Genomic DNA, 50,338 nt, shown 5'->3' with positions numbered 1-50,338 from the left:
CTCATATGGAGCTTCATTGTTTTAATAAAAATGAACTTATAGTTCTTAAAAATACAAATCCAGATTACTTATATTTTCTTGTAGAGGGAACTGCTATTAAACTAGAAAATTTTTTTGATAATAATAATATACTTAAATCTTCTATAAATAATTTAAATATTATTGGCTCTTTAGAAATATTTACAGAAAATAAATTTGAATATAGTTTAAGAGCTTTAGATGAATGTATTTTTATAGGAATACCTGTATCAATTATAAAGGATATAGCATTTAAAGACCCTACTTTCCTATCATATTTTTGTAAGAGTTTTGCAAGCTCTATTTACAATAATGATTTAGAAACAAGTTTTTTTAAAAAAGAAAAAGATGCTATATAGCATCTTATAAAAGGGAATAGATAGTGTTAAAGTCTATCTATTTTATATAGAGTTTTTTTGTACTAATAAAACAAAAAAAGCCATGAAAGTTTTAAAACCTTCATGGCCTCTTTGAGTCATATGTACTTATACCATAATGATAGCAGAATCATTTATGCTTCGCAACTACTATATTTAATTATTATAATTTTAAATATCCACTTTTTATTTTTCTATGTATAGTAGAAGAATCTATCCCTATTTGTTTTGATGCTTGTGTAATAGAACCATATTTATCTATTGCTCTAGGTATAATTATTTGATCTACTATTTTATATGCTTCATTTAAATTTACAATACCATTTACAACTATTGGAGATTTCAAGTCATTTTCCTTAGATAAATCATCTAAATTTATTAGCATGTTAAACTCATCTTCTCCTATCGTATTTTTAACTGATAAAACAACAAATCTTTCGATAATATTTTTCAGTTCCCTTATGTTTCCAGGCCATGAATGATTATTTAATAATTCCATAACCTTAGGAGAAATGCTTATTTCTCTATTATATTTAGTGTTGTATAAATCTAAGAAATATTCAACCAGAGGCATTATATCTTCTTTTCTTTCTCTTAATGGAGGTATTTTTATAGGTATAACACTAAGTCTATAATATAAGTCCTGTCTAAATTTCAAATTATCATGTAAATCCTCATTTGAAATATTAGTAGCACTTACATACCTTACATCAATTTTTATCGGCTTAGTTCCTCCAACTCTAGTAATCGTATTTTCTTGTATAACTCTAAGTAATTTTTTTTGCATTTGAAGTGGCAATTCGCCTATTTCATCTAAAAATATAGTACCTCCATTTGCTTGCTCAAAAAGACCTTTTTTCCCAGACTTTTTAGCTCCAGTAAAAGAACCTTCTTCATATCCGAAAAACTCTGATTCTAGGAGCTCATTAGGGATTGCACCACAGTTAATTGCTATAAATGGTTTATCCCTTCTATGACTATACTTACATATTTTTCTAGCTATAATTTCTTTTCCTACACCGGACTCTCCAGTTATAAAAATGGAAGAATCAGATGCTGCTGCTCTCTTTACTACATTTTTTATATTATCCATAACTTCACTTTTACTTATATATTCCGAGTTAGTGGCTGTTGTACAATCTTTGGCGTGAGGAGAATCTAAGTTTATAACTCTAGAAATATCTCTACCAGTTAACACTCCCCCTTTTACTTCTCCCTTGTTATCCCATATAGGAACTGCTGTGTATGCTATAACTTTACCTCCAGGATAAACTATATTTTTATAAGTTTTTTTCTTAACTCCTAGCATATTTAGTATTATCGGTTCTTCTACTAATCCCATATAAACTAGTTTGTCAATTTTTCTCCCAAGAACTTCTTTTCTTTTAAATGGTAATATTTCATCACATAAGCTGTTCATCTTTTCAATGACACCATCTTTATTAAATATAACTACAACTTCATCTATATGTTCAATTATGTCCTCTACAACCTTATCTGTTATCATAGATTTTTCAAATAAATAAATATACTGTAATTCATTTTTATAATCTCTAATCGAATAAACGTCTACGAACATATTTAAATCTCTAAGCTGTATTTTTTTTCTATTGTTTGAAAAATAGTCATTTTCATTAAATGTACTATCCAAAACAGATATATTTGATGGCTTGTCCACATCAACAAAATTAAAAATCTTTTTCATTTGTGCATTAAAATCTAGTATTTCCCCAGTTTCACTGCATAAAATTGCTGGATTTTCTAAGTGATTAATAAAGCCCCTAAAATCATTATACACTCTATTCAGCCCTTCCTTATTTAGTAAATTACACCCCTATTAAATATAAAAAACCATTTTCCTACCTAAGAACATTATATCATCTACAATCCATTAATTATAAAATTATTGTTATTTTTTTATTAAATTTGTCATTTTATCTAATTTAATATGTTTTTTTATATTTTTATGTAATTGGTACTAATGAAATTTAGCCCTAATTATATACTTAGACGCTAAATTAAATAATCCTTGTATATAATATTAAATCACATTATACACAAGGATTATTTTGGTTAGGTTTACTATAATATATAAGTTTTTACGACTAGATTAATTTTATAAAATCTATGCATTAACTAGTTCGATTAAATCATCTACACTGTCAAGTTTTTCTGTAAGTAATGGAACTATCTCTTTAACATCTCCTACTATACCATAATCTGCTATATCAAGTATTGGAGCTGTTTCATTTTTATTTATAGCTATAATAAAATCAGAGTTTTGCATACCTGCTAAATGTTGTATAGCTCCAGATATACCACAAGCTATATAAAGGTTAGGTTTAACAGTAGTTCCTGTTTGCCCAACTTGATGAGAGTGGTCTATCCATCCAGCGTCAACAGCTGCACGTGATGCTCCTACTACTCCACCTAATTTATCAGCTAATTGTTTTAACATTTCAAATCCTTCAGGACTTCCCATTCCAAGTCCTCCAGATACTATTATATTTGCATCTGTTAAAGATACTAAATCTTTTTTAGTCTTAACAGTTTTTATAACTTCTACTCTTATATCATCTTTACTTAAGTTAAATGATATAGGAACTATTTTTCCATCTCTAGAATCATTTTTCTCTGCTTTTTCCATAACTCCAGGTCTAACTGTAGACATCTGAGGTCTAGTGTTAGGGCATATAATTGTAGCCATTATATTACCACCAAACGCTGGACGAGTTTGTTTTAACTTTTTATCATCTGGATCTATTTCAAGTTTTGTACAATCTGCAGTAAGACCAGTACTTACTCTTGAAGCTATTCTTGGAGCTAAGTCTCTTCCTATATGTGTAGCTCCATAAAGTACTATTTCTGGTTTAAATTCATTTATTGCATCAGTTATAACTTTTGTGTAAGCATCAGTTGTGAATTTTTCTAACAATTCATCATCTGCAGTATAAACTGTATCTGCTCCATAAGCAACTAATTCTTTAGCCATAGAATCTACATTTTTACCTAATAATATTGCACAAAGGTTAACACCTATTTCATCAGCTAATTTTCTACCTTCTCCAAGTAATTCTATTACAACTGGTGTTATTTCACCATCTCTTTGCTCTGCAAACACCCAAACATTTTTATATGAGCTAAAATCTTTTATATTTTCATTTATATTTGTATTCATCTTAACCTCCAACTTATATAATGTGCTTTTGTTTTAGTCCTACTAGTACCGTATTCACAATATCTTCTGGATTACCTTTAAGTATTTCCCCTTTACCTCTTGGATCTGGTGTAAATGATTTAAATACTTTTGTTGGTGATGCTTTAAGTCCTACTTCTTCTCTATTTACATCTAAATCGTCTATAGTCCAAACTTTTACTTCTGTTTTAAATGCTTTTACTATTTTATCAACAGACATATGTCTTGGTTCATTAAGTTCTTTAACAGCTGTTAAAAGAACAGGTTTTTTTACTTTAATTACTTCGTATCCATCCTCTAATTGTCTTTGTACAGTTACTGTATCTCCATCTATAGAGAAATCTTGCACATATGTAACTTGTGGTATATCAAGTTTTTCAGCAATTTGTGGTCCAACTTGAGCTGTATCCCCATCTATAGCCTGTCTTCCAGCAAATACTATATCATAATCGCCTACCTTTTTGATTCCTGCTGCTATTGTATTTGAAGTTGCCCAAGTATCAGCTCCTCCAAACGCTCTATCACTAAGAAGGATTGCTTCATCAGCACCCATAGCTAAACACTCTCTAAGCATAAAGTCTGCTTGAGGAGGTCCCATAGTTATTACTGTTACTTTTGATCCTTCATGTTCATCTTTTAATCTTAATGCCTGCTCTAATGCATTTGCATCATCAGGATTTAATATACTTGGAACACCATCTCTTATAAGAGTTCCTGTCTCTTTATTTATTCTAACTTCATTAGTATCTGGAACTTGTTTAACGCAAACTAATATTTTCAAAGTCTTTACCTCCATTTAACTAGTATAAAATATTTTTAAAGGTTTAATTTATTTTAAAATGCTTGAAGATATTACCATTTTTTGAACTTCTGATGTACCTTCATATATAGACATTATTCTAGCATCTCTATATATTCTTTCGATTGGATAATCTTTTATAAATCCATATCCACCATGTAATTGTAATGCTTTATAAGCAACTTCATTTGCTATTTCAGCTGCATAGTATTTAGCCATAGCAGATTCTTTAGTCATATTTACTCCTGCATCTTTCTTTTCAGCTGCATCGTAAACTAACCATCTAGCTGCATTTACTTTTGTTTCCATATCAGCTAAAGTAAATTGAGTATTTTGGAATTTAGAAAGTGTTTTCCCAAACTGTACTCTTTCTTTTGTATATTTTATAGCTTCATCAAGTGCACCTTGTGCAATACCTAATGCTTGAGCTGCAACACCTATTCTACCAGCATCAAGAGTATTCATAGCTATTTTAAATCCTATACCTTCTTTTCCTAATAAGTTTTCTTTTGGTACTTTTACATTTTCAAATATTAGGTCTGAAGTTTGAGTTCCTCTTATACCCATTTTATCTTCATGAGCTCCGTGAGAGAATCCTTCCCATTTACTTTCTACTATAAATGCAGATGTTCCTTTTAGACCTTTTGATCTATCTGTAACTGCAATTACTATAGCAACATCACATATAGGAGCATTAGTTATAAATGTTTTTCTTCCATTTAATATATAATAATCTCCATCAAGTTCTGCTGTTGTTTGTTGTGCTGAAGCATCAGATCCTGCTCCTGGTTCTGTAAGACCAAACGCTCCTATCATTTCACCTGATGCTATACCCCTTAAATATTTTTGTTTTTGTTCTTCAGTTCCATAGTTAAGTATCGGTAATGATACTAGAGATGATGCTGCAGTTGCATAAGTTCCAGTTGATGCACATCTTCTACTAAGTTCTTCCATTATTATTGCATATGATACGTAGTCTGAACCTGCTCCCCCATATTCTTCAGGTACAGTAACGCTTGTATATTTTGTTTTAGCCATTTTGTCTAATAATTCTCTTGGCATTTCCCCAGTTTTATCAATTTCTTCTGGTAAAGTTGCCAATTCTCTACTTACGAAGTCTCTTACTGCTTTTCTTAAAAGTTCTTTCTCTTTATTAAATAACATATTCTCCTCCATTTTATATTCTAAAATTTTTGATATGAGATATTATTAAAAACGAAATCCTTATAAATAATACCTATAATCAGTGCATCTATTTAGTTTATTAAATATAAAGATTTCGCTTGTTACAAATATAAATTTTAGGCGAAGCTAAGCATCTCAGAGAAGGCTTGCACACGAGTTCTTACTTGCTCATTGTTTGATGTCTGTTGATCTACTTCTATATATAGAGTAGGAATATCGCTTGATTCTATATCCTTTTTAACTACTGGATAATCATATTCCTCTGGATCACAGAATTTCATCATACAGAATACTACCCCATCTGCTCCTTTAGCTTTTACTTCATCAGCTATCATAGAACCACGTTTTTTATCTGGATCATAAGCTAATGAACAGCCTTCTACATTTGACCATTGTCTTGCTAATCTTTCTAAAGCATCTTTTCCATCTGGAACTAAAGTTCTAAATTGTCTAGATTCTTGAGCTAAATCATCTGCAACAACTGTTATATTATTTTCTTCTAATATCTCTAAGATATCTTTTGAGTCCAGTGATATACCAGTAAGTACAACTTTGCTTCCTGTACATTCTTCAACTTGCATTTTATTTAGTTTAGATATAAGATTTTTAACTAAATCAGTATGTTCCTCTTTTCTCATAAAGAATCCACTTTTTATAACTAAGTTTCTAACTGAAGGTGTTATTGTTTTTGAATACTTAGGAGCTAACGCTACAAACTCTTGCATTACTCTTCTATGTTCATTGTAAACTTCTATACTTTCATGTAATTTTTCTTCTGTTATTTCATGACCACATATTTTTTCTAATTCTTTTTTTACATGTTTAAATTCATTAACTAAGTATGTTACCCCTGAGTCTAGTTTTCTGTTTTGTGGATAAACTAAAGCTATATAAGGTACTTGTGGAACTGCTACCTTCCAGTTTTGACCTAAACATATTAATGTATCGCACATTCCAGGTATTATAACAGCTGAAAGTTCATTGTAAGCTCCTTTAAGTCCATATTCTAGAGATGATTGCATTATTGAACATGCAAATGCTGGAAAATACTGTTTTGCTAGATCTAATTCAGTATGTCCACCCCATATACCTACAGGAAACATTCCTGCTGCATGGATTATTTCTTCTGGACAATAAACTGGGAAACATCCTATAGCTTTATTTCCAGTATCTTTTTTAAATTTTTTGATAACCTCATTTGGATTATCAATTACCTCTTGCATTCTTGCTAACATAGCTTCCATTATATTTCACCTCTGTTAAGATTTTTTCTCTCATCCATAACTTCAACTAGACCTTGTATTCTAGTTTCAAATTGAGCCTTAGTAAATCCTCTAGGATCTGCTTGGTCTCCATCAAAACCAGCTGATGGTATTCCTGTAATTTCTTCAGTTTTTCTTTGCATTTCATACTGAATTAAACTCATAAGCTTACAGCTTCTATTCATATGATAGAAAGCTCCATCACATTTACCATCTCTTAATGAGTTAACTCTAAACTCTGTCATTTGATCTAAGTTAACATTATTGAACATTCCACTATAAGCTCTTGCCATTCCATCTAAATCATTAACTTCATATTGAAGAGCCCATGCATGTGGGTAAACACTACCTGTCATATTAACTCCATATTTAGCTAGTGTTTTCATTTTATATCCTATATAAGGCCAACAAGGAATTCCTTCCATCATTATTCTATATTTTTCTTCTCCTCTAAATGTAGAGACTTTATTTCTTTTATTTTCTTCTAATTCATCTATTAAAAGTTTAAATGCTTCTGTAGTTTCCTTTTTACCTCTTGCACAAACTATTACTGCCATATAAGTGAATAAATCAAATCCATTCATTGGAGATGGATCTGAACCTTCAGGTAAACTCATTGAGTATTTCCAAAGTCTACCGTTCTCAGCAGATGTCTTCATTACATCTTCAAACTTTTTAGGATCAAATTTTTTGCCTGATATTTTTTCAAGTTGTGTTATAGCTTCTTGGAATTGAGCTTTTATATATTCAACCCTTTCATCTGTAACATGATCTTCATCATTGAAAGGTAAATCTATCATTATCATAGGTATATTTAACTCTTTTGATATATTTTCATACCATTTTATTACTTGGTTACATATATTGTTGCAACATAGTAAAAAGTCTGGCTTTGGCATATCTAAAGTATCACTTTTTCCTTTTTCTAAAAAACCAAAATTTGTTCTAGCATAAGCACATAAATCTATAGAATATCCTTGAGCTTCTGATCTTTCGCATAAATCTAATGATTCTTTTTTTGCAGCTACTCCTGCTGCTTGATTTTCTGGATAACATAAATTTAAATCAAATACCTCTGCTAATTCTTGAGGAAATACTGAAGTTGACCAACCAACAGGTCTACCTTCTTCTTTAGCTTTAAAAGCATTTGCATACTGTTGAGCTAAGAGCTCATTTATTACTGTTTTAGCATCTTTTTTTTCAGACATTTTCATCCCTCTTTACTATTATTTTTTTGTTTCATTGTAGGCATATATAGCTGCTCCTAAGGCACCTGTAAGTTGAGGTATCTCAGGAACTATTATATTAGTCCCTAACTCTCTTTCCATAGCTTTAACGACGCCTGAATTTTTAGCAACTCCTCCAACCATAACTACATCCTCTTTAAATCCAAGTCGCTTTACCAAACTGGCAACCCTTTTAGCAACTGAAGTATGTATTCCTGCAACTATATCCTCTATAGCTATATCATTTGATAAATGTGATATAACTTCTGATTCTGCAAAAACTGTGCATGTATTACTTATGGATACTTCATTTTGAGATCTCATTGATATATCTCCAAGATCAGATACATCCACTTCAACGATTTTTGCCATAACATCTAAAAATCTACCAGTACCTGCTGCACATTTATCGTTCATTAGGAAGTTTAACATAACCCCGTTATTATCTAACTTAAGTGCTTTAGCATCTTGTCCTCCGATATCTATTACTGTTCTAGCTGTAGGTACTAAAAATTTTACACCCTTAGTATGACAACTTAATTCACTTATTTGTTTATGAGTTTCAGCGTATTTCATACGCCCATAACCAGTTACTACAGTATTTTGAATATCAGAACCTTTTATATTAAGCTTTTTATACAAATCTTCAAGAACTCTAGCAGGCCCGCTAGTTCCTGTTCCTGAAGATATTGTAGAGTAAGCTACTATTTCTTTTCCATCTTTCAAAATAAGTCCTTTAGATGCAGTTGACCCTATATCTAATCCCATTGTGTACATTTTGAGCGCCCCTTTTTATCTCTAAACTAGCTCTTTTGAATCATCTAACTTAACAGCTTGAGAGTTAACCATATTTAATATTTCTTCTTCTGTATAACCTAACTCTTTAAGAACTTCTTCTGTATGTTCTCCTACTCTTGGAGCTGGTGTATATTCTTTTATTCCCATAGTTTTAAACTTAACTGGCCCGTTTACTAACACACCTTCATTTCCATTTGCATATTTAGTTTTAAATAGAAAATCGTTTGCCCAAGCTTGCTCATCTTCAAGTATATCTTCACAACTTTGAACTTTTTCAAATGGAAGGTCTGCTTCTTCTAATAATGCTGACCATTCATCTAATGTTTTCTCAAGCATTGCTTCTCCAACTATTTCAACCATTTCATCAACGTGTAATGGCATTACTTTTATATCATTGAATCTTTCATCTTCCATTATTTCTGGTCTATTTATAACGTTACAGAATTTTGGAAGCCATTTATTATATTGAATTAATGCAAGTTGTATCCATTTACCATCTTTACATTTATAAGTAGTCATAAGTGGACTATTTGGATTAGCTCTTGATATAGGCATTTTATTTCCATATTGAGCTGTAGTAATCATCATTCCCATTCCATAAAGTGCTGTATGGTATAAACTTACTGTTACTCTATCCCCTTCACCTGTCATTTGTTTTTTGTAAAGAGCTGCTAAGATACCTGCTGTTAATGAAACTCCTGCATAGTGATCCCCAAATGCTGCTGCTGTATTACAAGGAGAAGTTCCTTTTTCCATAAGAGATTGACTAACTCCACCTCTTGCAAAGTATGCTGTATAGTCAAATCCTGGTTTATCTTTTAATGGTCCATTTTCTCCATATCCAAGTATATGAGCATGTATAAGAGCAGGGAATTCATCTTTTAATTGATCATAAGTAAGACCTATTTTTGAAAGAGCTTGTTCTCTAACATTAGTGATAAATATATCAGCTTTAGCTAAAAGCTTATGAATTATTTCTACTCCTTCTTTTGTTTTTACATTTACACTTATACCTTTTTTATTTCCATTCTCTAATTCAAACATTGGATTTTCTTCATCTGTACATGGAGATTTGAAAGTTCCACCCATAACTCTTATTCCATCTCCACCAAGTGGCTCTATCTTAATTACTTCTGCGCCCCAATCCCCAAGTAATTTGGCGCAGCAAGGAGCTGCTACGAAACTTGATAATTCAACAACCCTAACACCTTTTAGTAATGCTTTATTATCCATAACTCAACCTCCTATAATTATAAACATCATATAATATTTAATTTAATTTAATAATTAATAATTCTAAAAATAAGTTTTAAAAACTTTTGAGATAAATTTTATTTTGATACTTATCTTGTTAAGCATTTATCGTGCCAAGTTTTATTTTTTTAACGAAATAGTTAATTTTTACACATTCTCTTATGTTTTATATTTTTATAATTCTATTAATTAATTTAATTTTCATTGCAAAATACATCTATCCTGTTGCAAAATGCAAGACTTTTCGTTTTTGTTATTTTTCAAATATATATTTCATTTAAATTTGATTGAAAATTTATCCATTTAGATTGTTGTAAAATTAACTAAGTGTATGTTATGATTTAATCATAATAGCATATTGTTAGTTAATTATTTAATTTCCATATGCTATTTATAGTTATGTGCTTTTTTATATTTTGACTATAATTTGTCATTATATAAATAATTATTATAATAGATGAGCTACTCATATAAATATATTGTTATAGTGTTTTATTTATATTACTTTTTTAATTGTATAATAGCTTGTCTATTAAAAAATAAGGGGGCTTTAATATGAAAATATTAATGTTTAGTACACGTGAACATGAATTACCTGCAATAGCAAAATGGATTGAGGAGAATGGGAACAATGTTCAAGTCGATACAATTGAAGAAGGCTTATCATCAGTGACTGTTGACAAAGCTAAAGGGTACGACGGAATTTCTATTCAACAAACTAATCCAATTGATGACGCTATAATTTATGAAAAATTAAAAGAATTTGGAATAAAACAAATAGCTTCTAGAGCAGCTGGTTTTGATATGATTGATTTAGACCTAGCTACTAAAAATGATTTAGTTATAACTAATGTACCTGCTTATTCACCAAACTCAGTAGCAGAACTTGCGGTAACTCAGACAATGAATCTCCTGAGAAACATGCACCTTATTAATAGAAATGTTAATACTGGCGACTTTAGATGGTCAGCTAATTTAATTGCAAGAGAAATTAGATCTACTACAGTAGGTATAGTAGGTACAGGTAAGATCGGTTCAACTGCTGCACAGTTATTTAAAGGACTAGGTGCAAATGTTATAGCCTATGATGCTTATCCTAACGAAGATCTAAAAGAAATTTTAACTTACAAAGATTCTTTAGATGATCTTATGAAAGAAGCTGACGTTGTGTCTTTACACACACCTCTTAATGAAAATACAAAACACATGATAAATAAAGATAACCTGAAATTAATGAAAAAAGATGCTTTTTTAGTTAATACAGGTAGAGGTGGAGTTGTTTGTACAGACGATTTAATTGAAGCTTTAGAAAATAAAGATCTATGTGCTGCTGCTTTAGACACATTTGAAACTGAAGGTACTTTCTTAAACAAAGTAATACCTCATCACGACCTTACTGATCCTCAAGTAAAGAAATTATTAAATATGGAAAATGTCCTATTTACTCATCATATAGGCTATTTTACTACTACTGCAGTTGATAATTTAGTAAGCACTGCATTAAATTGTGTAAAAGAAGTGTTAGCTACTGGTGATAGCGTTAATAATGTGTTGAAACTTGTAAATGCTTAATAGCTTTTAGCTATATTTAAATAAATTTATAAACTTAAGAGGCTATCTTAAATCACATAAAGTGACTTAAGATAGCCTTTTATTATATTTATATATATATTAATTTAATTTACTAATCACGGCATAATAATGCTACAGATTCAACGTGCATAGTATGTGGGAACATGTCTACTGGTTGAATTTCTTTACATTTATATCCTCTTTCATCTAAATAAGCTAAATCCCTAGCTAAAGTTGATGGATTACACGATACATATACAACTTTATCAGGTTCCATAGATACTATAGTATCTAGTACTGACTCTTCACATCCCTTTCTAGGTGGGTCTACAACTACTACATTAGCTGTTTTGCCTTCTTTGTATAACTTAGGAACTACTTCCTCTGCTTTACCTACAAAGAATTCTGTGTTTTCTAGTCTATTTAATTTCGCATTTATTTTAGCATCTTTTATAGCATCTCCAACAATTTCAACACCATAAACCTTTTTTGCTTTTTGAGCTAAGAATAAAGATATTGTTCCTATTCCGCAGTAAATATCAAATACTGTGTCATTTTCTTTTAAATCAGCATATTCTAATGCTTTATTATATAAAACTTCCGTCTGTGATGGATTAACTTGGAAAAACGATAATGGAGATATTTCAAAAACTAAATCTCCTATATAGTCATTTATCTTCCCATCACCATATATAATTTTGTTTTCTTTTCCTAAAATTACATTAGTTTTTTCTCTATTTGTATTTAAAACAAGAGTTTTAAACCCTGGCACATTTTCCTTTAATACTGAGGCTAATTCATTTAAATATGGAAGTTTCTTTCCGTTCGCTACTAAAACAACCATTACCTCTTTAGTTTCAAATCCAACTTTAGTTACTAAATGTCTTAATACTCCTGTATGAGTCTTTTCATCGTATATACTAACATTATAAGCTTTTATATAAGTTTTTATTATTTTAATTATTTTATCATTTACATCATGTTGAATTATACACTTATCTGTAGGAATCACATCGTGACTCTTCTTTTTATAAAAACCTATAACTGTTTTTCCATCTATTTTTTGTATTGGAAATTGAGCTTTGTTTCTATATCTAAATGGATTCTCCATTCCTAATGTTGGGTGAACTAGTGTATCATTTAATTTACCGATTCTACTAATAGTTTGCTTTACTTCATTAGTCTTTATGTCTAATTGCTTTTGATAGTCTAACTCTTGTATTTGACAACCTCCGCAATCAGATAGTTTATCTGAGCATACTCTTTCAACTCTAAATGGAGATTTTTCTATTATTTCTACTATTTCTCCAACTGCATAGTTTTTTTTAGATTTAGTTATTTTTACTTTTAACTTGTCGCTTATCAAGCCACCATCTACAAAAACTGTAAACCCGTCATGCTTACCAATTCCAACGCCACCTTGACCTATATCAACAACGTCAACTTCATACTCTCTGTCTTTTAATAGCATAGACTTTTCCTCCGAACATAATAATTAAACTACAAAAACTTATTTTACCAAAAAAATAGGAGCTTATAAAGCCCCTATATTAAATATAGCACAAATTTTTTGAATTTATAGTTTTATAATACTCTACTTGCTCCTCTATATATAACGCCTCTAGCTGTGTCAACTGTGATTACTTCACCATCATTTACTAAGTCCATTATATTTTTAGCTGAAACTACTACTGCTTTATCTAAGTTTATACCTACTATAGCAGCATGAGATGTCATTCCACCATCTTCAGTTATTATAGCCCCACATTTTTCTATATATGGATTCATATGTGCATCTGTCATATGAGTTACTATTATATCGCCTTCTTCGAAGTCTAAAACTTCATTTTTATTATCAAATATTCTTACTCTACCTTCTACAGTTTTAGTTCCTACACCTATACCATTAGTTATTTCTTCACTTACTACATGAACTTTTATTAAGTTAGTAGTTCCGCTAACTCCAACTGGAACTCCTGCAGTTATAACAACTAATTCTCCATTTTGTAAGTAAGAAGCTTCTTTAGCTGCATTTATAGAGTTTTCTATAACTTCATCTGTATTTGTAGCTTCGCTTGCCATTATAGGATATACACCCCAAGTTAAAGCTAATCTTCTCATAACTTTTTCATCATTTGTAGCAGCTATTATAGGACATTCCGGTCTGAACTTAGATACCATTCTAGCTGTGTGTCCTGAAGATGTTGAAGTTATTATAGCTGAAGCTTTTAAATCTACTGAAGTTGTACATGTTGCATGACTTATAGCATCTGTAACATTTACTCCGTTAAGTTTCTTATTTTTTAATAATTCATTGTAATTTAAAGTTTCTTCTGTTCTCTTAGCTATAGTAGCCATTGTTTTTACAGCTTCTACAGGGTATTTACCAGCTGCAGTTTCTCCTGATAACATTATTGCATCTGTTCCATCATATATAGCGTTTGCAACGTCTGTTACTTCTGCTCTTGTAGGTCTAGGATTTCTTATCATAGAATCTAACATTTGTGTTGCAGTTATTACTGGTTTACCTAATTCATTACATTTTCTTATCATCATTTTTTGAGCTATAGGTATTTCTTCTGTAGGTATTTCAACACCTAAGTCTCCTCTAGCAACCATTATACCATCAGAAACTTTTAATATTTCATCTATATTATCTACACCTTCTTGGTTTTCTATTTTAGATATTATTTGTATATCTGTAGCATTATTGTTTTCTAATACTTCTCTTATAGCTAAAACATCTGATGCCTTTCTTACGAAAGATGCAGCTATGTAATCTATACCTTGTTGTATACCAAATTCTATATCACTTATGTCTTTGTCTGTTATAGCAGGTAAATTTATTTTTACTCTTGGTACGTTAACACCTTTATGATTTTTAACTATTCCTGAGTTTTCAACTACACAGTGTATTTCTTCCCCTTTTACTTCCTCTACTCTAAGACCAACTAGTCCGTCATCTATAAGTATAGTGTCCCCAGTAGTAACATCTTCTGCAAGACCTTTATAACTTACTGTACACATTTCCTTAGTACCAACAACTTCTTTCATTGTTATTGTGAACTTTTGTCCTTCTTCTAATAAAACCTCTGGATCTTGGAAGTTTCCTGTTCTTATTTCTGGACCTTTAGTATCTAATAATATAGCTACTGGTTTATTTAATTTTTCTCTAACCTTTTTAGCCATATCAAATCTTTCTTTATGCTCTTCATGAGAACCATGAGAGAAGTTGAATCTGCATACGTTTAATCCATTTTCTACAAGTTGAGTTAAAGTTTCCTCGCTTTGTGATGCTGGTCCTAATGTACAAACTATTTTAGTCTTTTTTATCCCTTTTAACATGTTAGATCCTCCTAATTTATATAGATAATATTTTTACCAATTCATAAGTTTCATCATCAAATTTTCTTTTCATAGCTAAAGCTTCATATATATCTAAATCTATAATCTTATTATCTTTTATACCAACTACTCTAGCTGATTTACCATCTAATAATAATTCTACAGCACGTACACCCATTCTACTTGCAAGTATTCTATCGAATGCACTCGGACTTCCACCTCTTTGAACATGTCCTAATACTGTTATTCTTAAATCAGCTCCTGTTCTAGAAACTATTTCTTTTCCTAGCTCACTAGCGTTTCCAACCCCTTCAGCTAAAACAATTATACTATGTCTCTTTCCTCTTTTTTGAGTAGTTTTTAATCTTTTACAAACATCATCAATTTTGAAATCTATTTCCGGAACTATAACTGTTTCTGCTCCACCAGCAAGACCTGCATATAAAGCTAAATCTCCACAGTGTCTTCCCATAACCTCGACAATATTAACCCTTTCATGAGATGAAGATGTATCTCTTATTTTTCCTATTGCATCTATTATAGTATTCATTGTTGTATCAAAACCTATAGTATAATCTGTATATGGTAAATCGTTATCTATAGTTCCTGGTATTCCTATTGCTGGGAATCCTAAATCACTTAATTTTTGAGCTCCATTAAATGATCCATCTCCACCTATAACAACAAGACAATCTACTTTATATTTTTTAAGTATCTTTACTGCTACAGCTCTTCCTTCTTCTGTTTTAAATTCTTCACATCTAGATGATTTTAATATAGTTCCACCTCTATGTATTATATCCCCAACTGAAGATAAATTCATTTCTTGTATGTCTTCTTCTATTAATCCTTTGTACCCTCTATTTATTCCATAAACCTTGCACCCATAGTATATAGCAGATCTAACAACAGCTCTTATAGCTGCATTCATACCTGGCGCATCTCCTCCACTAGTTAATATACCTATAGTTTTCATTAACATTACCTCCTAGTTGATTAATATATTTCATTTTTTAAGGGACATTTTAAGTCCCTATATTATATTTTCATCCCAGTGTAATTAAAAAAATTCAGATAGTAGCGAAACTATCTATTTTTTGTCTATTATATCATAATTTCGCTACTTTTTTATATAATAAAATTTTAAATACCCTTAAAATTTTACTTTTATATTTGTTTTTGGCAATATATGTTCCAATTCATTAATTAAATTTTCGTTTATATTAACCTTTATATGGTTCCATTTATATACCTGTTTTATATTTTCTGCGTATATATATATATCATTTTCTCCCGGGTATTTAGTTACTACCGATATTAAATCATTCACTAACTCTTTATTTTCTATAGAATTAATTTTCAAGTATAAAGTAGGCTTATCTTTATTCCCACTATCATTCATATCTCTTATTTCTCTAGCTATAAGTTTTGCATTTTCGTCTTCTTTTATACTCAATCTTCCATCTATATAAATAATTTTATCTTCTTGGATAATTGTATTATATTTTTGAAGAACTTGAGGAAAAACTATAACTTCTATAACTCCAAATAAATCTTCTAATTCAATTATGGCCATTAAATCATTTCGTTTTGTTGTTCTTATAGTTTTATTTATTACTATACCACCCATCGTTACTTCTCTTTCATTTAAATTTAGATAAGTAATATAGTCGTCTTTTATTTCATTTAATTCAGCATTGTTTATTGTAGTATTTCTTTTTATTTCATCTTTATATTGAGATAATGGATGCCCACTTACATACATTCCTAATACTTCTTTTTCTAAATAAAGTCTTTCTTTTTCTTCTAATTCTTTTACATGTGGTAATGTATACATACTTTGTATATCATTATTTATAGATTCATCCATCTCAAATCCATCAAATAATGAAACTTGTCCTGCTAAATTTTTCTTTCTATCCATAGATATACTTTCAAGAAGTTTTTCATATCCAAGAAGTAAGCTAGCTCTATTGTCGCCCATTTCATCAAAAGCTCCACATTTTATAAGACTTTCAATTATACGTTTATTTAGATCTTTTGAATCTAACCTTTTGCAAAACTCATTAAAATCTTTAAATTCTCCGCTACTTTCTCTTTCTTTTATTATATTATTTAATACATTTACACCTACATTTTTTACTGCTGCAAGCCCAAATCTTATACTTTTGTCTTCAACTGAAAATTTAGTAAAACTTTTATTTATATCTGGTTTTAAAACATCTATTTTTAGGCTATTACACTCTCTTATATATTCAACAACTTTATCTGTATTACCCATGACACTAGTTATTAAGGCTGCCATAAATTCTACAGGATAATGAGCTTTTAAATATGCTGTTTCATATGCTAATACTCCATATGCAGCGGCATGACTTTTATTAAATGCATACTTTGCAAAGTCAATCATATCATCGAAAATTTTGTTACCTATATCTTCAGGTACTCCATTTCTAACACATCCAGCTATTTCAAGTTCTCCATTTTCATCTGTCTTACCATGGATGAAATATTCTCTTTCTTTTTCCATTACATCCATTTTCTTTTTACCCATAGCTCTTCTAACCAAGTCACTACGTCCGTAACTATATCCACCTAAGTCTCTAACAACTTGCATTACCTGCTCTTGATAAACTAAACACCCATATGTAACTTCCATTATAGGTTTTAGTTTTTTATGAAGATATTCTACATTTTCAGGATTATTTTTATTATTTATATAAACTGGAATAGAATCCATAGGTCCCGGTCTGTATAAAGATATTCCGGCTACTATATCCTCAAAATTATCCGGTTTAAGCTGCTTCATAAAGCTTCTCATACCAGCACTCTCTAACTGGAATACCCCTAGAGTGTTTCCAGATGAAAGTAGTTCATAAACTTTAGGATCATCATACTCCATTTTAGAGAAGTTTATTTTTAGGTTATGATTTTTTTCTATTAAATCAAGTGCATCTCTTATTACTGTTAAAGTTCTTAGTCCTAAGAAGTCCATTTTTAATAGACCTAGTTCCTCTAAAGTTGTCATCGTAAACTGAGTAGTTATAGCATCTTGATGCTTATATAAAGGGACATACTCATCTATTGGCTTTTTAGATATAACAACTCCTGCAGCATGTGTTGATGCATGTCTTAACATTCCTTCTATTTTTCTTGAAACATCTATTATTTCTTTTGTCTCTGAATCTTCTTCATATAATTTTTTCAGATTAGGATTTGTATCTAATGCTTTATCTATTGTCATTCCTAGTGCAAAAGGAATTTCTTTTGCTATATTATCAACTTTGTTATAACTAACGTCTAATACCCTTCCAACGTCTCTTATAGCAGCTTTTGCTCCCATTGTTCCAAATGTTATGATCTGAGCAACATGATCTTCACCATATTTCCTTTTTACATAATCTATAACTTCTTCTCTACGCTCATAACAAAAATCTATATCTATATCGGGCATAGATACACGTTCTGGGTTTAAGAATCTCTCAAATAATAGAGAATATTTTATTGGGTCTATATCAGTAATGTATAAAGTGTATGAAACTATAGATCCAGCAGCACTACCTCTACCTGGGCCTACCATAATACTATTTTCTCTTGCAAAATTTATAAAGTCCCAAGTTATCAAGAAGTACTCTACGTAACCCATTTTCTCAATTACACCTAATTCATACTCTAATCTATCTAAAATCTCTTTTGAAGGCTTTTTATATCTCTCTTTAAGCCCCTTAAAGCATAACATCCTTAAATATTCTTGAGGTGTATATCCATCAGGAACATCGTATTGAGGTAAATGTATAGTATTGAAATCAAATTCAACATTACACATTTGTGCAATTTTAGAAGTGTTATCTAAAGCTTCTTGAACTTCAGGGAAAATTTCTTCCATTTCTTCTCTAGATTTAAGATAGAATTCATCACTCCCAAATCTCATTCTAGCTGGGTCATTTACAGTTTTACCCATTTGTATACACATTAATATATCATGTATCTTTGAATCTTCTTTTCTTACATAATGGACGTCATTAGTTGCTACCAATCCAATTCCAATTTCTTTAGAAAGTCTTATTAACTCTCTGTTAACTTCTTTTTGCTCAGGTAAATTATGATCTTGAATTTCTAAATAATAATTTTCTTCTCCAAAAATTTCTTTATACTTCAAAGCTATATTTTTAGCTTTATCATAATTTCTATTCATCAATGCTTGTGATACATCTCCTGCTAGACAAGCAGAAAGTGCAATGATACCTTCACTATGTTTTTTAATTTCATCTATATCAACTCTTGGTTTATAATAAAATCCTTGTACATATGCTGCTGATACTAACTTAATTAGATTTTGATATCCTGTAGTATCTTTAGCTAGAAGTATTAAATGTCCCTGAGATTTATCAAAATTAGGGTCTTTATCTTTCATTCCTCTAGGTGCTGTATAAACCTCACATCCTATAATCGGCTTTATTCCTTCTTTTTTTGCTACTTTAAAAAAGTCTATGGCCCCAAACATACATCCATGGTCAGTTATTGCAACTGCACTCATATTTAATTCTTTAGCCCTGTTTACTAAATTTTTTATTCTTGAAAAACCATCTAGCAAACTATATTCTGTATGAACATGTAAATGTACAAAATCTTTGCTCAAAGACCTCACCTCCTGCTTATAGAAGTAATTTTACCACAATATATCCCTCTTAATCAAAAAAAGAGGCATAATGCCTCTTATTCGAATTTCAATCTTAAATTATCTGCTATTTGTTCTATTTTCCTTAACCTATGGTTAACTGCTGATTTACTTAATTGAGGACTAGCCATTTCTCCAAGTTCTTTTAATGTTAAATCTTCATACTCTATTCTTAAAACTGCTATCTCTCTTAAGTTTGGTGGAATGTGATCTAATCCTACTTTTTGTTGTATATACTTTATATTTTCTATTTGCCTAACAGCTGCATTAACAGTTTTTGATAAATTAGCTGTTTCACAATTAACAATTCTATTTACGTTGTTTCGCATTTCTTTTACTATCTTTGTACTTTCAAGGCTTAATAAAGCTTGGTGAGCTCCTATTATATTTAATAAATCTGATATTTGTTCACTTTCTTTTAGATATACTACGTAATTATTTTTTCTAGATACAGTTTTTGAATTAAATCCTAACGAATTTATAAGATCCTTTAAGGACTCTGCAAATTCTTCATTATTTGTTACAAATTCTAGATGGTAATTTTTTTCTGGATCGCTAATAGAGCCTCCACCTAAAAAAGCACCTCTTATAAAAGCTCTAATACAGTCATTATCTTTAATAAGACCCTCAGGAACTTTATTCATCGTAAAGAAATAATCTTCTTGAGATAAAATACCTAACTCCCTTAATAAATTTTCCGCACCCATTTCACTAGTAACCATAAGTACATAACTGCTATTTCGTTTTAACATTTGATTTTTGTTTACCGATATCTCTGTGTTAATTCCAAAATTAGATTTTAATAATTTAAAAATCTTTCTAGCAGTCGAGTTTAACTCAGTACTTATTTTTAAATTTAATTTTTTATACCCAGCGATTTGTATACTTCCTGCTAATCTGACTATTGCAGAAAGTTCACTTATATTACAGCATTCATTATCCGAAAAAATTCTAGCTAACTCATTTTTTGTTTCTGCTGAAAAAGACATCTTTCATCACCTATAGTTAATTCTTTTTTAATCTTTTTTTAATCTCGTCTAAAGCAACTTTTATAATTTCTTTTTCATCGTCATATCTAGCTAAATCTACTACTCTATCTAAGTGAACAAACTTAGCATCGATGAAACCTTCCTCTTTTTGAGGAATAGTATCCATATTTCTTGCTTGCATTAAATACCAATATACAGTTTTATGAACTGCTTTATTTTCATCCCAATTTTCCTTGAAAGTATAATGTATTTCACCTAAATACTTTAGTATATCAGCCTTTACACCTGTTTCTTCTAGAACTTCTCTAAGTGCTGCATCTTCCTTATTCTCTCCAATTTCAACTTTTCCTTTAGGCAATACCCAGTCTCCATTAAATTTTCTAAGTAAGAGCACTGCATTACCAAACAATACTACGCCCCCGGCACTAACCTCTTCTCTCATTGGTGTTCACTCCTTAAAATAACATAATAATAAGGATTTCTACATAAATTTTTAAAATCCTTTTTTACTTCTCATTATCATAAATATGACTTAGTGCCAAATTAACAACTACATTAGATATGTAATCTGCATCGTGTCTTATATAGTTACTTTTTATTTCTACTAAATTACATTCTACCACTTTTATTCCCATATCTTCCAGTGTTTGTTTTTGTTTTTTGTCTAATAATACTTGGCTTGCACCATCTTTGTTATAAATTTCAAATACAGGTTTTGGTAAAACTTCATTGTTAGTTATTACTATATCAATTATATTTTCCCCACAATGTTTATTTATAGCATTTATATGGTCTACAACATTAAAGTTATCAGTTTCTCCAGGTTGAGTCATTATATTTGATATATACACTTTAGGAGCTTCAGATTCTTTTATTGCATCAATAACTCCATCTACTAATAAATTAGGCATTATACTTGTATATAAGCTTCCTGGACCTATAACAATAATATCTGTGTTTTTTATAGATTTAATAACTTCATCTAGTGGTTTAGCATTTTTAGGTTCTAGTTCTATGCTCTTAATTTTTGTATTTTGAACTCTCACTTGATTTGGTATGTTAGATTCACCTTTTACTATATTTCCGTTATCAAGATTTGCTATTAAATTTATATCTTCTAGCGTTACAGGTAAAACCCTACCTGTTATAGCAAAAACTTCACTCATTTTATAAACAGCCGTTTCAAAATTTCCGTAAACTCCATTCATAGCTGCTAAAAATAAATTTCCAAAACTTTGACCTTTTAAAGCACCATCTGTAAATCTATACTTCATGACAGCATCCATAGTAGGCTCCATATTAGCTAATGAAAGTAAACAGTTTCTTATATCTCCAGGAGGCAACATACCTAAATCTTCCCTTAATACTCCTGATCCTCCACCATCATCAGCAACAGTTACTACAGCCGTTATATTAGGAGTGTAATGTTTTAGTCCTCTTAAAAAGACTGATTGACCTGTTCCTCCTCCTATTACAACTACTCTAGGTTTTTCTTCTTTTATATTATTTTTTATAGTTTTATTAGAGTTTTCTTTTTTTTCTTTAAGGTATAAAAAAGCTACGCTTATTGAAAAAATCCACCCCACTAATCCTATAAAAATTATTACTGATGTCATAATTCCCTCCAAATTTTATCTAAGAGTGTAATCTCTATGTTTTTTTACAACTCTATAGCCCTTTTTGATCAAATCGTCATAAAGCAAATTAGAAATTGTTACAGATCTATGTCTTCCACCTGTACACCCAATAGCTATAACTAAATGATTCTTTCCTTCTTCAATATAATGAGGTATTAAGAAATCCACCATATCTTCTAACTTAGCAAAAAATTCTCTACTTACATCAGAGTCCATTACGTAATCTCTTACAACTTGATCTTCCCCTGTTTGAGGTCTTAACTCTTCTACATAATATGGATTTGGTAAAAATCTAACATCAAATACTAAATCTGAATCTATAGGTATTCCATGTTTAAATCCAAATGAAACTACAGATATTGTAAGTTTAGGAGTTTTTTCTCCTTCTATATATAACTTACTTATTTCATCTTTTAAATCCCTAGGTTTCATATTACTAGTATCAATTATACTATCAGCCTTATCCCTTAAAGTTTGAAGAATTTCTCTTTCCTCTTTTATTCCTTCTGTTATTTGAGTAGATTTAGCTAATGGATGATTTCTCCTAGTCATTTTATACCTTTTTACTAAAATATCATCTGCGCAATCTAAAAATAAAACTTCATATTTATAATTTTCTTTTTCTAAGTAACTTAAACTTTCATGTAATGTCTCAAAGAACTCTCTTCCTCTTATATCTATCCCTAAAGCCACTTTGTCTATATTAGAATTTCCTTGATAACATAACTCCGCAAATTTAGTTATAAGAGTTGGAGGTAAATTGTCTACGCAATAAAATCCAATATCTTCTAAAGATTTCATAGCTTCACTTTTTCCTGATCCAGATAATCCTGTTACTATTATAAATCTCATACTATCTCCCCCTCTTAAAGTTTAATATTTTTTATAAGGCTAAAATCCAAGCTTGCTTCTTTTGCAATTTCTAAGGCTTTTTCAAAATTACCAACGTTATTTGGAGTATGTGCATCTGATCCTATAACAAACTCTACGCCTATATTTTTCACCTTGTTTATTTGTTCAACACTCAAGTTGCCATGGTGTGAATTTATTTCTAGTAAAGTATTGTGTTTAGCAGCTGCCTTTGCCACTTCATCAATATATACGTCCCCTTTATCTCCAGGGTGAGTAACTATAAATAAATCATTGTTTTCAATAGCATTTATCACAGCTCTTGTGTTGTAATCTTTACAATGTCCTTTAATTCTTAAATAATTAAATGTATGATTAAGAGCACTTTTTATAGATGTGGGCATTGATCCAAAATGATAACCCGCCATAGTGTAATCTAACATTTTAGAGATTTTATAATCTACATCTATATTTCCTTTATCATCTAATATATTACATTCCATTCCTAAAAGTATTTCTATTTCAGTATACTTTTCATTAAGCCTGTCTATTTCTTCTCTCATTTTCGCTATATTATCATATTTAACTCCATATGCAATATGCTTATACCCATGATCTGATATACCTATCTTCTCGATATTTTTTTCAATAGCCACTTTTACATTATCTTCAATGCTTCCTTTTCCATGGCTGTATACAGTGTGAGTATGATAATCAGCTATTATTTTCATATTATTATTCATCTCCTAGTATTTTAACTTCCTCTTCTAGCATAATACCAAATTTAGAATTCACTATATTTTTAACTATATATATTAAATCTAGTATATCTTTAGCTGTCGCATTTCCTAAGTTAACTACGAACCCAGAGTGTTTTTCTGAAACTTGAGCTCCTCTTAAAGTTAATCCTTTTAATCCACTATCTTCTATTAGCTTTGCTGCAAAATAGCCTTCTGGTCTTTTAAATGTACTTCCTGCACTTGGTAGATTTAAAGGTTGTTTTGTCACTCTACTTTTTGTTAATTCTCTCATAGATTCTCTTATTTCTTCAAAGTTACCTTCTTTCAATTCTATAATTGCAGACAATACAATATATTCCTTTTTACTTATTATACTCTTTCTGTAAGAAAACTGCATTTCTTCATTACTTAATTCGCATATATTTCCTTCAAAATCCATAAGTTTAACACTTTTTACTATATCTTTCATTTCTCCGCCATATGCACCTGCATTCATAGCTACAGCTCCACCTAAAGTTCCTGGTATACCTGCTGCAAACTCAAACCCTGTAAGGCTTTCATTTAATATAGCTTTACCCATAAAAGAAAGTAATGCTCCTGATTGTGCATAAACAGTATTTCCTTCTATTCTAAACTCATTGAAATTGTCAGCTATTTTTATAACTACACCTCTTATTCCTCCATCTCTAACTAAAAGGTTTGATCCATTACCGACAATTAAGTATGGTATCTCTTCCTTTTTTAATAAAGATACTAAATCTTTTAGCTGTTCTTCATTTCTTGGTTTTACTAAAAAATCCGCTGGACCTCCTACTTTAAACGATATGTGATTTTTCATCGGTTCGTCTAAAAGTATGTCTTCCTTATTTAATATATTTAATAAATGTTTATATATAAATTCCTTATTCATTATATTTCCTCCTAATTGGTGTTCTTTATTCATTTAATTTCTTCTTTACATTAAAATTATCCATATACTATAATAATGTATTAAAAACAAAATAACAATATACAAAAAACCTTGAATTGAGACTAAAAAACGTTGATATAACTATCAACGTTTTTTATTTGCTATTAAAGTTTAATCAATCTTCTTTTAAATAACAATTATAATATATATATGGAACTATAATAGCCCCTCCAACTATATTACCAAGTGTAACTGCTATTAAGTTAAAGATTAATTGTAAAATTGATACATCAGCTCCTAGTGCCATTCCCATAGGAATAAAAAACATATTAGCTATACTATGTTCAAATCCACATAAAACAAATAACATAATAGGAAACCAACACGCAAAAATTTTAGAAACTATATCTTTTCCTGCGGTTGCAAACCATACAGCTAAAACAACAATAATATTGCACATTACTCCTTTTAAAAAAGCACTTGTAAATCCTAAGTTTGATTTACTTTGTGCTATATTTATAGACTTTATAGCCGCATCTTTAACCAAAGTATCACTAAAATAAACAAACGCCACAAGTATAATTGCTCCTATAAAATTTGTTATATATACTAATACCCAATTTCTAATCATTTCCTTCGTTGTTATTTTTTTATCCATAACCGCCATTGTCATAAGGTTATTTCCTGTAAATAACTCAGCTCCACAAACTACAACTAACATAAGTCCTATTGGAAATATACTTGCTCCTGCAAATTTTGCTAATCCTGGGTCTTTTATAGTCTGACTGATTAAAATATTACCTAACGCCCCTAACCCTATAAATAAACCTGCTAAAATGCCTAGTAATATACTTTTTTTCGTAGATAATTTTGATTTCTTTATCCCCGATTCTACAGTTGCATTCGCTATTTCTATTGGAGTCAAAAAATTTTTATCCATAAAAACTCCCCCTAAAATTTATATATTTAATTATATGAAGCTTGTTGTAATTAATTTCACAAATAATTAGAAACATTACTATAATTTAAAATTCATTTTTAAATTTATCAAAATCTAGTCAAGCCAAGACTTTGACTAAACTTTCTCAATGTTTTAAATTTAATTAAATAAAATAATTTTTTATTTCCTAAATTTTGTATTTTCTTGTATGTCGTTTTTTGTATACAAAAGAATTAATTTGTTGTATAATTGTTGAAGTTGTGTATTTATAAAATTTTTAAATTAATTATAATATTTTTTATATTAGGAGGAATTTTAAATGAGTGATAAAAAAATGCTTACACCTGCTGAAGTTGCTGAGTATACTTTACATGCAGGAATAAAAAAAGCTACTACTCCAACTAAAAAAGTTTTAGTTTCTGCATTTTTAGCTGGAATGTATATAGCTTTAGGAGCTTTAGGTTCTATTGCTGCATCATATAACTTATTAGCTAATCCAGCTACTTACGGATTAGGAAAAATGGTTGCTGGACTTATGTTCCCTGCTGGTCTAGTACTTATATTAATAGCAGGTGGAGATTTATTTACAAGTAACATTCTTATAACACTAGCAGCGTTAAAGAAAAAAGTAACTTGGGGCCAAACTTTTAAAAACTGGTCTTTAGTTTGGATCGGAAACTTAATAGGTGCTGCTTTTGCTGCCGCTTTAGTTGCTAAATCTGGTGTATTTGACTGGAGTAATGGTTTATACGGTGGAGTTGTTATAAAAACTGCTGTTGGTAAATCAAACATAGAATTCTTTGCAGCTATAGCTTCAGGTGTAGTATGTAACTTATTAGTTTGTGCTACTGTTTGGGCTTCATATGCAGCTAAGTCTGTTTCAGGAAAAGTAATAATGGGTTGGTTAGGAATATTCGTATTCGTATGTATCGGAGTAGAACACGTTGTTGCTAATATGGGATATCTATTAGCTGGTCTAATGGTTAAATTAAACCCAACATATTTAGAAGCAGCTCATAAAACTTTAGCTGATGTTGCAAACTTTAACTTTGGAAATGTTTTATTACATAACTTCCTACCAGTTACTATAGGTAACATAATAGGTGGTATGATAATCGCAGGATCTTACTACTTCTTATTTATGAGTAAAAACGAAAATTAATATTATATATTGTTAAACCCTCTTATTATGTATAAGAGGGTTTTTATATGGTTAAATTTTTGTCTTTTTGTTATAATTAATATAATTATCCAATTACGTAAAATGCATTTCAAGGAGGGGATTATCATTTTATCTGTAATTTTTTCATATGAATTTTGGGTTATAGCTCTATATATTATTAACTTTTTAGTCATTCTTAATATGATATTTAGAGAAAGAAGAAGTATAGAATCTTCAGTTGCTTGGATTTTAATTTTAACAATAGTTCCTCCAGCAGGTTTTGTTTTATATATAGTGTTTGGTAGAAAAATGAACAAAGTTAATATGTTCAAATTAAAAAAAGAGGAAGATAAAAAATTAAAAAGCAGAATGATTGAATCTGCAGATTTCTTACAGTACTCAGAGAAATTTGAACCTAGTATAGTAGAACATAGAGATATGATTTACTCTTTAGCTACCTTAAATAGCGCTCCATATACTACAAACAATAAAGTTTCAATTTATACTGATGGTTACGAATTCTTTGATGAATTAAAAGCTCAATTAAAAAAAGCTAAAAAATATATTCATATTGAGTTTTATATTTTTAAAGACGATGGAATAGGAAATGAAATTTTAGATATTCTTATTGAAAAACTTTCTGAAGGTGTAGAGGTTAGACTTCTATATGATACAGTTGGAAGTAGACTTTTATCTGAAAAAGGAATTCAAAGGCTAAGAAAAGCTGGGGGTAAGATCGGAGCTTTCTTCCCTTCATTCTTAAAGATAATAAACTTCAACTTAAACTTTAGAAATCACCGTAAAATAGTTGTAATCGACGGCGAAGTAGGATTTGTTGGTGGATTTAATGTTGGAGATGAGTACTTAGGAAAAGATCCTAAGTTTGGTTACTGGAGAGATACTCATACTAAAATAGTAGGATCTGCAGTAAATGATTTAAATCTTAGATTTATGATGGACTGGAGATATACTACTCATGAAGATATTAGTTTTACTAAATATTTAAATGATGATATTAATCCGTATAACGGCAATGTAGGAATACAAATAGTTAATAGTGGTCCTGATTTATCAGAAATAGACGAAATTAAATATGGATACTTAAAAATGATTCAAAAAGCTAAAAAATATTTATATATCCAATCTCCATATCTTATATTAAATAGTTCTTTGCTTGATGCTCTAAAAATAGCATGTTTATCAGGTGTAGATGTAAGAATAATGATTCCATCTAAACCAGATCATCCATTTGTATATTGGGCAAGCTACTCTTATGCTGGAGAACTTTTAAAATTTGGAGCTAAGATTTATACTTATGATAAGAATGCTTTTCTTCATTCAAAAACAGTAGTTATAGATGACTCAATTTGTTCTATAGGTACTGCAAATATGGATATCCGTAGTTTTGAACTTAATTTTGAAGTCAATGCATTTATGTATTGCTCTGATGTTGCAATTAAACAAAAAGAGATATTTGAAGCAGATATAGAAAAATGTGTACAAGTAACTCAGGAAATGTATGATAACAGATCTAGAGTTATTCAGTTTAAAGAATCTATATCAAGACTTCTATCTCCTGTTTTATAAAACAAAAACACCTAAAATAAATATATTATTTTGGGTGTTTTTATTTTATTTTTTGTTATTTTTTTATTTTTTGAAAATTTAGAAATTTGCTAAAAACTTTATAGTAAATACGCTATAATATGTATATCACGACAAATATATTAATATATTATAAAAATAAAGTTTTAGTTTAATATCAAGGAGGTTCTGTATGTGTAGATGTTCTCAATGTAACAATGATGTATTTGAAGAATTAGATGAATTTATAGATTCTTTACCTACTAAAAAAGGGGCTCTAATTCAAGTTTTACACCATGCACAAGGTCTATTTGGTTATTTACCAAAAGAAGTGCAACTTCATATTGCAAAAAAATTAGATGTATCACCAGCTAAAGTTTATGGTGTTGTAAGTTTTTACTCTTACTTTACCACTGAACAAAAAGGTGAATATAAGATAAGTGTCTGTCTAGGCACGGTTTGTTTCGTAAAAGGTGCAGACAAAATACTTGCTGAATTTGAAAAACAATTGGGGATTAAATCTGGGGAAACTACATCTGACCTTATGTTCTCTCTTGAAGGTCTTAGATGTGTTGGAGCTTGTGGCCTAGCTCCTGTAGTTGTTGTAAATGGAAAAGTTTATGGTCAAGTTAAGGTTGATCAAGTAAAACATATAATAGCTGAATATAAACAAATAGAAGCTACTTGTTAATTAAGGGGGAAGGGAATAGATGAGTAAAATAAAGTCATTTAATGAGTTAAGAGATCTAATCGATGAGTTAAAACCAAATTTATCTTTAAGAAATAATACAATCGATGAAAATAGTAAAAAAGAATTACTAGTTTGTGGGGATACAGGCTGTAGAGCTGCAAATAGTATGCCTATAATCGATAGTCTGAAAGCCGAAATAAAAAATGCAGGCTTAGAAGATATTGTGAGTGTATCTTTAACAGGTTGTTTTGGTTTTTGTGCTCAAGGTCCAATTGTTAAGGTTCATCCTGATAACGTTTTCTATGTAAAAGTTAGTGCCGATGATGCCAAAGAAATTGTTCAAGAACATTTAGTAAAAGGAAATGTAGTAGATAGATTGTTGTATTTGGAAGCTTCAGAAAATAAAAAGGTACATGCTTCTGAGGATATTTCTTTTTATAAACAACAAATGCGTATAGCTCTACATAATTGTGGATATATAAATCCTGAAAAAGTTGAAGATTATATAGCAAGCGATGGTTACTTAACGCTTGGTAAATGTATAACTGAGTTAACACCTGAACAAGTTATAGAAGAAGTAAAAGTTTCAGGACTTAGAGGTAGAGGCGGTGCAGGATTCCCAACAGGAATAAAATGGGAAGCTACTAGAAAATCTATCTCTGATCAAAAGTATGTTGTTTGTAATGCAGATGAAGGTGATCCTGGTGCATTTATGGATAGATCTATATTAGAAGGAGACCCGCATAAAGTTCTAGAGGCTATGGCTATTTGTGGTTATGCAGTAGGTTCAGATACTGGTTATATTTATATAAGAGCTGAATATCCACTTGCTATAGAAAGACTTCAACTAGCTATATCTCAAGCTAAAAATTTAGGACTTCTTGGTAATAATATATTAGGAACTGATTTTAACTTTAATATAGAACTTAAATACGGAGCTGGTGCATTCGTCTGTGGTGAAGGTACAGCATTAATGAGATCAATAGAAGGTAATCGTGGAGAACCTAGAATGAAAACTTATAGCTCGACTAAAAAAGGTCTTTGGGATGTTCCAACTTGTGCAAATAACGTTGAGACTTTTGCCAATATACCTCCTATTTTAAGCAATGGCGGTAATTGGTATAAAAATATAGGAACTGAGAAATCTTCTGGAACTAAAGTTTTTGCTCTTGGAGGAAAGATAAATAATGTAGGACTTGTTGAAATACCAATGGGTACAACTCTAAGAGATGTAATATATAATATAGGCGGTGGTATACCGGATGGTCGAGAGTTTAAAGCAGTACTTACAGGTGGTCCATCTGGAGGTTGTATTCCTTCTGATTACTTAGATACTCCTATAGATTTTGATAATTTAAGTAACCTAGGTTCTATGATGGGTTCAGGAGGTATGCTTATTTTAGATGATACTGACTGTATGGTTGATATCGCCAAGTTCTTCTTAGGATTCACAGTCGAAGAATCTTGCGGTAAATGTACACCTTGTCGTATAGGTAATAAGAGACTACTTGAAATATTAACAAAAATAACAGATGGAAAAGGTACGGAACAAGATTTAATAGATTTAGAAAATTTATCTAAAACTATAGTAAGTACATCTTTATGTGGATTAGGAAAATCTGCTCCTAACCCAGTTCTAAGTACTCTTAACTATTTCTATGATGAATATAAATCTCATGTTATTGATAAGAAATGTCCTTCTGGCAAATGCCAAGCACTATTAAACTTTGTTATAACTGATTCATGTATAGGGTGTACAAAATGTTCTAAAGTTTGCCCTGCTGGATGTATATCTGGTTCAGCTAAAGAAAAGCATGAAATAGATGTATCAAAATGTTTGAAATGTGGAGCTTGCATGGACAACTGTAAATTTAATGCAATAATTAAGAGATAAGGGGGATAATCGATGAGTCTAGTTAATTTAACTATAAATGGTAAAAATATATCTGTTGAGAACGAAACTACAATACTTGATGCAGCTAAAAAATTAAATATAAAAATTCCAACATTATGTCATCTTCATATGGATGAAATAAATATGCATAATAAATGCGCTTCTTGCCGTGTATGTATGGTTGATACTAAAAGAGGTTTAGTACCTGCTTGTGCTACTAATGTTAAGGAAGGTATGGAAGTTCAAACTAATACTCCTCGTGCTTTAAATGCAAGAAGAACTGTAGTTGAACTTTTATTATCAGACCATCCTCAAGATTGTTTGGTTTGTGATAAAAATGGAAATTGCGAACTTCAAACTATTGCTCATGACTTAGGAGTAAGAAATATAACTTATCAAGGTGAAAAAACTAATTTAGGAATTGATAATTCTAGTAAGTCTATAGTTAAAAACCATGATAAGTGTATACTTTGCAGAAGATGTGAAACTATGTGTAGTGAAATACAAAAGGTAGGAGTTTTATCAGGAGTTAATCGTGGATTTGAAACTATGGTATCTACATTCTTTAACGAAGATATGGCTAAAACTAACTGTTCTTTCTGCGGGCAATGCGTTGCTGTCTGTCCTACAGGAGCTTTATCTGAAGTTAATAATATAGATTTAGTTTGGGATGAAATTAATAACCCTGAAAAGACAACAGTGGTTCAAGTTGCTCCAGCTGTAAGAGTTGCTTTAGGTGAAGAATTTGGGCTTGCACCAGGTACTATAACTACTGGAAAGATGGTTTCTGCTCTTAAGTTATTAGGTTTTAAATATGTATTTGATACAAACTTTGCAGCTGATATAACTATACTTGAAGAGGCTTCTGAATTTATAAATAGATTAAAGGAAAATAAAAATTTACCAATTTTAACAAGTTGCTGCCCTGCTTGGATAAACTACTTAGAACACCATTATCCTGAATGTTTAAATTTAGCTTCTAGCTGTAAGTCTCCTCAAAACATGTTTGGAGCTATAGCTAAAAACTACTTTACTTCTAAAATAAATATATCTCCTAAAGATATAACTGTAGTTTCTGTTATGCCTTGTATCGCAAAAAAATATGAAGTTTCTAGAACTGAACTAGGAAATGATGGTATTTTAGATGTTGACGTATCTATCACTACTAGAGAACTTGCTAAAATGATAAAAGAATCTGGAATAGATTTTTTAAATTTAGATGATGAAAATTTCGATAATCCAATGGGCGAATCTACAGGTGCGGCCGATATATTCGGTACTACAGGAGGCGTATTAGAAGCTGCTCTTCGTACATCTTACGAATGGGTTACTGGTCAAGAACTAGAAAGTTTAGATTTTAAATCTGTTAGAGGTCTTGATGGAATAAAAGAAGCTAGTATTACTATTGGAGACTCAATAATAAATGTTTGCGCTGCTAGTAGTTTAGGAAATGCAAAGAAAATAATGGATGATGTTAAAGCTGGTAATTCGAAGTATCACATAATAGAAATAATGGCTTGTCCTGGAGGATGTATAGCAGGAGCAGGTCAACCGTATCACCGTGGAGATTATTCTATAGTTAAATCAAGATCTGAGGGATTATACAATATAGATTCTAATAAAGAAATCCGTAAATCTCATAAAAATCCTGCAGTAAATACACTATATGATGAGTTTTTAGGCAATCCATGTGGCGATTTAGCTCATAAATATCTTCATACTCACTACTTCGATAAAAGTAACTTTTTCGAATGTGATGAAGAATTAGCTAAAGCTACTGAATAGTAAATTTGCTTATATTAAACATAAAAATAAGGTGTGACAAATCGTCACACCTTATTTATTTTTATCTATTAAAGTCGCTAACTTCTTTGTAAACTCTTTTGCTGCGTCATATCCCATACGCTTTTGTCTAAAGTTCATAGCTGCAACTTCTAAAATCATAGCTGTATTTCTTCCTGGTTTTACTGGAACGATTAGTTTTTCTACATCTATTCCTAATATTTCCTCATACTCTTTATCTAATCCCAATCTATCATAATAAGTCTTATCATTCCAAGATTCTAATCGTATAACTAAATCTATAACCTTAGAATCTTTAACAGCACCTATTCCATACATGCTTCTTACATCTATTATACCTATGCCTCTTATTTCCATAAAATGTCTTAATACTTCTGGAGCTTGTCCCATAAGTATATTCTCATCAACTTTAGTTATTTCTACTGCATCATCCGCTATTAATCTATGTCCTCTTTGAACTAGTTCTAAAGCTGTTTCTGATTTACCAACACTACTTTCCCCTCTTATTAACACTCCAACGCCAAATACATCCACTAAAACCCCATGTATAGTAGTTGTAGGAGATAATTTTGAGTCTAGGTAATTAGATAATTTATTTATTAATCTGGTAGTATTACGTTTTGTTGCTAAAACTACTCTATTATGTTTTTTAGCCATTTCTATAACATCATCTTTTACTGTTAAACCTCTAGAAACTATTAAAGCTGGCACTTCATAACTAAAAAATTTATCTAGAACTGATCTTCTTACGTTCTTGTCCATATGACTAAAGTAAGTATACTCTGTTCTTCCTACTATTTGGATTCTATCATAAGTAAAGTGTTCAAAATAACCTGCAAACTGTAAACCTGGTCTGTGTATATCTTGATAGTGAACATAATATTCTACATCATCAGGTAAATTTACTACTTCTAAATCTAAATCTTTTATTAATTGCCTAATTGAAACTGACTTTTCACTTCTCTCATTATCTATTTCCATTGTGTAATTTACTCCTTTATAAAAGTTATTTGTTGTTAAAAAATTTAAATACACTTTCTGCTGAAGACTTATTCATTCCCTCTACTTCTAATAAATCTTCGAAACTAGCAACTTTTATTTCTTCTATGCTTTTAAAGTGACTCAATAATGCTTTCTTTCTTTTTTCTCCTATTCCTTGTATATCATCTAACACTGATTTTGTCAAAGATTTATTCCTTAAACTTCTATGATATGAAATAGCATAGTTGTGAACCTCTTCTTGTATACTTGCTACAAATCTATACAAATTAGATGTTTTATCGAGCTCTATTTCTTTTTCCTGGGAAATTAATCCTTTTGTTCTATGTTTATCGTCTTTATACATTCCCCATAGAGGAATATTGACACCATATCTGTCTAAAACCTTTTTGACTGCGCTTACTTGACCTTTTCCCCCATCTAACAGTATTAAATCTGGAAAGTTTTCATACTTTATTCTTCTTTCCACTATTTCTGCCATAGAGTCATAATCATTTGGCCCTTCAACTGTTTTTATCTTATATCTTCTATACTCTTTTTTATCCTTTTTACCATCTGTAAATACAACCATTGATCCAATAGAATCTACACCCTGTATATTTGATATATCAAATGATTCTATTCGTTTTGGTGTATCTTTCAATCCTAAAATATTCTTAAGTTCTTCAAGAGCACCTATACTCTTTTGATACTTTAATTTATTTAGATTTGAGAACTTTTCTAGATATTCAATAGCATTTTTTCTAACCATTTCTATCAAATTCTTCTTGTCCCCCTTCTGAGGAACCTTTATATTTACCTTTTGACCTTTTTTATCTGTTAACCATTCTTCTAAAACAAAACTGTCTTCTATCTCATCTTCTATTATAATTTCTTTAGGTATATAATCTTGAGATATATAAAACTGTTTAACAAAAGATGATAAAATAGATTTACGAGAACTATCCATAACACCTTCTAAAATAAAGTGTTCTCTTCCAACTATTTTTCCATTTCTTATAAAAAACACTTGTACACAAGCTTCGTCATGCGCTCTAGCCATAGCTATTATATCTTGATTTAAATCTGAAGTCCCTGAGTCTATTTTTTGTTTTTGAACCATGTCTTCTAAACTTTTAATTTTATCTCTATAAATTGCTGCATCTTCAAAATTAAAATCCATTGCACATTTATTCATCTTTTCTTTTAAAATTTCTATTAATCTTTCTTCTTTACCAGATAAAAATAAAATTACTTCCTCTATCATTTTATTATATTCTTCTTTACTTACTTCACCTGTGCAGGGTCCTATACATTTTTTAATATGTTTATTTAAACATGGGCGAACTTTATTTGCTATCGCTTTTTCTATATCTATATTGCATGTTCTTATAGGATACGTATTTCTTATTATCTCAAGAGTATCATTTACAGCAGTTATATTTGTGTATGGTCCAAAATATTTAGCCTTATCCTTTAAAACCTTTCTTACTTTTAAAACCCTTGGATAATCTTCATTTACAGTTACTTTTATATATGGGTATGTCTTATCATCTCTAAGAAGCACATTATACTTAGGTCTATATTGCTTTATCAAGTTACATTCTAAAATTAATGCTTCTAATTCTGAATCAGTTATTATATATTCAAATTTGGCAATGTTCTTTACCATTGATTTTACTTTCGATGTATGATTTTTAGAAGATTGGAAGTATTGCCTTACTCTATTTTTAAGAGATATAGCTTTTCCAACATATATAATCTTATCATTTTCATTTTTCATTAAATAAACCCCAGGTTCTGCTGGAAGCTTTTTTAACTGTTCTTGTATATCAAACATTATTTCACCTCGGCTTTAATTTATAATAAAATTATACCCTAAATCACATTCAAATAATAAGATATTTAAAGTAAGTCTTAAAATAATTAAAGAAGGATAAATACAAGTTTTAATAACTTTAAAAGCCTTTCGTAGCTTAAAGTCCAACTTATATTTATCCTTCTAATTTAAATCATTTTGTATTCAAGATTTTTATTTCTTTGCTTTTCCTCCATTAACTTGTAAGAAATATGTTCCTGCATCTTCTCTTGTTTTAAACTCTGGAGAATCTTTGTATTTATCAACATTTTCAGAAGTTAATCCTACTATATCTATAGATCCTGTCTCATATAAGTTAAGAGCTGCATTTGCATCCTTAACTATCTTAGTATTTACTTTATCTATCTTAACTGAGCTTGCATCCCAATAATTTGGATTTTTACTCATTGTAAATACATCTTCTATTTTCCAAGTACTTAATGTAAATGGTCCATTATAGTATATCTTATCTGCTGCAGTTCCGTATTCACTTCCAAATTCTTTTACAGCTTTTTCATTTTGTGGTAAGAATGATTTAAAGAACATTAAACTATCAAAGTAGTGAACTGGTCTTACTAAATCTACTTTTAATGTATAATCATCTACTGCTTTTATTCCTACACCATCTGCATTATCTGTTTTTCCTAAGTTGAAATCTTTAGCTCCTACTATATCATACATAATGAATCCGTAAGTTGATGCTGTCGCTGGATCTAAAGTTCTCTTCCATGAATATTCAAAGTCTTTAGCCGTTACTGGGTCTCCATTTGACCATTTAGCATCTTTTCTTAAATGGAAAGTCCATGACTTACCGTCTTCTGATTTTTCCCATTTCTCAGCAGTTCCTGGAATTAGCTTACCATCTTTGTCTTGTTTAACTAATCCTTCCATAGTATTCATCAATACTTCTGATGAAACTGTATCTGTAGCTTTACTTATATCCAATGTAGGTATATCTGATGTAAGAGATAAGTTAAGTTCTTTTTTACCTTCTCCTAATTCTACCCAATTATATATTGCTGGAACGCCAAATGACGGAGTAAGTCTTCCACTTACATATGGTTTCTGAAGGTAAGATGCTCCTTTTTGATAAAGAGGAGATAAGAATCCATCTTCTAACATCATTTTTTCAGCTTGTGCATATTTTTCCCAACTTTCTTTTTGACTTCCAGCTGTTTTACCTTCTTCTATAAGCTTATCGTATTCTGAATTGTTATATCCTGTATTTCTAGCATATTGTAATCCACTTTGCATAGTCTCTAAGAATGTTAATGGGTCTGGGTAATCTGGTGACCATCCTGAATGAGCAAGTTGGAAATCTCCTTTTTCTTCTAATGCAAGTTTTTGTTTAAATGGCTGTACTTTTATCTCTACTTTTAATCCTGGTAATGCATTTTGAAGTTCTGCTTGCATAAATTCAACTTCTTTTTTAGCACTTTCTGAATCAAATGATAATAATTCTAATGTTACAGTATCAAATCCAACCTCTTCTTTAGCTTTTTCCCATAGTTTAGTAGCTTCTTCTTTGTTGTATTTATAACCCATTTCTCCAGCTACTTCTCTATAGTCTTTACCATCTTCATTAAAGGCTAATTTTTCTGCAACTATATAGTCAGCTGCTGTACTTCCATTGTTTATTATTGTGTCGCATAGAGTTTCTTTATCTATAGCCATAGATATAGCTGCTCTTGCATTTTTGTTAGCAAGCACTTCATATGGATCTCCTGCTGCTCCACTTCCTGATGAGGAACCACCACTGTTACTACATCCAACCATACTCATTACAGTTATTGCTGCAGTAGCACTCATTAAGGCCATTTTCTTTTTAAAAACCATTGAATTACCTCCCCAAATAAGTTAATTTTTAAGTACTTTTGTGATAATGCATATATATGTTTTTATATTATATGTGCCTAAATTTGTCCTTAATTCCTAAATTTATATTTTTATAAGAAAATAGCAGGAATATATAAATTTTGATACATTCCTGCTATTTTAAATTTTAATTAAATATTACTTACTAGCACCTTTCCCTCCATTTATTTGGAAGAAGTTTACTGATGCTTTTAATGTTGTTTTAAACTCTGGAGAATCTTTGTACTTATCAACATTTTCAGAACTTAATCCTACTATATCTATAGATCCTGTTTCATATAAGTTAAGAGCTGCATTTGGGTCCTTAACTATCTTAGTATTTACTTTATCTATCTTAACTGAACTTGCATCCCAGTAATTAGGGTTTTTACTCATTGTGTACATATCTTCTATCTTCCAATTACTTAGTGTAAATGGTCCATTATAAACAATTTTATCAACTGCAGTTCCATACTCACTTCCAAATTCTTTTACAGCTTTTTCATTTTGTGGTAAGAATGATTTGAAGAACATTAAACTATCGAAGTAGTGAACTGGTCTTACTAGATCTACTTTTAATGTATAATCATCTACTGCTTTTATTCCTACACCATCTGCATTATCTGTTTTTCCTAAGTTATAATCTTTTGCACCTACTATATCATACATAATGAATCCATAAGTTGATGCTGTTGCTGGATCTAAAGTTCTCTTCCATGAGTATTCGAAATCTTTAGCCGTTACTGCATCTCCATTTGACCATTTAGCATCTTTTCTTAAATGGAAAGTCCATGATTTACCGTCTTCTGATTTTTCCCATTTCTCAGCAATTCCTGGCGCTACTTTACCATCTTTATCTAACTTCACTAAACCTTCCATAGTATTCATAAGTACTTCTGATGAAACTGTATCTTCAGCTTTACTTATATCTAATGTAGGTATATCTGAAGTATTTGTTATATTAAGTTCTTTTTTACCTTCTCCCAATTCTACCCAATTATATATTGCTGGAACCCCAAATGATGGAGTAAGTCTTCCATTTACGTATGATTTTTGTAAATATGAAGATCCTTGTTGTACCAATGGAACTAGATATGCATCATCTAACATCATTTTTTCAGCTTCTGCATATTTAGCCCAACTATCTTCTTGTTTTTCTGCAGTTTTAGCTTCTTCTATAAGCTTATTATATTCATCATTTTTATAGCTTGTATTTTTAGCATATTGTATTCCAGGTTGCATAGTTTCTAAGAATGTTAATGGATCTGCGTAGTCTGGATTCCAAGATGCATAAGATAAGTCAAAATCTCCTTTACTTTCTAAATCAAGTTTTTGCTTAAATGGTTGTGACTTTATTTCAACTGTTAATCCTGGAAGAGCACTTTGAAGTTCTGATTGCATAAATTCAGCCGTTCTTTTACTACTTTCAGAATCAAATGATAATAATTCTAATTTTACTGTATCAAATCCAACTTCTTCTTTAGCTTTTTCCCATAATTTAGCAGCTTCTTCTTTATTGTGCTCATATCCCATTTTTCCAGCTACTTCTCTATAATCTTTTCCAGCTTCATTATATGCTAATTTTTCTGCTACATAGTATGACGCCGGTATTGTTCCATTATTTAATATAGTATCGCACATTGCTTGTCTGTCAACCGACATAGCAATCGCAGCTCTAGCATTTTTATTTGCAAGAACATCTGATACTTGACCTTCCCCTTTTCCTGTGCTGCTGACTCCACTAGATGTATTCCCTCCTGTGCTACTACATCCAACTAACGCCATAACAGCTATTGCAGATGTTGCACACATTACAGCCATTTTTTTCTTTAAAACCATAACACATCCCCCTTATTGGTTATTTCAACCATATTAATTTATTAATTTACATTATAGGATAATTTTTTTAAAATGTCATTATTTTTTGAATATTTATTTTTTAGACATACTTTATTTTTTGTCATTCAAATTACATTTTATTATGCTCATATTAATTTATATTAATAAAATTAGACTTTATTCAATAAAACCCTTTAATTAAATTTTTTAAATATTGTAAATTTTTTATATAAATTATTGTTTTTTTTGCAAAACCGTACTAATATTATAATAAAACTAATTTCAGTACCGTTATAAATTTAAAATCAGATGGGAGGATTACTATTTTGAAAAAATTTAATATGTTAATTATATTAAATTTAGTTATAAGTTTTTCATATTGTTTGTTTAATGATTTTGAAAGATTTTCTTTTATAAATTCATCTTTCATGATAGGACTATTTTATTTAACACTAGGAATTTTCTTTTATGTTACAGAACAAGGTTTTTTTAATTTAACAATTTATGCATATAATAAAGTTTGTAATCAAATTCAAAAAAGCAGAGGCTTGTTGTATGAAGGAAATATAGATATAGATGATTATATAAAAAGAAGATACCATTTTACTAACACAAATTCACTTTTATCATCAGGTTTAATCATATCTTTAAGCACGTTAATAATAAGTTTCACAATTTATTCATAAGTTTACATAATGCATCATAAACTTAATAAAACTACATTTTAAATAGTTTCAAAATTCTGATATTAATACATATCAGAATTTATTTTTAAATTAATACTATTTTATTCAAGGGGGTGTAGCGATGGGTCGCTATATTTTAAAACGTCTTACTCTTATGCTTATGACACTACTAATCGTTATTTCTGTTACATTTTTCTTGGTAAGATTATTACCTGGAAGCCCATTTAACGACGAGAAGTTGAATGCACAACAAGTCGAAATGATTAACAAGCAGTATGGTTTGGATGCACCTGTCCCAGTTCAATATGTAAGATATATGACAGGAGTTTTTACAGGTGATTTAGGAAGATCTTTCAAGTATGACAATAAAAAGGTTGAGGATTTAATAAGTACTCGTTTAAAACCTTCTGCTATGTTAGGTGCTCAAGCACTAGTAATAGGAAGTGTGGTTGGTTTAACTTTAGGTATAGTAGCTGCACTTAAAAAGAATACTTTTTGGGATTACTTTGCAACTGTAGTTTCTGTTTTAGGAGTTTCTGTTCCATCATTCGTTTTAGCCGCACTATTGCAATTGTATTTAACTACGCGACATCAAATTTTCCCTGTTACTTGGGGTATGCCTATAGGCTCAGATTTTAGATATGCTTGGACTGTTTTACCATCTATAGCATTAGCATTTTTTTCTATAGCAAGTATAGCTCGTTTTACTAGAACTGAACTTGTTGAAGTTTTAAATGCAGACTATATAGTAACTGCAAAATCTAAAGGTTTAACTAAAGCTGCTGTAATAGTAAAACATGCTTTAAGAAATGCTTTAATACCAGTTGTAACTATGCTTGGACCTTTAACTGTTGGTCTACTTACTGGTTCTCTAGTTGTTGAAAAAGTTTTCGCTGTTCCTGGATTAGGAGATTTATTAGTATCATCTATAACTACTAATGACCTATTCTGTATATCAGGTGTTTCTATATTCTATAGTGCACTTTATATAGGAGTTATCTTATTAGTTGACATCCTTTATGGAATAATCGATCCTAGAATTCGTGTTGCAGGGGGGAAAGCTTAATGATAGATAAAGTTATTATTGATGGTAAAGAAGTTCAACTTACTGCTGACTTATTTGAAGTCAGTCCTGCTGATATGACTCAGCATGAAGCTATAACTAGACCAAGTTTAACATTTTGGCAAGATGCTAGAAAAAGGCTGTTTAGAAATAAAGGTGCCCTTACAGGTTTAATCATATTATCTATAATATGTTTCCTTACTGTATTTGGCCCAATGTTTAATGAATATGCTTATGATCAACAAAATTTACGTCATGCTAAATTACCTCCAAGAATGCCTATTGTTTCTTCTTTAGGAATCATGGACGGTACTAAAATAGAGAAAAAATTTGATGGAACTCAAGAAAGAGTTGATTCATACAAACAAAAAGGTGTAGAAGATGGAGTTAATCACTGGTTTGGTACAGATGACTTAGGACGTGACTTATGGACTCGTACTTGGACTGGAGCTAGAGTATCTCTTTTTATAGCTATACTAGCTGCTATTTATGATTTATTAATCGGTGTTACTTATGGTGGTGTTTCTGCTTATTACGGTGGAAAAGTGGATATGTATATGCAACGTTTTATTGAAATACTGACTGGTATACCTAGTTTAGTTATTCTTACATTATTTATCTTAGTATTTGAACCAGGTGTTTTATCAATGTCCCTTGCAATGGCTATTTCCGGATGGACCGGAATGTCTAGAATAGTTCGTTCTCACGTTCTTAGAATTAAGAATCAAGAGTTCGTTTTAGCTTCTAGAACATTAGGTGCATCTGATAAGAAGATAATTGTGAAACACTTATTCCCTAATATAATAGGTCCTGTAGTTGTTATGATGATGTTCTCATTACCTTCTGCTATATTCTATGAAGCATTCTTAAGTTTTATAGGATTAGGACTGCAACCTCCATATGCATCATTAGGAGTATTGATAAACGATGGATTTAAACAGTTACAAACAAATCCATATATGATGTTCATACCTTCAATGGTAATATGTTTATTAATATTTAGTTTAAACTTACTTGCTGATGGATTAAGGGATGCTGTTGACCCTAAAATGCGTAATCAATAGTTAGAAAGGGGATGAGTTTTGTGGAAAAAGAAAAATTGTTACAAGTTAAGAATTTAAAGGTTCACTTCAAAACTTTTGGTGGTGAAGTTCAAGCCGTAAGAAATGTTACTTTTGATCTACATAAAGGAGAAACTCTCGCGATAGTTGGAGAATCAGGTTCTGGTAAATCTGTTGCCTGTAAAACTATTATGAGAATAATGTCTTCAAATGCTATTATAAAAGAAGGCGAAATTTTATTTAACGGAAAAAATTTAGCAAAATTACCAGAAAAAGAAATGGAATCTATAAGGGGTAAAGATATAGCAATGATATTCCAAGACCCTATGACTTCATTAAATCCTACTACTACTATTGGTAAGCAAATAGCAGAAGGTATAATAAAACATCAAGGATTATCTAAAGATGAAGCAATGAAAAAAGCCATTGAACTTATAGACCTTGTTGGTATACCTTTCCCTGAAAAGAGAGCGAAACAATATCCGCATCAATTCTCAGGTGGTATGCGTCAACGTATAGTTATAGCAATTGCTCTTGCTTGTAATCCTAAAATCCTTATAGCGGATGAGCCTACTACAGCTCTTGATGTTACTATACAAGCTCAAATACTAGAGCTTATAAAAGATATTCAAAAGAAAACTGGAGTTGCTGTTATATTTATAACTCATGACCTTGGTGTTGTTGCAAATATGGCAGATAGAGTTGCTGTTATGTACGCTGGTAAAATAATAGAAGTCGGTACTTCTGATGATGTATTCTATAATCCTCAACATCCATATACTTGGGGGCTATTAGCTTCTATGCCTAGTTTAGATGTTGGTGAAAATGATTTATATAATATACCAGGTACACCTCCAGATTTAATGAATCCGCCTGAGGGTGATGCTTTTGCCTTACGTAATACAAATGCTCTTAAAATAGATTTTGTTGCAGAGCCTCCTATGTTTAAAATAAGTGAAACTCATAGTGCTGCTACATGGTTATTACACCCTTTAGCTCCTAAAATAGAAAGACCTGCAAGTATAGGAAGAAAGAAGGTGTCTTCAAATGACTAAGAAAAAACTATTAGAAGTTAAAAATCTTAAGCAATACTTTCCAATAGACAAAAGTACAGTTGTAAAAGCTGTTGATGATATAAGTTTTCATATTTATGAAGGTGAAACTTTTGGTCTTGTTGGAGAGTCTGGTTCTGGTAAATCTACTACTGGTAGAGCTATAATAAGATTATATGACCCTACTGCTGGTGAAATAGTATTTGATGGTAAAAATATATCAAGTAAAAAATTAGATAAAAATATTAAATCTTTTGTAAATAAAAATATGCAAATGATATTCCAAGATCCTATGGCTTGCCTTAATCCTCGTATGACCGTTATGGATATAATAGCTGAAGGTCTTGATATACATGGATTATGTAAAACAAAGGAGGAAAGAACTAAGACTGTTTACGAATTATTAAGAACTGTTGGATTAAATGAACAACATGCAGGAAGATATCCTCATGAGTTCTCTGGAGGGCAAAGACAGCGTATAGGTATAGCCCGTTCATTAGCTATAGAACCTAAGTTTATAATAGCTGACGAACCTATATCTGCTCTTGATGTTTCTATCCAAGCTCAAGTTGTTAACTTACTTAGAAAGTTGCAAAAAGAAAAAGGATTAACTTATTTATTTATAGCTCATGACCTTTCAATGGTTAAATATATAAGTGATCGTATTGGAGTTATGCATCACGGAAGATTAGTTGAGTTAACTACTTCTGAAGAACTTTATGCTAATCCTCTACACCCTTATACAAAATCATTGTTATCAGCTATACCGCTTCCAGATCCAGAGCATGAAAGACATAGAGTTCGTATAAAATATGATCCTAGTGTTCATGATTATTCTGAACATAAACCTAAATGGGTTGAAATAAGACCAGGGCATTTTATTTTCGGTTCTGATCCTGAAATGGAAAAATATGAAAAAGATTTAGCTGATCGAGAAGCTACTAACTAATTAAATTTAAAAAGGAGATGTCTTAAATTTAAGACATCTCCTTTATTTTATTTCTCAAAGTATTTTTTTAAGAATAACCCTGTATATGAACCTGGCTTTTTAGAAACTTCTTCTGGTGTTCCTGTTGCAATTATTTTTCCACCCTTATCTCCACCTTCTGGTCCAAGATCTATTATATAATCACATGTTTTTATAACATCTAAATTATGTTCTATAACAACTATAGTATTTCCTGTATCTGCTAGCCTTTGCAGTACAGTTATTAATTTATCTACATCAGCCATATGAAGTCCTGTCGTTGGCTCATCTAATATATATAAAGTTTTTCCTGTAGCTCTTTTACTTAACTCTGTTGCTAGTTTAATACGTTGAGCTTCTCCTCCTGATAATTGAGTCGATGGTTGTCCTAATTTTATATATGAAAGCCCAACATCCATAAGAGTATCTAGTTTTCTTTTTATTGTTGGTATGTTCTCAAAGAAAGCAGAAGCTTCTTCAACATTCATATCTAAAACATCTGATATTGTTTTATCTTTATATTTAACTTGAAGAGTTTCTCTGTTGTATCTTTCTCCCTTACATATTTCACAAGGAACATAAACATCCGGTAAGAAATGCATTTCTATTTTTATTATCCCATCACCTTTACAAGCTTCACATCTTCCACCTTTAACATTAAAACTGAATCTTCCTTTTTGATATCCTCTAGCTTTAGCTTCATTAGTCGATGCAAATAAATCTCTTATTAAATCAAATACGCCTGTATAAGTTGCAGGATTTGAACGCGGAGTTCTTCCTATTGGACTTTGATCTATATTTATTATTTTATCTATATTTTCTATTCCTTTTATCTCTTTATGTTTACCTGGCTTATCTCTTAATCTGTTAACTTTTGTAGCTATCCCTTTGTATAAAATATCATTAATTAATGTACTTTTTCCTGATCCAGATACACCTGTAATACAAGTAAACTTTCCTAATGGAATTTTAGCATTTATATTTTTCAAGTTATTTTCTGATGCTTTAACTACCTCTATGAAATTCCCATTTCCTTCTCTTGTAGTTTCAGGTATTGGTATAATCTTTTTGCCACTTAAATATTGTCCTGTTAATGAATTAGGATTTCTAAGTATTTCATCAAGATTTCCTTCTGCTACTATTTCTCCACCATGAACTCCTGCTCCTGGCCCTATATCTACTATATAATCAGCTTCTCTCATTGTATCTTCATCATGTTCTACAACTATAAGAGTATTTCCTATATCAGTTAAATGTCTTAAAGTTTTTATTAATCTGTCATTATCTCTTTGGTGTAATCCTATACTAGGCTCATCTAAAACATATAATACTCCTACAAGAGCTGAACCAATTTGTGTCGCTAATCTAATACGTTGAGCTTCTCCTCCTGATAATGTACCAGCTTTTCTAGATAAGTTTAAATAATCTAGTCCAACATCTCTTAAGAATGATGCTCTAGCTTTTATTTCCTTTAAAATCTCATGAGCTATAAACTTTTGCTTCTCTGTTAGGTTTATATTTTCAATATATTCTATAAGCTCATTAACTGAGTAATCAGTTACTTCCATTATATTTTTATTATCTACTAATACAGATAAAACTTCTTTTCTTAATCTATTTCCTTTACACTTAGGACAAGGTCTTTCTCCCATAAACTCTTCTATTTTTTCTCTAGAATGTTCTGAGTTTGTTTCTCTATATCTTCTCTCTAAGTTTACTATTACACCTTCAAATGGAGCTTTGTATAATCTATTTCCTCCATACTTTGATTCATATACAAATTCAACCATAACATTATCATGTCCGTAAAGTAGCTCTTGAACAAATTCTTCAGGTAAATCTTTAAATGGAGTAGCTAAATCCACATTAAATTTTTCAGCTAAACTCTTTACCATTTTACTATAGTAAGTATCATCATTAGTTCCAACTGAACCCCAAGCAGCTATAGCCCCTTGTTTTATAGAAAGTTCTTTATTTGGAACTACTAGATCTGGATCAACCTCTTTACTCTCACCTAATCCATTACATGTGTCACAAGCTCCAAAAGGACTGTTGAAAGAGAACATTCTAGGAGATAATTCTTCTATTCCTATACCATGTTCTGGGCATGCAAATTTAGTTGAATAAAGAATTTCTTCCCCATCTATTATTTGAGCTATAACTAAACCTTCAGATAGTTTTACAGCAGTTTCTATAGAATCAGCTAATCTATTTTCTATACCATCTTTCATCACAATTCTATCAACTACTACCTCTATATTATGTTTTTGGTTTTTATTTAAATCTATTTCATCTGTAACTTCATAATTAGTTCCATCTACTCTTAATCTTACAAATCCCTCTTTTTTTATGTTTTCAATAACTTTCTTATGCGTTCCCTTTTGACCTCTAACTACAGGTGATAATATTTGTAACTTAGTTCTTTCTGGGAAATCCATCATCTTATCTACTATTTCTTGTACTGTCATTTGACTTATCTTTTTTCCACAAGTTGGACAATATACTTCTCCGACTCTTGCAAATAGTAGTCTTAAATAATCATATATTTCTGTTACTGTACCTACTGTAGAACGAGGATTTTTTGATGTTGTTTTCTGATCTATTGATATAGCTGGTGATAATCCTTCAATATACTCTACATTAGGTTTTTCCATTTGACCTAAGAATTGTCTAGCATATGCAGATAGACTCTCTACGTATCTCCTTTGTCCTTCTGCATATATAGTGTCAAAAGCTAAAGATGATTTTCCCGATCCTGAAAGACCAGTAAAAACAATAAATTTATCTCTAGGCAAAGTTAAATCTACATTTTTTAAATTATGCTCTTTAGCTCCTTTTATTATAATTTTATCATTCATATGTTTTTTCCTTTCATACTCAACTTTATAAGTAATTAATTTAATTTATCTTCTAATTCTTTTATCTTATCTCTTAATTGTGCTGCTCTCTCAAATTGAAGATTTTGTGCAGCTTCCATCATTTCTACTTTAAGATTTTCTATTGATTCTCTTATACTATCTTCGTTATTTTCATTTATATCTCCATAAACAGCTTCTTCATCTGCAACAACTGTTGCTTCTATTCCTTTTCTTATTCCTTTTTGGATTGTTGTCGGAACAATATTATTAACCTCATTATAATGCATCTGTATTTCTCTTCTTCTCTTTGTCTCTTCTATAGCACTTTGCATAGATCTAGTTATCTTGTCTGCATACATTATAACTTTTCCATTTGAGTTTCTAGCTGCTCTACCTATAGTTTGTATAAGAGAAGTTTCTGATCTTAAGAAACCTTCTTTATCTGCATCTAGTATTGCAACTAGCGAAACTTCTGGTATATCTAAACCTTCTCTTAATAAGTTTATACCCACTAAGACATCAAACTTACCTAATCTTAGATCTCTTATTATTTCTATTCTTTCTAATGTATCTATATCTGAATGCAAGTATTTAACTTTAATCCCTATATCTTTAAGGTAATTAGTTAAATCCTCACTCATCTTTTTAGTTAAAGTAGTTATAAGAACTCTTTCTCCTTTTTCTGTAATAGAGTTTATTTCTCCAACTAAATTATCAATTTGATTATTTATAGGTCTTACTTCAATTATTGGATCTAAAAGTCCAGTTGGTCTTATTATTTGTTCTGCTATTGTAGTTGAATGTTCAATTTCATAAGGTCCTGGAGTTGCAGTTACAAATAGTATTTGATTTATATTCTCCTCAAATTCATTAAAGTTTAAAGGTCTATTATCATAAGCTGAAGGTAATCTAAAACCATTATCTATAAGAGACAATTTTCTTGATCTATCACCTGCATACATACCTCTTACTTGAGGAACTGTTACGTGAGATTCATCAACTATGATTAAAAAGTCATCTGGGAAGAAGTCCATTAATGTATATGGTTTTTCTCCCGGTTCTCTTCCTGTTATATGTCTAGAATAATTTTCTATCCCCTGGCAGAATCCTATCTCTTTTAACATTTCTATATCATATCTAGTTCTTTGGTCTATTCTTTGTGCTTCAACTAATTTATCATTTTCTTTAAAATAATCTACTCTATCTTTCAATTCTTTTTGAATGTCAATTATTGCTTTATCTATTCTTTCTGGTGTTGTAACATAGTGAGATGCCGGGAATATAACTACATGATTTCTAAGCCCTACAAGTTTTCCTGTTAAATAGTCTATCTCTGTTATTCTATCTATTTCATCTCCAAAAAATTCTATTCTAATAGCTCTTTCATCTGTATTAGCTGGGAATATCTCTAGAATATCACCTCTAACTCTAAAAGTTCCACGTGTGAAATTAACATCATTTCTTTCATATTGTATCTCTATTAATTTTTTTATAATTTCATCTCTATCTTTCTCCATACCTGGTCTTAAAGAAACCATAAGTTTTTTATAATCTTCTGGATCCCCTAATCCATATATACATGATACAGAAGAAATTATTATACAATCTCTTCTTTCTAAAACTGCAGCAGTTGCTGAATGTCGTAATTTATCTATCTCATCATTTATACTTGCATCTTTTTCTATATACGTATCACTATGTGCTACATAGGCCTCAGGTTGATAATAATCATAATAACTTACAAAATACTCAACCGCATTCTCTGGGAAAAATTCTTTAAACTCACTATAAAGTTGCGCTGCTAAGGTTTTATTATGAGCTATTATTAAAGTAGGCTTATTTACATTTTTTATTATATTAGCCATGGTAAAAGTCTTTCCTGATCCCGTAACTCCAAGTAATGTACTGAACTTTTCATTTCTATTTAAAGCATCTGTAATTTTATCTATAGCTTCAGGTTGGTCACCCGTAGGCTTATATTCCGATTGAATTTTAAATTCCACAATATCCACTCCTAACCGAACATTAGTTCACATTATAATATCTTAATTATAACATAGGTTTTTAATTTTTTTCACTCTATATTAATATTCTCTTATTTAAAGTATTTTAAATATTTTTATTTAAAAATTTACTTCGTTTGAGATAATGTTTATGGAAATTACTTAATATTCCTAAATTTAAAGTTTTAAATATATACTCCATAAACTAATTTACCCATTATCTAAGCAGCTTTGTCTATTGTTTAAAAATCTTTTTAAATAAAAATATTACTATTTTATAGATAATTTTATAGGTTATAAATAAATTTTCATTAACTAAAATTTACATAAATAAAAAGAGATATCTTTTTATAAAGATATCTCTTTTTATTTATGTAAATTATTTTCTTAAATTTTTAACTTGTTCTAAAATCTTTAAATCTTCCTCGTTTGTTGGTTCTTCTAGTACTATATTATGAGGCATCTTAGCTCCATTTTCATCTACACATACAAAAGTTAAAAATCCTTCAACTATAATACTTCCATCTCTAATAACTTTTCCATAAACAGTCAAACTAGTTTTACCAGCATATACAATTGCTGATTTTATTTTTATAATATCACCTTTTTTTATAGGTTTTGTAAATTTAACTTCATGTACTTTTAAACAAACTAAATTTTCAGGATGTCCATATTCATTTGCTACTGTTATAAAACAACTCTCAACAAACCACTCTGTCATCCTTCCTGCAAATAATGTCCCATGGTGATTTAAATCTTCACTTTTAACAAGTCTATGTGTATCATAAAACTCCATATAAATCCCCCCCTGGTATATCTTAGTAATGTATAAGACTTTTCTTATATACTAATTATACTATACGTAAAAATAGCAATATACAACATGTTTTTTGTTAAATTTTTTTTACAAACAGTTATAAAAAAATGAGGCCTCTATGGGGGATAGAGACCTCTTAAATGGGGGAGATTGAGTATTTATTTATACTTATATAATGTCCCATTCTAAGATTTATATACATTATTTTTAAATTTTTTTTATTTATTTTTATTTAAGCGTAATTCTTCTATATTTTACACATCAAAAAAGCGCTTGATACTTAGTTTGTAGCACAAGGATCATTCAAAACATCTTTTCTTATCATTTAACTCATCCCGTACAAGCGTAATTCTTTTATATTTTCGTACAACAAAAAGTGGTTGATATTTAGTT

General features: G+C 30.2%; 38 protein-coding genes. 12 read left to right on the top strand and 26 right to left on the bottom strand.

The window, feature by feature from the left end; all coding sequences use genetic code 11:
- Nucleotides 1-377: cyclic nucleotide-binding domain-containing protein (locus tag RWY47_RS00395; protein WP_316030202.1), on the top strand; the 377-nt coding region annotated here is incomplete at its 5' end.
- 181 nt (nucleotides 378-558) lie between these two features.
- Here the strand turns inward: RWY47_RS00395 and RWY47_RS00390 are convergent.
- The 8 genes from RWY47_RS00390 to RWY47_RS00355 form a co-directional block, all read right to left on the bottom strand.
- The gene (locus RWY47_RS00390) at nucleotides 559-2,193 is read right to left on the bottom strand and encodes a sigma-54 interaction domain-containing protein (protein ID WP_021430149.1); all 1,635 of its coding nucleotides are present in this window, start codon (nucleotides 2,191-2,193) and stop codon (nucleotides 559-561) included.
- Between the two features lie 327 nt (nucleotides 2,194-2,520).
- Nucleotides 2,521-3,573 carry an electron transfer flavoprotein subunit alpha/FixB family protein gene (locus RWY47_RS00385; protein WP_142730847.1) on the bottom strand — a complete coding sequence of 351 codons (1,053 nt, stop codon included), beginning with the start codon at nucleotides 3,571-3,573 and terminating at the stop codon, nucleotides 2,521-2,523.
- Between the two features lie 13 nt (nucleotides 3,574-3,586).
- Nucleotides 3,587-4,372, bottom strand: a complete 786-nt coding sequence (etfB, locus tag RWY47_RS00380) for an electron transfer flavoprotein subunit beta (protein WP_021430126.1) — start codon at nucleotides 4,370-4,372, stop codon at nucleotides 3,587-3,589.
- A 48-nt stretch (nucleotides 4,373-4,420) separates the two neighbouring features.
- Nucleotides 4,421-5,554 carry a putative isocaproyl-CoA dehydrogenase AcdB gene (gene acdB, locus RWY47_RS00375; protein WP_021430248.1) on the bottom strand — a complete coding sequence of 378 codons (1,134 nt, stop codon included), beginning with the start codon at nucleotides 5,552-5,554 and terminating at the stop codon, nucleotides 4,421-4,423.
- A gap of 137 nt (nucleotides 5,555-5,691) precedes the next feature.
- The gene (locus RWY47_RS00370) at nucleotides 5,692-6,819 is read right to left on the bottom strand and encodes a 2-hydroxyacyl-CoA dehydratase subunit D (protein ID WP_021430140.1); all 1,128 of its coding nucleotides are present in this window, start codon (nucleotides 6,817-6,819) and stop codon (nucleotides 5,692-5,694) included.
- The gene (hadB, locus tag RWY47_RS00365; RefSeq protein WP_021430236.1) at nucleotides 6,819-8,045 is read right to left on the bottom strand and encodes a (R)-2-hydroxyisocaproyl-CoA dehydratase subunit HadB; all 1,227 of its coding nucleotides are present in this window, start codon (nucleotides 8,043-8,045) and stop codon (nucleotides 6,819-6,821) included. The genes RWY47_RS00370 and hadB overlap by 1 nt, the downstream gene beginning before the upstream one ends.
- 18 nt (nucleotides 8,046-8,063) lie before the next feature.
- Complete coding sequence (locus tag RWY47_RS00360; protein ID WP_168932395.1) at nucleotides 8,064-8,840, bottom strand: acyl-CoA dehydratase activase; 777 nt, start codon at nucleotides 8,838-8,840, stop codon at nucleotides 8,064-8,066.
- A 21-nt stretch (nucleotides 8,841-8,861) separates the two neighbouring features.
- Nucleotides 8,862-10,094 carry a CaiB/BaiF CoA transferase family protein gene (locus tag RWY47_RS00355; protein WP_021430265.1) on the bottom strand — a complete coding sequence of 411 codons (1,233 nt, stop codon included), beginning with the start codon at nucleotides 10,092-10,094 and terminating at the stop codon, nucleotides 8,862-8,864.
- A 576-nt stretch (nucleotides 10,095-10,670) separates the two neighbouring features.
- On the opposite strand from RWY47_RS00355, the gene RWY47_RS00350 reads away from it, so the two are divergent.
- Nucleotides 10,671-11,687 (top strand): D-2-hydroxyacid dehydrogenase, encoded by a 1,017-nt coding sequence (locus tag RWY47_RS00350; RefSeq protein WP_025162313.1) that lies wholly within the window; start codon nucleotides 10,671-10,673, stop codon nucleotides 11,685-11,687.
- Between the two features lie 112 nt (nucleotides 11,688-11,799).
- Here the strand turns inward: RWY47_RS00350 and rlmD are convergent, their stop codons facing one another.
- The 11 genes from rlmD to RWY47_RS00295 form a co-directional block, all read right to left on the bottom strand.
- Nucleotides 11,800-13,158, bottom strand: coding sequence for a 23S rRNA (uracil(1939)-C(5))-methyltransferase RlmD (gene rlmD / locus RWY47_RS00345; RefSeq protein WP_168932396.1), 1,359 nt, complete (start codon nucleotides 13,156-13,158; stop codon nucleotides 11,800-11,802).
- A 113-nt stretch (nucleotides 13,159-13,271) separates the two neighbouring features.
- On the bottom strand, nucleotides 13,272-15,032 hold the full coding sequence (pyk, locus tag RWY47_RS00340) for a pyruvate kinase (protein ID WP_025162312.1): 1,761 nt from the start codon (nucleotides 15,030-15,032) through the stop codon (nucleotides 13,272-13,274).
- Between the two features lie 16 nt (nucleotides 15,033-15,048).
- Nucleotides 15,049-16,008 carry a 6-phosphofructokinase gene (gene pfkA / locus RWY47_RS00335; RefSeq protein ID WP_021434155.1) on the bottom strand — a complete coding sequence of 320 codons (960 nt, stop codon included), beginning with the start codon at nucleotides 16,006-16,008 and terminating at the stop codon, nucleotides 15,049-15,051.
- A 177-nt stretch (nucleotides 16,009-16,185) separates the two neighbouring features.
- Nucleotides 16,186-19,671 (bottom strand): DNA polymerase III subunit alpha, encoded by a 3,486-nt coding sequence (locus RWY47_RS00330; protein ID WP_150886695.1) that lies wholly within the window; start codon nucleotides 19,669-19,671, stop codon nucleotides 16,186-16,188.
- Between the two features lie 77 nt (nucleotides 19,672-19,748).
- Complete coding sequence (whiA, locus tag RWY47_RS00325) at nucleotides 19,749-20,699, bottom strand: DNA-binding protein WhiA (protein ID WP_021430259.1); 951 nt, start codon at nucleotides 20,697-20,699, stop codon at nucleotides 19,749-19,751.
- Nucleotides 20,700-20,715: 16 nt separating this feature from the next.
- Entirely contained in the window at nucleotides 20,716-21,141 is a 426-nt protein-coding gene (locus RWY47_RS00320) for an NUDIX hydrolase (RefSeq protein ID WP_021430207.1), read from the bottom strand.
- A gap of 64 nt (nucleotides 21,142-21,205) precedes the next feature.
- Nucleotides 21,206-22,315 carry a gluconeogenesis factor YvcK family protein gene (locus RWY47_RS00315; RefSeq protein ID WP_150841571.1) on the bottom strand — a complete coding sequence of 370 codons (1,110 nt, stop codon included), beginning with the start codon at nucleotides 22,313-22,315 and terminating at the stop codon, nucleotides 21,206-21,208.
- A gap of 15 nt (nucleotides 22,316-22,330) precedes the next feature.
- On the bottom strand, nucleotides 22,331-23,188 hold the full coding sequence (gene rapZ / locus RWY47_RS00310) for an RNase adapter RapZ (RefSeq protein ID WP_021434159.1): 858 nt from the start codon (nucleotides 23,186-23,188) through the stop codon (nucleotides 22,331-22,333).
- A 14-nt stretch (nucleotides 23,189-23,202) separates the two neighbouring features.
- Nucleotides 23,203-23,916 (bottom strand): PHP domain-containing protein, encoded by a 714-nt coding sequence (locus RWY47_RS00305; protein WP_150841572.1) that lies wholly within the window; start codon nucleotides 23,914-23,916, stop codon nucleotides 23,203-23,205.
- Between the two features lie 4 nt (nucleotides 23,917-23,920).
- A complete protein-coding gene (gene murB / locus RWY47_RS00300; protein ID WP_021430181.1) occupies nucleotides 23,921-24,835 on the bottom strand; it encodes a UDP-N-acetylmuramate dehydrogenase in 915 nt (304 codons plus the stop codon).
- 175 nt (nucleotides 24,836-25,010) lie between these two features.
- Nucleotides 25,011-25,775, bottom strand: coding sequence for a formate/nitrite transporter family protein (locus tag RWY47_RS00295; protein ID WP_224170489.1), 765 nt, complete (start codon nucleotides 25,773-25,775; stop codon nucleotides 25,011-25,013).
- Between the two features lie 319 nt (nucleotides 25,776-26,094).
- Here RWY47_RS00295 and RWY47_RS00290 point away from each other — a divergent pair, with 319 nt between their 5' ends.
- The 5 genes from RWY47_RS00290 (at nucleotide 26,095) to RWY47_RS00270 (ending at nucleotide 32,891) form a co-directional block, all read left to right on the top strand.
- Nucleotides 26,095-26,937, top strand: a complete 843-nt coding sequence (locus tag RWY47_RS00290; RefSeq protein ID WP_021430150.1) for a formate/nitrite transporter family protein — start codon at nucleotides 26,095-26,097, stop codon at nucleotides 26,935-26,937.
- Nucleotides 26,938-27,039: 102 nt separating this feature from the next.
- Nucleotides 27,040-28,524, top strand: a complete 1,485-nt coding sequence (gene cls / locus RWY47_RS00285; protein ID WP_029878155.1) for a cardiolipin synthase — start codon at nucleotides 27,040-27,042, stop codon at nucleotides 28,522-28,524.
- 190 nt (nucleotides 28,525-28,714) lie between these two features.
- Nucleotides 28,715-29,212, top strand: a complete 498-nt coding sequence (locus RWY47_RS00280) for an NADH-quinone oxidoreductase subunit NuoE family protein (RefSeq protein ID WP_224170488.1) — start codon at nucleotides 28,715-28,717, stop codon at nucleotides 29,210-29,212.
- Nucleotides 29,213-29,231: 19 nt separating this feature from the next.
- Nucleotides 29,232-31,106: an NADH-quinone oxidoreductase subunit NuoF gene (locus RWY47_RS00275; RefSeq protein ID WP_224170487.1), complete on the top strand. Its 1,875-nt coding sequence runs from the start codon at nucleotides 29,232-29,234 to the stop codon at nucleotides 31,104-31,106.
- Nucleotides 31,107-31,118: 12 nt separating this feature from the next.
- On the top strand, nucleotides 31,119-32,891 hold the full coding sequence (locus tag RWY47_RS00270) for an NADH-dependent [FeFe] hydrogenase, group A6 (protein WP_021430284.1): 1,773 nt from the start codon (nucleotides 31,119-31,121) through the stop codon (nucleotides 32,889-32,891).
- A gap of 51 nt (nucleotides 32,892-32,942) precedes the next feature.
- Here the strand turns inward: RWY47_RS00270 and hprK are convergent, their stop codons facing one another.
- From hprK to RWY47_RS00250, 4 genes are all read right to left on the bottom strand, one after another.
- Nucleotides 32,943-33,890, bottom strand: a complete 948-nt coding sequence (gene hprK, locus RWY47_RS00265; protein WP_021430144.1) for an HPr(Ser) kinase/phosphatase — start codon at nucleotides 33,888-33,890, stop codon at nucleotides 32,943-32,945.
- A 25-nt stretch (nucleotides 33,891-33,915) separates the two neighbouring features.
- Nucleotides 33,916-35,727: an excinuclease ABC subunit UvrC gene (uvrC, locus tag RWY47_RS00260; RefSeq protein WP_021430137.1), complete on the bottom strand. Its 1,812-nt coding sequence runs from the start codon at nucleotides 35,725-35,727 to the stop codon at nucleotides 33,916-33,918.
- A gap of 192 nt (nucleotides 35,728-35,919) precedes the next feature.
- On the bottom strand, nucleotides 35,920-37,581 hold the full coding sequence (locus RWY47_RS00255) for an ABC transporter substrate-binding protein (RefSeq protein WP_051391415.1): 1,662 nt from the start codon (nucleotides 37,579-37,581) through the stop codon (nucleotides 35,920-35,922).
- A 177-nt stretch (nucleotides 37,582-37,758) separates the two neighbouring features.
- Complete coding sequence (locus RWY47_RS00250) at nucleotides 37,759-39,438, bottom strand: ABC transporter substrate-binding protein (protein ID WP_224170486.1); 1,680 nt, start codon at nucleotides 39,436-39,438, stop codon at nucleotides 37,759-37,761.
- A 326-nt stretch (nucleotides 39,439-39,764) separates the two neighbouring features.
- On the opposite strand from RWY47_RS00250, the gene RWY47_RS00245 reads away from it, so the two are divergent.
- The 5 genes from RWY47_RS00245 (at nucleotide 39,765) to RWY47_RS00225 (ending at nucleotide 44,249) form a co-directional block, all read left to right on the top strand.
- Entirely contained in the window at nucleotides 39,765-40,124 is a 360-nt protein-coding gene (locus RWY47_RS00245) for a DUF3899 domain-containing protein (RefSeq protein WP_224170485.1), read from the top strand.
- A gap of 121 nt (nucleotides 40,125-40,245) precedes the next feature.
- Nucleotides 40,246-41,190: an ABC transporter permease gene (locus RWY47_RS00240; protein ID WP_025162305.1), complete on the top strand. Its 945-nt coding sequence runs from the start codon at nucleotides 40,246-40,248 to the stop codon at nucleotides 41,188-41,190.
- The gene (gene opp3C, locus RWY47_RS00235; RefSeq protein WP_148551613.1) at nucleotides 41,190-42,251 is read left to right on the top strand and encodes an oligopeptide ABC transporter permease; all 1,062 of its coding nucleotides are present in this window, start codon (nucleotides 41,190-41,192) and stop codon (nucleotides 42,249-42,251) included. Before RWY47_RS00240 ends, opp3C begins: the two co-directional genes overlap by 1 nt.
- Before the next feature lie 11 nt (nucleotides 42,252-42,262).
- Nucleotides 42,263-43,303, top strand: a complete 1,041-nt coding sequence (locus RWY47_RS00230; RefSeq protein ID WP_035117200.1) for an ABC transporter ATP-binding protein — start codon at nucleotides 42,263-42,265, stop codon at nucleotides 43,301-43,303.
- Nucleotides 43,296-44,249, top strand: coding sequence for an ABC transporter ATP-binding protein (locus RWY47_RS00225; protein WP_224170484.1), 954 nt, complete (start codon nucleotides 43,296-43,298; stop codon nucleotides 44,247-44,249). Before RWY47_RS00230 ends, RWY47_RS00225 begins: the two co-directional genes overlap by 8 nt.
- A 47-nt stretch (nucleotides 44,250-44,296) precedes the next feature.
- Here RWY47_RS00225 and uvrA read toward each other — a convergent pair whose 3' ends face one another.
- The 3 genes from uvrA to RWY47_RS00210 all read right to left on the bottom strand — a co-directional run bounded on the left by uvrA (nucleotide 44,297) and on the right by RWY47_RS00210 (nucleotide 49,924).
- Nucleotides 44,297-47,125, bottom strand: a complete 2,829-nt coding sequence (gene uvrA / locus RWY47_RS00220; protein WP_025162302.1) for an excinuclease ABC subunit UvrA — start codon at nucleotides 47,123-47,125, stop codon at nucleotides 44,297-44,299.
- Nucleotides 47,126-47,160: 35 nt separating this feature from the next.
- Nucleotides 47,161-49,128, bottom strand: coding sequence for an excinuclease ABC subunit UvrB (gene uvrB, locus RWY47_RS00215; protein ID WP_224170483.1), 1,968 nt, complete (start codon nucleotides 49,126-49,128; stop codon nucleotides 47,161-47,163).
- Between the two features lie 379 nt (nucleotides 49,129-49,507).
- Nucleotides 49,508-49,924 carry an acyl-CoA thioesterase gene (locus RWY47_RS00210; RefSeq protein ID WP_021430133.1) on the bottom strand — a complete coding sequence of 139 codons (417 nt, stop codon included), beginning with the start codon at nucleotides 49,922-49,924 and terminating at the stop codon, nucleotides 49,508-49,510.
- Nucleotides 49,925-50,338: the final 414 nt, after the last annotated feature.

The organism is Paraclostridium sp. MRS3W1 (genome assembly GCF_032465715.1).
Taxonomy (GTDB): Bacteria; Bacillota; Clostridia; order Peptostreptococcales; family Peptostreptococcaceae; genus Paraclostridium; species Paraclostridium dentum.
Note: the sequence above shows the minus strand (reverse complement) of the source record. Positions and strands in the feature narration are given on the sequence as shown.

Excerpts from the sequence above, each read along its gene's own strand:
- RWY47_RS00275 (WP_224170487.1), top strand. The coding sequence starts at position 29,232 with ATGAGTAAAATAAAGTCATTTAATGAGTTAAGAGATCTAATCGATGAG.
- whiA (WP_021430259.1), bottom strand. The coding sequence starts at position 20,699 with ATGTCTTTTTCAGCAGAAACAAAAAATGAGTTAGCTAGAATTTTTTCG.
- RWY47_RS00240 (WP_025162305.1), top strand. The coding sequence starts at position 40,246 with ATGGGTCGCTATATTTTAAAACGTCTTACTCTTATGCTTATGACACTA.
- cls (WP_029878155.1), top strand. The coding sequence starts at position 27,040 with ATGCATTTCAAGGAGGGGATTATCATTTTATCTGTAATTTTTTCATAT.
- uvrA (WP_025162302.1), bottom strand. The coding sequence starts at position 47,125 with ATGAATGATAAAATTATAATAAAAGGAGCTAAAGAGCATAATTTAAAA.
- RWY47_RS00315 (WP_150841571.1), bottom strand. The coding sequence starts at position 22,315 with ATGACATCAGTAATAATTTTTATAGGATTAGTGGGGTGGATTTTTTCA.
- rlmD (WP_168932396.1), bottom strand. The coding sequence starts at position 13,158 with ATGCTATTAAAAGACAGAGAGTATGAAGTTGACGTTGTTGATATAGGT.
- RWY47_RS00360 (WP_168932395.1), bottom strand. The coding sequence starts at position 8,840 with ATGTACACAATGGGATTAGATATAGGGTCAACTGCATCTAAAGGACTT.
- acdB (WP_021430248.1), bottom strand. The coding sequence starts at position 5,554 with ATGTTATTTAATAAAGAGAAAGAACTTTTAAGAAAAGCAGTAAGAGAC.
- pyk (WP_025162312.1), bottom strand. The coding sequence starts at position 15,032 with ATGTTAAAAGGGATAAAAAAGACTAAAATAGTTTGTACATTAGGACCA.
- RWY47_RS00350 (WP_025162313.1), top strand. The coding sequence starts at position 10,671 with ATGAAAATATTAATGTTTAGTACACGTGAACATGAATTACCTGCAATA.
- RWY47_RS00280 (WP_224170488.1), top strand. The coding sequence starts at position 28,715 with ATGTGTAGATGTTCTCAATGTAACAATGATGTATTTGAAGAATTAGAT.
- RWY47_RS00305 (WP_150841572.1), bottom strand. The coding sequence starts at position 23,916 with ATGAAAATAATAGCTGATTATCATACTCACACTGTATACAGCCATGGA.
- RWY47_RS00295 (WP_224170489.1), bottom strand. The coding sequence starts at position 25,775 with ATGGATAAAAATTTTTTGACTCCAATAGAAATAGCGAATGCAACTGTA.
- RWY47_RS00230 (WP_035117200.1), top strand. The coding sequence starts at position 42,263 with ATGAGTTTTGTGGAAAAAGAAAAATTGTTACAAGTTAAGAATTTAAAG.
- hadB (WP_021430236.1), bottom strand. The coding sequence starts at position 8,045 with ATGTCTGAAAAAAAAGATGCTAAAACAGTAATAAATGAGCTCTTAGCT.
- pfkA (WP_021434155.1), bottom strand. The coding sequence starts at position 16,008 with ATGAAAACTATAGGTATATTAACTAGTGGAGGAGATGCGCCAGGTATG.
- RWY47_RS00255 (WP_051391415.1), bottom strand. The coding sequence starts at position 37,581 with ATGGTTTTTAAAAAGAAAATGGCCTTAATGAGTGCTACTGCAGCAATA.
- RWY47_RS00270 (WP_021430284.1), top strand. The coding sequence starts at position 31,119 with ATGAGTCTAGTTAATTTAACTATAAATGGTAAAAATATATCTGTTGAG.
- RWY47_RS00225 (WP_224170484.1), top strand. The coding sequence starts at position 43,296 with ATGACTAAGAAAAAACTATTAGAAGTTAAAAATCTTAAGCAATACTTT.
- uvrC (WP_021430137.1), bottom strand. The coding sequence starts at position 35,727 with ATGTTTGATATACAAGAACAGTTAAAAAAGCTTCCAGCAGAACCTGGG.
- rapZ (WP_021434159.1), bottom strand. The coding sequence starts at position 23,188 with ATGAGATTTATAATAGTAACAGGATTATCTGGATCAGGAAAAAGTGAA.
- opp3C (WP_148551613.1), top strand. The coding sequence starts at position 41,190 with ATGATAGATAAAGTTATTATTGATGGTAAAGAAGTTCAACTTACTGCT.
- RWY47_RS00250 (WP_224170486.1), bottom strand. The coding sequence starts at position 39,438 with ATGGTTTTAAAGAAAAAAATGGCTGTAATGTGTGCAACATCTGCAATA.
- RWY47_RS00355 (WP_021430265.1), bottom strand. The coding sequence starts at position 10,094 with ATGGATAATAAAGCATTACTAAAAGGTGTTAGGGTTGTTGAATTATCA.
- RWY47_RS00320 (WP_021430207.1), bottom strand. The coding sequence starts at position 21,141 with ATGAGAGAAGAGGTTAGTGCCGGGGGCGTAGTATTGTTTGGTAATGCA.
- murB (WP_021430181.1), bottom strand. The coding sequence starts at position 24,835 with ATGAATAAGGAATTTATATATAAACATTTATTAAATATATTAAATAAG.
- hprK (WP_021430144.1), bottom strand. The coding sequence starts at position 33,890 with ATGGAAATAGATAATGAGAGAAGTGAAAAGTCAGTTTCAATTAGGCAA.
- RWY47_RS00370 (WP_021430140.1), bottom strand. The coding sequence starts at position 6,819 with ATGGAAGCTATGTTAGCAAGAATGCAAGAGGTAATTGATAATCCAAAT.
- RWY47_RS00290 (WP_021430150.1), top strand. The coding sequence starts at position 26,095 with ATGAGTGATAAAAAAATGCTTACACCTGCTGAAGTTGCTGAGTATACT.
- RWY47_RS00210 (WP_021430133.1), bottom strand. The coding sequence starts at position 49,924 with ATGGAGTTTTATGATACACATAGACTTGTTAAAAGTGAAGATTTAAAT.
- RWY47_RS00385 (WP_142730847.1), bottom strand. The coding sequence starts at position 3,573 with ATGAATACAAATATAAATGAAAATATAAAAGATTTTAGCTCATATAAA.